48 protein-coding genes and 1 riboswitch (2 of these 49 only partly in view) are annotated in these 57,671 nt (G+C 62.6%); of the genes, 12 read left to right on the forward strand and 36 right to left on the reverse strand.

Annotated elements, in window-relative coordinates:
- Both mtr and CCICO_RS07110 read left to right on the forward strand, forming a co-directional pair.
- Nucleotides 1–1,365, forward strand: partial view of a mycothione reductase gene (mtr, locus tag CCICO_RS07105; RefSeq protein ID WP_018019088.1) — the 3' portion only. Its footprint begins 27 nt before the window's first position; only the last 1,365 of its 1,392 coding nucleotides appear in the window; the start codon falls outside the window, past its left edge; its stop codon occupies nucleotides 1,363–1,365.
- Nucleotides 1,366–1,523: 158 nt separating this feature from the next.
- Nucleotides 1,524–2,291 carry a hypothetical protein gene (locus tag CCICO_RS07110; RefSeq protein ID WP_018019089.1) on the forward strand — a complete coding sequence of 256 codons (768 nt, stop codon included), beginning with the start codon at nucleotides 1,524–1,526 and terminating at the stop codon, nucleotides 2,289–2,291.
- Between the two features lie 35 nt (nucleotides 2,292–2,326).
- On the opposite strand, the gene CCICO_RS07115 is transcribed toward CCICO_RS07110, so the two are convergent.
- From CCICO_RS07115 to dxr, 5 genes are all read right to left on the reverse strand, one after another.
- Nucleotides 2,327–3,769, reverse strand: a complete 1,443-nt coding sequence (locus tag CCICO_RS07115) for a cobyric acid synthase (RefSeq protein ID WP_018019090.1) — start codon at nucleotides 3,767–3,769, stop codon at nucleotides 2,327–2,329.
- A 20-nt stretch (nucleotides 3,770–3,789) separates the two neighbouring features.
- Nucleotides 3,790–4,695 (reverse strand): type I methionyl aminopeptidase, encoded by a 906-nt coding sequence (gene map, locus CCICO_RS07120; protein WP_018019091.1) that lies wholly within the window; start codon nucleotides 4,693–4,695, stop codon nucleotides 3,790–3,792.
- A gap of 177 nt (nucleotides 4,696–4,872) precedes the next feature.
- Nucleotides 4,873–6,003, reverse strand: a complete 1,131-nt coding sequence (gene ispG / locus CCICO_RS07125; protein WP_051067240.1) for a flavodoxin-dependent (E)-4-hydroxy-3-methylbut-2-enyl-diphosphate synthase — start codon at nucleotides 6,001–6,003, stop codon at nucleotides 4,873–4,875.
- A gap of 72 nt (nucleotides 6,004–6,075) precedes the next feature.
- Nucleotides 6,076–7,224: a M50 family metallopeptidase gene (locus CCICO_RS07130; RefSeq protein WP_026161336.1), complete on the reverse strand. Its 1,149-nt coding sequence runs from the start codon at nucleotides 7,222–7,224 to the stop codon at nucleotides 6,076–6,078.
- A gap of 64 nt (nucleotides 7,225–7,288) precedes the next feature.
- Entirely contained in the window at nucleotides 7,289–8,452 is a 1,164-nt protein-coding gene (gene dxr / locus CCICO_RS07135; RefSeq protein ID WP_018019094.1) for a 1-deoxy-D-xylulose-5-phosphate reductoisomerase, read from the reverse strand.
- Between the two features lie 238 nt (nucleotides 8,453–8,690).
- On the opposite strand from dxr, the gene CCICO_RS07140 reads away from it, so the two are divergent.
- The gene (locus CCICO_RS07140; RefSeq protein WP_018019095.1) at nucleotides 8,691–9,116 is read left to right on the forward strand and encodes a DUF2631 domain-containing protein; all 426 of its coding nucleotides are present in this window, start codon (nucleotides 8,691–8,693) and stop codon (nucleotides 9,114–9,116) included.
- Between the two features lie 142 nt (nucleotides 9,117–9,258).
- Here CCICO_RS07140 and rlmN read toward each other — a convergent pair whose 3' ends face one another.
- Complete coding sequence (gene rlmN, locus CCICO_RS07145; protein WP_018019096.1) at nucleotides 9,259–10,362, reverse strand: dual-specificity RNA methyltransferase RlmN; 1,104 nt, start codon at nucleotides 10,360–10,362, stop codon at nucleotides 9,259–9,261.
- A gap of 145 nt (nucleotides 10,363–10,507) precedes the next feature.
- On the opposite strand from rlmN, the gene CCICO_RS07150 reads away from it, so the two are divergent.
- Nucleotides 10,508–10,978: a LapA family protein gene (locus CCICO_RS07150; protein WP_018019097.1), complete on the forward strand. Its 471-nt coding sequence runs from the start codon at nucleotides 10,508–10,510 to the stop codon at nucleotides 10,976–10,978.
- A gap of 131 nt (nucleotides 10,979–11,109) precedes the next feature.
- Here CCICO_RS07150 and CCICO_RS07155 read toward each other — a convergent pair whose 3' ends face one another.
- The 6 genes from CCICO_RS07155 to rpsB all read right to left on the reverse strand — a co-directional run bounded on the left by CCICO_RS07155 (nucleotide 11,110) and on the right by rpsB (nucleotide 17,497).
- On the reverse strand, nucleotides 11,110–12,735 hold the full coding sequence (locus tag CCICO_RS07155) for an MFS transporter (protein ID WP_026161337.1): 1,626 nt from the start codon (nucleotides 12,733–12,735) through the stop codon (nucleotides 11,110–11,112).
- A 107-nt stretch (nucleotides 12,736–12,842) separates the two neighbouring features.
- Nucleotides 12,843–13,763 (reverse strand): phosphatidate cytidylyltransferase, encoded by a 921-nt coding sequence (locus tag CCICO_RS07160; RefSeq protein WP_018019099.1) that lies wholly within the window; start codon nucleotides 13,761–13,763, stop codon nucleotides 12,843–12,845.
- Nucleotides 13,764–13,938: 175 nt separating this feature from the next.
- Complete coding sequence (gene frr / locus CCICO_RS07165) at nucleotides 13,939–14,496, reverse strand: ribosome recycling factor (protein ID WP_026161339.1); 558 nt, start codon at nucleotides 14,494–14,496, stop codon at nucleotides 13,939–13,941.
- Nucleotides 14,497–14,660: 164 nt separating this feature from the next.
- Nucleotides 14,661–15,386 (reverse strand): UMP kinase, encoded by a 726-nt coding sequence (gene pyrH, locus CCICO_RS07170; RefSeq protein WP_018019101.1) that lies wholly within the window; start codon nucleotides 15,384–15,386, stop codon nucleotides 14,661–14,663.
- A 173-nt stretch (nucleotides 15,387–15,559) separates the two neighbouring features.
- The gene (gene tsf / locus CCICO_RS07175) at nucleotides 15,560–16,393 is read right to left on the reverse strand and encodes a translation elongation factor Ts (protein ID WP_018019102.1); all 834 of its coding nucleotides are present in this window, start codon (nucleotides 16,391–16,393) and stop codon (nucleotides 15,560–15,562) included.
- A gap of 270 nt (nucleotides 16,394–16,663) precedes the next feature.
- Nucleotides 16,664–17,497, reverse strand: coding sequence for a 30S ribosomal protein S2 (gene rpsB, locus CCICO_RS07180; protein WP_018019103.1), 834 nt, complete (start codon nucleotides 17,495–17,497; stop codon nucleotides 16,664–16,666).
- A gap of 393 nt (nucleotides 17,498–17,890) precedes the next feature.
- Here rpsB and CCICO_RS07185 point away from each other — a divergent pair, with 393 nt between their 5' ends.
- On the forward strand, nucleotides 17,891–18,367 hold the full coding sequence (locus CCICO_RS07185) for a M23 family metallopeptidase (RefSeq protein WP_018019104.1): 477 nt from the start codon (nucleotides 17,891–17,893) through the stop codon (nucleotides 18,365–18,367).
- A 10-nt stretch (nucleotides 18,368–18,377) separates the two neighbouring features.
- Here CCICO_RS07185 and CCICO_RS07190 read toward each other — a convergent pair whose 3' ends face one another.
- From CCICO_RS07190 to rplS, 8 genes are all read right to left on the reverse strand, one after another.
- Nucleotides 18,378–19,259, reverse strand: a complete 882-nt coding sequence (locus CCICO_RS07190; RefSeq protein ID WP_018019105.1) for a tyrosine recombinase XerC — start codon at nucleotides 19,257–19,259, stop codon at nucleotides 18,378–18,380.
- Nucleotides 19,260–19,456: 197 nt separating this feature from the next.
- Entirely contained in the window at nucleotides 19,457–20,641 is a 1,185-nt protein-coding gene (dprA, locus tag CCICO_RS07195) for a DNA-processing protein DprA (RefSeq protein WP_018019106.1), read from the reverse strand.
- Nucleotides 20,638–22,164, reverse strand: a complete 1,527-nt coding sequence (locus CCICO_RS07200; protein ID WP_018019107.1) for a YifB family Mg chelatase-like AAA ATPase — start codon at nucleotides 22,162–22,164, stop codon at nucleotides 20,638–20,640. The genes dprA and CCICO_RS07200 overlap by 4 nt, the downstream gene beginning before the upstream one ends.
- Entirely contained in the window at nucleotides 22,151–22,567 is a 417-nt protein-coding gene (locus tag CCICO_RS07205) for a YraN family protein (protein WP_083878254.1), read from the reverse strand. Before CCICO_RS07205 ends, CCICO_RS07200 begins: the two co-directional genes overlap by 14 nt.
- Nucleotides 22,568–22,789: 222 nt before the next feature.
- Complete coding sequence (locus CCICO_RS07210; protein WP_018019109.1) at nucleotides 22,790–23,095, reverse strand: DUF2469 domain-containing protein; 306 nt, start codon at nucleotides 23,093–23,095, stop codon at nucleotides 22,790–22,792.
- Entirely contained in the window at nucleotides 23,092–23,733 is a 642-nt protein-coding gene (locus tag CCICO_RS07215; RefSeq protein WP_018019110.1) for a ribonuclease HII, read from the reverse strand. Before CCICO_RS07215 ends, CCICO_RS07210 begins: the two co-directional genes overlap by 4 nt.
- Nucleotides 23,734–23,755: 22 nt before the next feature.
- Nucleotides 23,756–24,664 carry a signal peptidase I gene (gene lepB, locus CCICO_RS07220; RefSeq protein WP_018019111.1) on the reverse strand — a complete coding sequence of 303 codons (909 nt, stop codon included), beginning with the start codon at nucleotides 24,662–24,664 and terminating at the stop codon, nucleotides 23,756–23,758.
- A 175-nt stretch (nucleotides 24,665–24,839) separates the two neighbouring features.
- A complete protein-coding gene (gene rplS / locus CCICO_RS07225; protein ID WP_018019112.1) occupies nucleotides 24,840–25,181 on the reverse strand; it encodes a 50S ribosomal protein L19 in 342 nt (113 codons plus the stop codon).
- Nucleotides 25,182–25,412: 231 nt separating this feature from the next.
- On the opposite strand from rplS, the gene CCICO_RS07230 reads away from it, so the two are divergent.
- The 5 genes from CCICO_RS07230 (at nucleotide 25,413) to CCICO_RS07250 (ending at nucleotide 29,259) form a co-directional block, all read left to right on the forward strand.
- On the forward strand, nucleotides 25,413–26,357 hold the full coding sequence (locus CCICO_RS07230) for a DUF1648 domain-containing protein (RefSeq protein WP_083878256.1): 945 nt from the start codon (nucleotides 25,413–25,415) through the stop codon (nucleotides 26,355–26,357).
- Between the two features lie 4 nt (nucleotides 26,358–26,361).
- A riboswitch (TPP riboswitch) is annotated at nucleotides 26,362–26,470 on the forward strand.
- Entirely contained in the window at nucleotides 26,462–27,115 is a 654-nt protein-coding gene (locus tag CCICO_RS07235) for a thiamine phosphate synthase (protein WP_018019114.1), read from the forward strand. Its footprint overlaps the riboswitch before it by 9 nt.
- Nucleotides 27,108–28,241 (forward strand): glycine oxidase ThiO, encoded by a 1,134-nt coding sequence (thiO, locus tag CCICO_RS07240; RefSeq protein WP_018019115.1) that lies wholly within the window; start codon nucleotides 27,108–27,110, stop codon nucleotides 28,239–28,241. The genes CCICO_RS07235 and thiO overlap by 8 nt, the downstream gene beginning before the upstream one ends.
- A gap of 16 nt (nucleotides 28,242–28,257) precedes the next feature.
- Nucleotides 28,258–28,467: a sulfur carrier protein ThiS gene (thiS, locus tag CCICO_RS07245; RefSeq protein ID WP_018019116.1), complete on the forward strand. Its 210-nt coding sequence runs from the start codon at nucleotides 28,258–28,260 to the stop codon at nucleotides 28,465–28,467.
- Nucleotides 28,468–28,473: 6 nt separating this feature from the next.
- Entirely contained in the window at nucleotides 28,474–29,259 is a 786-nt protein-coding gene (locus CCICO_RS07250; RefSeq protein WP_018019117.1) for a thiazole synthase, read from the forward strand.
- A gap of 4 nt (nucleotides 29,260–29,263) precedes the next feature.
- On the opposite strand, the gene CCICO_RS07255 is transcribed toward CCICO_RS07250, so the two are convergent.
- Nucleotides 29,264–31,570, reverse strand: coding sequence for a Tex family protein (locus CCICO_RS07255; protein ID WP_018019118.1), 2,307 nt, complete (start codon nucleotides 31,568–31,570; stop codon nucleotides 29,264–29,266).
- 126 nt (nucleotides 31,571–31,696) lie between these two features.
- Between CCICO_RS07255 and CCICO_RS07260 the strand changes: the two genes are divergently transcribed.
- A complete protein-coding gene (locus tag CCICO_RS07260; protein ID WP_018019119.1) occupies nucleotides 31,697–32,005 on the forward strand; it encodes a hypothetical protein in 309 nt (102 codons plus the stop codon).
- A gap of 36 nt (nucleotides 32,006–32,041) precedes the next feature.
- Here the strand turns inward: CCICO_RS07260 and betT are convergent, their stop codons facing one another.
- The 4 genes from betT to rpsP all read right to left on the reverse strand — a co-directional run bounded on the left by betT (nucleotide 32,042) and on the right by rpsP (nucleotide 36,460).
- Entirely contained in the window at nucleotides 32,042–34,216 is a 2,175-nt protein-coding gene (betT, locus tag CCICO_RS07265; RefSeq protein ID WP_425265818.1) for a choline BCCT transporter BetT, read from the reverse strand.
- Between the two features lie 240 nt (nucleotides 34,217–34,456).
- A complete protein-coding gene (gene trmD / locus CCICO_RS07270; RefSeq protein WP_018019121.1) occupies nucleotides 34,457–35,281 on the reverse strand; it encodes a tRNA (guanosine(37)-N1)-methyltransferase TrmD in 825 nt (274 codons plus the stop codon).
- On the reverse strand, nucleotides 35,281–35,787 hold the full coding sequence (gene rimM / locus CCICO_RS07275) for a ribosome maturation factor RimM (RefSeq protein ID WP_018019122.1): 507 nt from the start codon (nucleotides 35,785–35,787) through the stop codon (nucleotides 35,281–35,283). The genes trmD and rimM overlap by 1 nt, the downstream gene beginning before the upstream one ends.
- Before the next feature lie 193 nt (nucleotides 35,788–35,980).
- Entirely contained in the window at nucleotides 35,981–36,460 is a 480-nt protein-coding gene (rpsP, locus tag CCICO_RS07280) for a 30S ribosomal protein S16 (RefSeq protein WP_018019123.1), read from the reverse strand.
- A gap of 404 nt (nucleotides 36,461–36,864) precedes the next feature.
- On the opposite strand from rpsP, the gene CCICO_RS07285 reads away from it, so the two are divergent.
- Nucleotides 36,865–39,069, forward strand: coding sequence for an acyltransferase family protein (locus tag CCICO_RS07285; RefSeq protein WP_018019124.1), 2,205 nt, complete (start codon nucleotides 36,865–36,867; stop codon nucleotides 39,067–39,069).
- Between the two features lie 85 nt (nucleotides 39,070–39,154).
- Here the strand turns inward: CCICO_RS07285 and ffh are convergent, their stop codons facing one another.
- From ffh to rnc, 11 genes are all read right to left on the reverse strand, one after another.
- The gene (gene ffh / locus CCICO_RS07290; RefSeq protein WP_018019125.1) at nucleotides 39,155–40,777 is read right to left on the reverse strand and encodes a signal recognition particle protein; all 1,623 of its coding nucleotides are present in this window, start codon (nucleotides 40,775–40,777) and stop codon (nucleotides 39,155–39,157) included.
- Between the two features lie 63 nt (nucleotides 40,778–40,840).
- On the reverse strand, nucleotides 40,841–42,916 hold the full coding sequence (locus CCICO_RS07295) for a [protein-PII] uridylyltransferase (RefSeq protein WP_018019126.1): 2,076 nt from the start codon (nucleotides 42,914–42,916) through the stop codon (nucleotides 40,841–40,843).
- Between the two features lie 83 nt (nucleotides 42,917–42,999).
- A complete protein-coding gene (locus tag CCICO_RS07300) occupies nucleotides 43,000–43,338 on the reverse strand; it encodes a P-II family nitrogen regulator (protein WP_018019127.1) in 339 nt (112 codons plus the stop codon).
- Between the two features lie 217 nt (nucleotides 43,339–43,555).
- On the reverse strand, nucleotides 43,556–44,845 hold the full coding sequence (locus CCICO_RS07305) for an ammonium transporter (protein ID WP_018019128.1): 1,290 nt from the start codon (nucleotides 44,843–44,845) through the stop codon (nucleotides 43,556–43,558).
- A gap of 184 nt (nucleotides 44,846–45,029) precedes the next feature.
- On the reverse strand, nucleotides 45,030–46,874 hold the full coding sequence (ftsY, locus tag CCICO_RS07310) for a signal recognition particle-docking protein FtsY (RefSeq protein ID WP_018019129.1): 1,845 nt from the start codon (nucleotides 46,872–46,874) through the stop codon (nucleotides 45,030–45,032).
- A gap of 57 nt (nucleotides 46,875–46,931) precedes the next feature.
- Nucleotides 46,932–50,444, reverse strand: coding sequence for a hypothetical protein (locus tag CCICO_RS07315; protein WP_018019130.1), 3,513 nt, complete (start codon nucleotides 50,442–50,444; stop codon nucleotides 46,932–46,934).
- A gap of 159 nt (nucleotides 50,445–50,603) precedes the next feature.
- On the reverse strand, nucleotides 50,604–54,116 hold the full coding sequence (gene smc, locus CCICO_RS07320) for a chromosome segregation protein SMC (protein WP_026161344.1): 3,513 nt from the start codon (nucleotides 54,114–54,116) through the stop codon (nucleotides 50,604–50,606).
- 75 nt (nucleotides 54,117–54,191) lie between these two features.
- The gene (locus tag CCICO_RS07325) at nucleotides 54,192–54,485 is read right to left on the reverse strand and encodes an acylphosphatase (protein ID WP_040357463.1); all 294 of its coding nucleotides are present in this window, start codon (nucleotides 54,483–54,485) and stop codon (nucleotides 54,192–54,194) included.
- A 59-nt stretch (nucleotides 54,486–54,544) separates the two neighbouring features.
- Nucleotides 54,545–56,011 carry an alanine/glycine:cation symporter family protein gene (locus CCICO_RS07330; RefSeq protein ID WP_018019133.1) on the reverse strand — a complete coding sequence of 489 codons (1,467 nt, stop codon included), beginning with the start codon at nucleotides 56,009–56,011 and terminating at the stop codon, nucleotides 54,545–54,547.
- A 60-nt stretch (nucleotides 56,012–56,071) separates the two neighbouring features.
- On the reverse strand, nucleotides 56,072–56,926 hold the full coding sequence (mutM, locus tag CCICO_RS07335) for a bifunctional DNA-formamidopyrimidine glycosylase/DNA-(apurinic or apyrimidinic site) lyase (RefSeq protein WP_018019134.1): 855 nt from the start codon (nucleotides 56,924–56,926) through the stop codon (nucleotides 56,072–56,074).
- Between the two features lie 2 nt (nucleotides 56,927–56,928).
- Nucleotides 56,929–57,671 carry the 3' portion of a ribonuclease III gene (rnc, locus tag CCICO_RS07340; protein WP_018019135.1) on the reverse strand. 40 nt of this gene lie beyond the right edge of the window, so only the last 743 of its 783 coding nucleotides appear in the window; its start codon lies beyond the right edge, outside the window — the gene reads right to left on this strand; it ends in the stop codon at nucleotides 56,929–56,931.

Here is a 57,671-nt window from a genome sequence, read left to right on the forward strand (position 1 = left end):
GACCTCGTGATTATCGGCACCGGATCGGGTAACTCGATTCCGGGCCCAGAATTTGAGGATAAATCCATCGCGATCGTGGAGAAGGGCACCTTCGGTGGCACCTGCCTGAACGTGGGCTGCATCCCCACCAAGATGTTCGTCTACGCCGCCGAACAGGCCCGCGCCGCCGCACACAGCGAGCGCTATAACCTCGACACCCAGTTCAACTCCGTGGACTGGCCCGCACTGCGCGAGCGTGTCTTCGGTGATCGCATCGATAAGATCGCTGCCGGTGGTGAGGAGTACCGCCGCGGGGATGAGACCCCGAATATTGATGTCTATGACGGCCACGCCCGATTTGTGGACACCAAGACCATCGCCACCGCCGATGGCGACACCCCGGTGGTCATCTCCGGCGAGCAAATCGTGCTGGCCGTTGGCTCCCGCCCGCAGATCGTGCCGCCGTACGCCGACTCGGATTTCCGCTACTACACCAACGAGGACATCATGCGCCTCGAAGACCTGCCGAAGTCCATCATCATCCACGGCGGCGGATTCATCGCGGCCGAGTTCGCGCATGTCTTCCACGACCTAGGCTCCACGGTGACCGTGATCAACCGCTCCCCGCGCATGATGAAGGCTCTCGACGCCGACCTCACGGAGCACTTCACCGAAGTCGCCGAGAAGACCTGGAACACCTACCTGGGCCACGACATCACCGAGGCCGTCAACACCGACGACGGCGTGCGCGTCACCCTCGATGACGGCACTGTGCTGGAGGCCGATGTCTTCCTCGCCGCCACCGGTCGGGTGCCCAATGGCGATCAGCTCGACGCCGAAAAGTCCGGCATCGAGCTCGACGGCCCCCGCATCAAGGTGGACGAGTATGGCCGCACGAGCTGCGAGGGCGTCTGGGCCCTTGGTGATTGCAGTTCCCCCTACCTGCTCAAGCATGTGGCTAACGCCGAGATGCGCGCCGTGCGCCACAACTTGCTGTACCCCGAGGATCTGCGCCCCATGCCGCACGAGAACGTACCGTCTGCAGTGTTCACCCACCCGCAGATCGCTACGGTGGGCCTCACCGAGCAGCAGGCCCGCGACGAGGGCTATGACATCACCGTCAAGATCCAAAAGTACGGCGATGTGGCCTATGGATGGGCGATGGAAGACGAGTCGAACTTTGTCAAGCTCATCGCCGACCGCGCTACCGGCCAGCTTCTGGGTGCACACTTCATCGGCCCCGAGGCCGCCACCCTCATCCACCAGCTCATCACCGTGATGACCTTCAAGCTGGATGTGCGCCAGGTGGCCAGCGAGCAATACTGGATCCATCCCGCCCTGCCAGAGCTGGTGGAGAATGCTCTGCTGGGCTTGGACTTCTCCTAGCCCACGCCGGCCCGCATGCCCTCTACAAGGGCAACACACAGCGGCAGCCGAGCGCGCCGCCTCCCGCTATGCAGCGTGACGTAGCTGCATGCGAGGCACCGCGTTCGCGCCTGCCGCTTTTCTCCTTACTACCCACGGCGTAGAATCCTTAAACCATCGTGTCTGCACCAGTTTCTCGTCACCCCGCTTCCGTGGCCACACTCAGCATCGCTGTCGCTGTGACCATAGCTTTGTCTGCCTTGGGCACGAACTTCACGCACCAATCCCTGTGGTATTCCGGTCTCGCAGCCGTGACCATGGTGGTGTGTTCTGGGGCGATCGGGCTGCTGGCGATTCGCCGCTTCGTCTACCAGCATGTGCCGGTGCGATTTCCGCACCTGCTGTGCGGTGTGGGCGCGGTACTCAGCCTGATTAGTGGCTGCGCCATCCTCGCGGCGCGCCAACTGGGCTCGCCGACCATCCATTCCACCGTCACGCTGGCTTCCTTTTATGCCATGCCCATCGCGGCCGTGGCCTGCGCCTTAGGTGGGCTGATGCTGCTGCCGCGCCGCTGCGTTGTGGCCGTGTTTGGCATCACGAGCGGTGCTTTAGCCACCGGCTATATCTCCCTTGGCGCCGATTCCCTGCTCATCCGCGCCGGAGTGGTGGCCACGGCCACCGCCACCTTGCTGTTGAGCGTGTGGAGCATCGTGGATCTGCGCACTTACCGGGCTCGCGGGGCCTGGTCGCTTCGGCTTGCAGCCGCCATCATCACCATGGTGATGAGCTACGCCATTGTCATTGCTGCCACCCCGAGCAGCTGGTGGGCCAGCTACGCCCCGCCCCAGGCCCTAGCACTGAGCTATATCGCCGCCGCTGCCCTCGGGCTCAGTGGCGGGTTGTCCTACCCCGGGCCCGCCGCACACCACCAGCGCAGCCGCAGCTAGGCTCAGCCCACACGCAGCGACTGCACGTGATCCTCCTAGCCGCGCGGTAAGTCCACCCCAAGATCCGCGCACAGCTGCTCTACATCCCAGTGCTGTTCCACCGTGTCAGCAATCAGGTTAAGCTGCCGCATGCGCTCAGCCGCAAAGGAGGTATCGCTGCTGACAACAAAGCCTGGCTTTTCGGCAGCCTGAGCGACCCACGCAAGCACCTCACGGCGGGTGGCATCATCTTCGAGCAGACCGTGAACATGAGTGCCGCGGCACAGCTCGGTGGCGCAGCCCTCCCCGTCGATCCACGGCTGCTCGGTGGAGTTTTTGACCTGCCCGTGGTGGATCTCGTAGCCGCCGCGCGGGGTGCGCGTGAGGGTTTTGCGTTCTTGGAACTCGATGGTGGCGTCGAAAAGCCCCAGCCCTTCTGCCTCGCCTGGGCCTTCCACGCCGTCGATAATGCGCCGGCACATCATTTGGAAGCCGCCGCAGATACCGATCGTAGGGCCGCTGCGCTGCACAATCGCATCGGCGATGCCGTGTGCGCGCAGCCAGTGCAGATCAGCCACGGTGGACTTGGAACCTGGCAGCACCACGAGATCAGCGGAGGCTATCTCATCTGGGTCCACGCTCCACGTGACGGTCACTCCCGGTTCGCAGGCCAGAGCCTCCACATCGGTGGCATTCGACACCCGCGGCAGGCGTACCGCCGCCACCCGCAGCCGCTGGGTGCCCAGCGCCTTGGTGGGCGGCCCCACCGGCGCGCCGATAACTGATTGCAGGGAGTCCTCCGCATCGAGCCACAGCCCGTGAATATAGGGCAGCACCGCCACGGTGGGAACCCCAGTGAGCCGCTGCAGCTCCTCCAGCCCGGGATCGAGGAGGCGTTGATCGCCGCGGAACTTGTTGATCACAAAACCGACGATGCGCGCGCGGTCCTCGTTTTGGACGATGGCATGGGTGCCGTAGAGATGGGCCAACACTCCCCCGCGGTCAATATCGCCAACCACATACACTGGCAGATCCGCCGCCTCCGCGAGACCGAAATTGGCCACATCGGTGGCGCGCAAGTTGATCTCCGCCGGGGATCCGGCCCCCTCGCACACCACGATGTCATAGCGAGACTGCAGATCCTTCAGCGCGGCCGCCGCCACCTCACGCAGGTGCCGACGGTGCTCCACATAGGAGGTGGCCGATACCTGCCCTTGGGCAATGCCACGCACCACGAGCTGGGAGGTCCGATCGGATCCGGGTTTAAGCAGAATGGGGTTGAAGTCCACGTGCGGCTCGAGCCCGCAGGCAGCCGCCTGCATCGCTTGGGCACGACCAATCTCCCCACCGGTGGGACACACCGCCGAGTTATTGGACATATTCTGGGCCTTAAACGGCGCCACGGCGAGGCCCCGACGGCTGAGCGCGCGGCACAACCCAGCGGCGATGATGGACTTGCCGGCATCGGAGGTGGTGCCGGCGATCAACAGAGCTACCACGAGAGTTCTTGTGCCCGTTCCTAGCTATCGCTGAGCGACTCGGCAGGGCTATCGCTATCTTCGTCGGGCAGGGTGAGGATCTCGTTGCCTTCCTCGGTGATCACGATTGTGTGCTCGAACTGGGCGCTGTAGGCACCGTCGGTGGATTGCACCACCCAGCCGTCCTCCCACACCTCGTAGTCGAGCCCGCCCAGGTTGATCATCGGCTCAATCGTCAGCGTCATACCCGGCTCGAGCACATCGCGATAGGCCTGGGAATCGTAGTGCAGAACCACGAGACCGTTGTGGAAGGTGGGTCCCACCCCGTGGCCGGTGAAGTCGCGCACCACGGAGTAGCCGAATCGCTTGGCATAGGATTCGATAACGCGGCCAATCACGTTGATTTCTCGGCCCGGCTTGGCCACCTTGATGCCACGCATCATCGCTTCCTTGGTGCGTTCCACCAGCAGCCGGTGCTCTTCGGAGACCTCGCCGGCAAGGAAGGTGGCGTTCGTATCGCCGTGCACGCCATGTTTGAAAGCAGTGATATCCACATTCACGATGTCGCCGTCCTCGATCACCGTGGCGTCCGGAATCCCGTGGCAGACGATCTCATTGACCGAGGTGCAGCACGACTTCGGAAAGCCCCGATACCCCAGGGTGGAGGGATAGGCACCGAAGTCACACATGTACTCATGGGCAATGCGGTCCAAGGTATCGGTGGTTACTCCCGGGGTGACGGCCTTGCCCACCTCGCGCAGGGCATTGGCAGCGATTTTCGAGGCTTCACGCATGGCCTCGATGGTCTCTGGGGTCTGCACATAGGGCTCGCCGATGGCCTCCTGTACCTCGTCCTTCCACGCATACTCGGGGCGAGCGATACGCTCCGGCACAGTGCGAATAGGGCTCTTGCGGGCAGGTACTTGCAAACGGCGGCGTTGAGTCATGCCCCTTATACTAGGCCCGCGAGCAACGCTTATCGACGCCGCCCTCCCCCACCCACCCCACGGGCTTCCCATCAGGGCCAACGCCGAGGCCGTCCTTGCTTGGATAGCAGTCAGCCCCCTTGAGGTGTGCACGCTCATGGGGGCTGAAAACAACTGCACTGACTGCAGCTGGTGGGCTTAGCTCACCGTTACAGAGGGCGAGCCCGATTCGGTGTCTTCCATGGTCTCGGCGATGCGGGTGGCTTCCTCGATCAGGGTTTCCACGATCTTGGATTCCGGCACGGTCTTAATCACCTCGCCCTTGACGAAGATCTGTCCCTTTCCATTACCGGAGGCCACACCAAGATCGGCGTCGCGTGCCTCGCCTGGCCCGTTGACCACACAGCCCATCACGGCAACGCGCAACGGCACCTCGAAGCCTTCTAGGCCAGCGGTGACTTCCTCCGCCAGGGTGTAGACATCCACCTGGGCGCGGCCACAGGAGGGGCAGGACACGATCTCCAGCTTGCGGGGGCGCAGATTCAGCGACTGCAGGATCTGATCGCCCACCTTGATCTCCTCCACCGGATCGGCGGACAGGGACACGCGGATGGTATCGCCGATGCCTTCGGCCAGAAGCGCACCAAAGGCCACCGAAGACTTAATGGTGCCTTGGAAGGCGGGGCCGGCCTCGGTAACACCCAAGTGCAGCGGATAGTCCGTCTGCGCGGCGAGCTGACGATAGGCCTCCACCATCACCACTGGGTCGTTGTGCTTCACCGAGATAGCAATATCGCCGAAGCCGTGCTCCTCGAATAGCCCTGCCTCCCATACCGCGGACTCCACCAGGGCCTCTGGTGTGGCCTTGCCGTACTTTTCCAAGAAGCGCTTATCCAGCGAGCCGGCGTTGACACCAATGCGGATGGGAATGCCGGCATCGCCGGCGGCCTTGGCCACTTCCTTTACGCGACCATCAAACTCACGGATATTACCGGGATTGACACGCACGGCGGCACAGCCGGCGTCGATAGCGGCGAAAATGTATTTTGGCTGGAAGTGGATATCGGCCACCACGGGGATGGGCGACTTCTTCGCAATGGCGGGCAGCGCCTCCGCGTCCACCGTCTTGGGGCAGGCGACGCGCACAATATCGCAGCCCGACGCCGTCAGCTGGGCGATCTGCTGCAGCGTGGAGTTAATATCGTGCGTCTTGGTTGTCGTCATCGACTGCACGGAGATGGGATAATCGGATCCCACACCCACATCGCCCACCATGATCTGGCGGGTGGTGCGACGCGGAGCGAGGGTGGGCAGCGGGGCATCCGGCATGCCGAGACCGATCGGGGTACTCACAGAGACATTCTCCTTAGAGAGATTTTTGGGCTTTGAATCTAGATGTTATCAGCCGAATAGGCGCACGGGGTTGACCACATCGGCGGCGATCATCAGCACACCGATGCCCATCAACAGCGCCCACATGGCCACGATGAGCGGCATAATTGCCGCGTAGTTGGCTGGCCCAGCTGGGGCGAGGCCACGCAGCCGGCGGATGGCGTCGCGAAGCTTCTCGTAGAACACAATGGCGATGTGACCGCCGTCAAGCGGCACAATAGGCAGCAGGTTAAACAACGCCAGGAAGAAGTTCAGGCTGGCGAGCATCATGGCGAAAATGGACCACTGTGAGCGTTGCACGAGTTCACCGCCGACCAAGGAAGCACCCACCACACTCATCGGCGAGTCCATCTCCCGCTCAGCGCCGAAGATCGACCGCGCCACCCCGGGCAACTTACCCGGCAGGGAGGCCACTCCCTGCCCCGTGGCGTGGAGCATTTCCCCGGCATAGTGCAGCGTGGCCGGCACCGCCTCCACGGGACCGTAGCTGAGGTAGAGATCCTCGATGGGGGCATTGACCACCCCGATCACGCCCAGCTCCGTGCCCTCGACCGTGCGAGTATCCACGTGCACAGTCACGCTCTGCGGCTGCTGCTCGCGCTCGATGCTGAGGGTGATGTCCTCGCCAGGGCGCTGCTGCACGTAGTCGCGTACATCGGTGAAGGTAGACATCGGCTGCCCGTCGATCGCGCGGATTGTATCCCCTGGGCGCACCCCGGCGGTGGCCGCGGGCCCCTCGCGCACCTCGCCTACCCGAGCGCTGAGGTCCGGATCGGGATTGGGCAAGCCCGCAGTGGCGGCCACCAGATACAGAGTGAGCATACCGAGGATGAGGTTCATCAACACCCCGCCCAACAGCACGAAAACACGCTGATACCAAGGCTTGTACATCATCGCCTGCGGGCGTTCCTCCTCGGTGATGGGATCCACCGAAGTCATCCCCGCGATATCGCAGAACCCGCCGAGCGGTATGGCCTTGAGTCCGTATTCCGTCTCGCCCTTGTGAAAAGACCACAGCGTGGGGCCGAAACCAATGAAGTAGCGCCGCACCCGCATCCCGCACGAGCGGGCGGCCAGAAGATGACCGAACTCGTGCAACGCGATCGTGATCGCAATTCCGAGTGCGAAGAGCACCACACCCACTGTGTAACTCACGATTCCACCGCTTTCTGCCTCGCCATAACCTCTCGCATACTACAGCGCCGTTAAGGCAACTATCCAGCTAGCGTGCGCGACGAGTGATTGCCTCCTGCGCCAAGGCCCGCGCGGTGTCTTCCACGGCGAGTACATCGGCTAACTCCTGGGGAGGAGATGCGAAATCCTGCGCCTTATCGACGATTTCTGCCACCACATCCACAATCTCCGGAAAACGAATGCGACCCTGCACAAACGCCTCCGCAGCCTCCTCATTGGCGGCGTTGTACACCGCAGGCACGCTGCCGCGACAGGCGGCTGCATGACGAGCCAGCTCCACCGCCGGAAATGCCTCATTATCGACTGGCTCAAATTCCCAGCTGAAGGACTGTGTGAAATCGAGAGCCGGCTGAGCATCGGCCACCCGCTCTGGCCACGCCAAAGCGTGTGAGATCGGCAGCTTCATCGACGGCGGGGAGGCTTGAGCGATCGTGCAACCATCCACAAAGGTGACCATCGAGTGGATGATGGACTGCGGATGCACACTCACATCGATAGCCTGCGGATCGATACCGAAAAGATAGCTCGCCTCGATGAGCTCGAGTCCTTTATTAATAAGGGTGGCGGAGTTCAGCGTATTCATCTGCCCCATCGACCACGTGGGGTGCGCGGCGGCTTGCTCAGGAGTGACATCCCACATGCGCTGCCTGCTCCAACCACGGAAGGGCCCACCGGAGGCGGTCAACACGAAGCGTGCCACCTCACTAGCCTTACCCGAGCGCAGACACTGGGCCATGGCGGAGTGCTCCGAGTCCACCGGCACAAGTTGGCCCTCAGCTGCGGCGCGCAGCACGATATCCCCGCCGGCGACCAGCGATTCCTTATTCGCCAGGGCTAGGCGCGCCCCTGACTCCAACGCCGCCAGCGTGGCCCCCAGCCCCAGCGAGCCAACGAGGCCGTTGAGTACCGTCTCAGCCGACTGGCTGCGCACCAACTCAGCGGAGGAATCAGGACCAGACAGGACGGTGCCACCGAGCTCGGCGGAGGCGGTGCGTGCCGCGTCCGCATGAGAGACAGCCACCTGTTCGGCCTTCAGGCCCAGCCGGCGGGCTTGCTCGATGACCGCCCCGACCGAGCGGCCACCGCAGGACAGCCCCACTACCTCAAAGCGATCTGGATTCGCTTCGATGATCTCCATGGCTTGGGTGCCGATGGAACCAGTACTTCCCAAAAGGATGACGCGAGTCTTCATTCCTTCATTCTTGCACCCCGCAGGCACGCAGGCGCCCTTGGATCCGAGGAAAGCACAGGAGTGGATGCGCCATCGACGTCACGCCGTCATCTCAGCCACAATTCGAGCGCGTGCGAGGGCGCGCAGAGTGGCGTCTGTGGGTGGGACACGGGGCGAGGAAAACAACTTCCATGCACTCTAAGAATGTGCAAAGATAGACGGAGAACTTTAAGCGTTTACTTAAGAAGGAGTTAAGACTGTGTCAGGCGCTTCCCACCACATCGAGCCGGAAGTCTACAACGGCGTAAGCACCCTCGACGAGCCCTCGGCTAAGTGGGGTTGGCACGATCTCGGTTTGGTCCCCATGCAGATCGCCGGCTGGATCTCCGTGTTCTTCCTTCTCGGCTACAACTTCGGTAACCACAAGGGCCATGTGGAGACCATCTGGCTGCTCGTTCTCGCCGCCTTGGTAGCCATCGCTCTGCTCCTTCAGCTCTTCGCCCCGAAGCTCAACCAAGTGCGCACCGTGACCGCCCACAACAAGCCCGAGGGCCACGAAGAGCCGGTCTGGACCTACCAGCAGCACTCCATGACGGGTAAGTACGCCGAGCTGAGCGATTCCCAGCTTCGCGCCCTGAACATCGACCCCTCCACCGTCCCGAACCGCACTGCCGTAGAAAACTAAGCGCAGCGCTGTTTTTAAGGTCGCTGGTCCTAGGGGCTTGCTCCTTCACGCAGCACGCAGATATCCCCCACGCACCAAGGTGGTGCTTGGGGGATTTTTACTGCCCTGAGGCTGGTGGGCTCTAGCCCTTGGGGATGTGGCGCTAGCTGGCCCGCTCTTCTGCGGCGAGCTGCCCGCAGGCCGCGGCGATCTCCTGGCCGCGGGTATCCCGCACCGTGCAGGGCACGCCCTGGGCTGCGACGCGACGCACGAACTCGTCTTGGCGCTGTTTCGGCGAGGCATCCCATTTAGACCCCGGGGTGGGATTGAGCGGAATTACGTTGACATGCACCCGAGAGCCCAAAGCACGGTGGAGCTTCTGACCCAACATATCGGCCCTGAAGTCTTGATCGTTGATATCTCGGATCAGGGCGTATTCGATGGACACGCGACGACCGGTACGGTCGGCATAGTAGCGGGCGGCATCGAGCACCTCAGCCACCGACCAGCGATTGTTCACCGGCACGAGGGTGTCGCGCAGCTCATCATCAGGGGTATGCAAGCTCACAGCGAGGGTGACGCTGAGGTTTTCGTCGGCAAGCTTGCGAATCGCCGGCGCCAGCCCGACCGTAGACACCGTCACATTACGCATGGAGAGGCCGAAGCCTTCGGGCGCTGGTCGAGTGATCTGCTTGACGGCACTGAGTACCCGCTTGTAGTTGGCGAGCGGCTCCCCCATGCCCATGAACACCACGTTGGTGAGACGACCACCCTCGTTCTGCATGGTGGCGGCGGCGCGACGCACCTGATCAACGATCTCGCCGATGGAAAGGTTGCGATCCAAGCCGCCCTGGCCGGTAGCGCAGAAAGGACACGCCATTCCGCAACCGGCTTGGGAGGAAATGCACAAGGTGGCCCGGTCTGGGTAGCGCATAAGTACGGATTCCAGCAGGGTGCCGTCATGCAGCCGCCAGAGGGTTTTCTGCGTGGCCCCGCCATCGGCTTCGGTGACCCGCACCTTCGTCATCAGCTCGGGAAAGAGCGCGTCCTTCACCTTCTGCCGCGCGGACTCGGGCAGATCCGTCATGGTCAAAGGATCGGCCTCGAGGCGGCCATAGTAGTGCCGAGCGATCTGGTTAACGCGGAACTTCGGCAACCCCAGCTCGGTGACAGCTTCAATGCGCTGATCCTGGTCGAGGTCGGTGAAGTGACGCGGCGGCATGCCGCGCTTCGGGGCTGTGAACTGGAGGCGAACGGGTTCAGACATAGTGAATCCAATTGTTTCACGAGGAAGGTGGGCAGCAGTAATCCACTATACTGACAGCGACCACTGGTAGTGTTTGAGGCTTTGGAGACCGTTCTTGGTCGATCTTCAGTACAACCACATTCTTAGCCTGCATGAGGAGACAACCGTGACCACCCCCGCTGAGCCCAATCCGAACTCGGAGCCGCACCCGCGTATTAATGACGATTCGATCCTGGGATCCTCCCATCCCACGCGCGCCCACGACGCCGTAGACGAGCGAGCCGAGTCCTCCTCCGCCCCTGCTCGGCGCGAGGATGCCGACAGCGCCCAGCCGTCCTCCAGCGAGGCCACCGAGTCGGCTGAGTCCAATGAGAAGGCGAAGAACAAGGTCAACCGCACCATCGCCTCCTCCACTTGGGCTGCATTGATTATCGGCGCCCTGCTACTCATCCTGCTGCTCGTGTTCATCATGCAAAACCAGCAGGCCGTAGAACTTCAGCTTTTCGCCTGGACCTTCGAGTTCCCTGCTGGGGTGGGCTTCTTGTTGGCTGCGATCGTTGGCGCACTCATCATGGCCATGGCCGGTATTGTGCGCATGTTTGAGCTGCGCCGACAGGTAAAGAAAGCCGGCCGCTAAGACACCGCGACACGGCTACACATATACGCCCAATAAAGACGCCCTGAGGTTGATAAAACCTCAGGGCGTCTTGTGCTTTGTCATCTCGTGCGCGCTAGGAGGACATGCGCCCCGCGTCCGAGGGCAGCAGCTTAGTGCTCCTCGCTGGTGGAAGATCGCCGCACCATGAGCGCACCGAGCAAACCGATGACGAGGCAGAGCACAGCTGCATAAAGTGAGACCTTAGTGGCCTCCGCAAACACACGAGCCAGTGGCGCAATCACCTCATCGGGCGCTCCTTGCTGGCGCAGCCCCACCAGCACCCCACCGGCAGAGGAACGCATCGCTTCTGCCAGCTGGGCCTGCTGCCCGACGAAATCGGAAGACTTCCATGCAAGTGCTGCCGAGAGGGTGGCTCCCGCCATAGCCGCACCGAGTGCGGAACCAATCTGGCGCACGGTGGACTGGGTGGCCGAGGCCTGCCCGGACTGCTCCACCGGAATGTCGCCCAACACCAAGGAGGTCAGCTGGGCCGAGGCCAGTCCCAAACCGACGCCATAGACCACGAGCGCGAACACCACGAGCCATAGCGGCTGGCCCACCCGCTCTTCTGCGGCGAGCTGTAGGGTACCGAAGACCTCCAGGCCCAAGCCGACGAGTACCACCCCGGGGGCGCCGATTTTGGCGGCAAGGTGCCGGGCCGCAGCACCGGAGATGAAAGCTCCAATCGCCATGGCCGCTAGCACCAAGCCAGTGGCCAAGGTGGATAACCCAGCCGAGGAGACGAGGTAGAGCGGGAGGACGAAAACCAGCGCGAATTCACCAACGGCCACCATCAAGGCTGTGAGGTTGCCCCAGGTGAAGGTGGGATAGCGGAACATGCCGAGATCAAGCAACACGGACTGTTCACTGCGGGCGCGGCGAAGCTCGGTGGCCACGAATGCGCTCAGGGACACCGCAGCGATCACCAAGGCGATGCCTGCGGCCGAGGGCCAACCGGAGGGCCATTGCGCCGAACCGATGTGGAAGGCAGAGATAGCCTCCCACCACCCCAGCTTCGGGCCTTCGATAATGCCGAAGACGAGGGTGCCGAATCCGATGGCGGACAGCACGAAGCCGAGGATGTCTCCGGTACCACCGCCGGCGGGATCCTTGTCACCGCTGTGGGCAGAGGTATCGGGCACAAGCGCCACGGCAGCAACGATGAGTCCGAGAGCCAAGGGGACGTTGACCCAGAAGATCCATTCCCACCCGGCGTATTCGGTAATCACGCCACCGAGTAGCGGCCCGAGAGCGGCAGCACCGCTCATCACCGCACCCCACACACCGAAGGCGGCGGCGCGGTCCTTGCCGCGAAACATCGCATTGGTGCTCGACAGCGTGGAGGGCAGAATGCACGCGCCGCCCACGCCTTGCACCACACGCGCCACGATCAGTGCCGCGGCTGAGCCGGACAGGGCTGCCAGCACCGATCCGGTACCAAAGATAATGAGGCCGGCGAGGAAGAATTTCCTGCGGCCGTAGCGATCGCCCATGCGGCCGGCCGCGAGGAGCAGAGCGGCAAAGACCACCGAGTACAAGCTGGTGACCCACTGGGCTTCGGAAAGATCAAGGTTGAGCTCGCGAATGATCGTGGGCATCGATACGCCCACGATCGTGCCGTCGAGCACAATAAGGGCGAGCCCCACCGCTAACACGATGAGCGCCCGCCACCTATTGGGGTGCGGGGCACTGGCTGCCTGCTCCGCAGGGTTTGATGTGGAATTGTGTGAAGTCATAACACCCCAGCATAGTCACCACTCATGGGACCTCACCTTCCCACGTGATGAGACAGTCGAAGCGCCGCGGCACTCGTCAGAGGCCACAGCGCTTCGTTGGGGGTGTGCTAGACGACAGCCGCTTCTACCGCGATACTGGAGAGCACCAGCCATGTCACCATGGCCGCGGGCAGCATGCCATCGAGTCGATCCATCAGTCCCCCATGGCCTGGCAGCAGTGCGGACATGTCTTTAATCCCGAGTTCGCGTTTGAATTGGGACTCCACGAGATCACCTAAAGTGGCACAGATGACGAGCCCGAGGCCCAGCAGAAGCCCGGCCCAGATGGAGCCGGACAGAAGCAGCGTGACACAGAGCGCACCGGTGATCATGCCCAGCACGATAGACCCGGCGAAACCCTCCCAGGATTTCTTGGGGCTGACGGCCGGCGCCATAGGATGCGAGCCGAAAAAGACCCCCGCGGCAAAGCCGCCAACATCCGACGCGACGACGCACAACATGAAGGTGACCACGTACCACTTAGGATCAGCGGGGCCGTCGTTCAAGGTGGAAATCAGTGCGGCGAAAGTGCCGAACATAGGGATCCAAGTGAGCACAAATATGCCCATGCTCATATCCCGCAGATAGTTCTGCGGGGCCGTGCCGCGGCCGCGGTGGAAGAGCCGGCCGAACATCAGTGCCAGCACGGTGGTGACATAGGCTGCAGCCATGCCCTCCACCCCGAAGGGCCATGACAGCCACACCATTCCTTGACCGCCGAGGATAAGCACCCACCGCGGAATCACGTAGCCGTGTTCACGCAGACGCTGAACAACCTCCCAGGTGCCGCCGGCGACCGCGAGAGCCACCAATGGATACCAACCATGAGGGATGAGAAAGATACAGGTGAGCACCAGTGCGCCGAGGCCTACACCGACGCCGATGGCGGTTTTGAGGTCGCGGCCCGCCTTGTTTTTTGGCTTCGGTAGGTTCTCCCCGCTGAGGCCAAGGGGGTTTTTGATGAGCTCGCCCCGGTTCTTCTCTTCCACTGCCCCTCCAAAGTGTGCAGTTCAGGCGCGTTGGGCGCCACGCGCTACCGTCTGCCGGTAGGGCCGTGACGCGGTGCACGGAGGACATCCCGTGCCTAAGGCGGGCTGTGCAGACAAGCACCACGCCACCGGACGGGCTATCTCCTTAAAGGATGTCTCCCTAAAGCTGTGAGGCCTAGACCTCCATCAGCTCGTTTTCCTTGCGCTCGACGTGCTCGTCTACCTTGGCCACGTGCTTCTGGGTGATCTTATCCAGCTGCTGCTCAGCGGACTTCACTTCGTCCTCGCCGGCGTCGCCGTCCTTCTGGATCTTCTTCAGGTGCTGGTTACCATCGCGGCGGATGTTGCGGATCGCAATCTTGGCGTCCTCACCCTTAGACTTTGCCAGCTTCACCATGTCACGGCGACGCTCCTCGGTGAGCTGCGGGATGGTCACGCGCAGCACCTGGCCGTCATTGGTGGGGTTCACGCCCAAATCGGAGTTACGGATTGCGTTTTCAATCTCGCTCATCAGGCCCTGCTCGTAGGGCTTGATCAGCAGCATGCGCGGCTCCGGAACCGAGATGGTGGCCATCTGGGTGATGGGGGTCATCGCACCGTAATACTCGGCCATCACGCCATTAAACATCGCGGGGTTAGCGCGGCCGGTGCGGATAGTGGTGAGGTCCTCGCGGACGTACTCCACGGACTGCTCCATACGGCCTTCGGCTTCGAAGAGGATCTCGTCGATCATCTCACTCATGTTCTAATTCTCACTTATCTCTGTGGTGTATTTGTGTGTGCCCCGCGTGCGCACACGCGCGGCGGGCGGTCATTGTGCAGCACTCAGCAGGCCGCCCCTCGCGCCGCAGCGCTGGAACTGACCTGCCGGCACAGAAGGTTCAACGTCCCAATCTATCAGGATTGCACGAGAGTTCCGATGGACTCGCCCTTAATAGCGCGGGCGATATTTCCCTCTTGGAGAAGGTTAAAGACCAAGATGGGCATGTTGTTGTCCATGCAGAGGCTAAACGCCGTGGCATCGGCCACCTTCAGCCCGCGCTCGATCACTTCCCGCGGGGTGATCTGGGTAAACAGTTCAGCATCGGGGTTGGTACGGGGATCGTCCGAATACACTCCATCCACGGCCTTCGCCATGAGCAGCACCTCGCAGTCGATCTCGAGGGCGCGCTGTGCAGCGGTGGTGTCGGTGGAGAAATACGGCAGGCCCATGCCAGCACCGAAGATCACCACCCGCCCCTTGTCCAGGTGACGCTTGGCGCGCAGCGGCAGATAGGGCTCAGCCACCTGGGCCATATTGATGGAGGTTTGTACGCGGCAGTCGATTCCGTCGCGCTCGAGAAAGTCCTGCAGCGCCAGGCAGTTCATCACGGTACCGAGCATGCCCATGTAGTCCGAGCGGTTGCGATCAAGCCCCCGCTGCTGCAGTTGGGCGCCGCGGAAGAAGTTACCGCCACCGATCACCACGGCGACCTCTGCCCCATCACGGGCGACACTCGCAATCTGGTGCGCCACGTTTTCCACCACATCGGGATCGATGCCCACGGTGCCACCGCCGAACATTTCACCCCCGAGCTTCAGCATGACGCGCTTATATCCCTCACGAGTGGCACCCTCGGCCATAGTTGTCACCTTTCGTCGACGCGGTTGGTTCGTGTGCGTATTCTACCTTCCACCGCCGCGGCATGCGCTAAGCACTCGGCTTATCGACGCCACCTCTCGGCTTCGCCCCGCTAGGCATAGAAAAAACCTGCACCCCGATGTCTACGGGGTGCAGGTCCATTCAGCGCTGAGCCTTAGGCGGAGTGCTGACCAACCTCGAGGCGGGCGAAGCCGGTGAGCTTCACTCCGGCCTCGTCCATGACCTGCTTGACGGTCTTCTTGTTGTCAGCAACAGAAGCCTGGTCCTCCAGGACGACATCCTTGTAGAAGCCGTTCATGCGACCTTCCACGATCTTGGCGATAGCCTGCTCCGGCTTGCCCTCCTCGCGGGTGATCTTTTCCTGGGTGGCGCGCTCGGCCTCGACGATATCGGCGGGAACCTCGTCGCGGTTGAGGTACTGAGCCTTCATAGCAGCAACCTGCATGGCGGCAGCGTGAGCGGCCTGCTCGGCAGCCTCGCCCTCGCCGGTGTAAGCAACCAGAACGCCCACTGCCGGCGGCAGGTCGGCGGCGCGGTGGTGCTTGTACACGGCGATGTTCTCGCCCTCAAGGGTGATGGCGCTGGAGAGCAGCAGCTTCTCACCGATCTTGGCGGAGAGCTCCTGGATAGCCTCGCCGGCGGTGGAATCGCCCAGCGGAGCGTTGTTGAGCTCCTCGGCGGAGTTGGCCTTCACAGCAGCGGCTGCCTCGGCAACCTTCGCTGCGAACTCCTTGAACTCTGCGTTCTTGGCCACGAAGTCGGTCTCGGAGTTGACCTCGATCATGGTGGCACCGGAGACGGCGATCAGGCCCTCAGCGGCGGTGCGCTCAGCGCGCTTGCCCACATCCTTGGCGCCCTTGATGCGCAGCAGCTCGACTGCCTTGTCAAAGTCACCATCGGTCTCAGAAAGAGCCTTCTTGCAGTCCATCATTCCGGAGCCGGTGAGCTCGCGGAGCTTCTTGACGTCAGCGGCGGTGTAGTTCGCCATACGTGACGATCCTCCTTGGTTGTGTTTGTTGTTTAGTTGTCCACTAACACATGCGTTGAGGTCCCGTGCAGCGCACGGGCCATCGCCCATTAACCCTAGATGAGTGCCTAACGCTTCGCAGTGAAGCAGCTCTATGAGCGTAGACACGCACGGGGGTAACAGTGGTGGATTTAGGGAGAAGACGAACACAGCCCCCACCGCACAACCAACGACAGTGAAGTTGTATCGCGGTGCGAGTGAGGGCGTGTCTGCGAGTATGAGCTCGGCGGTTTACTTCTCTTCAGCCGATGCATCGGCGGCTGCCTCAGCAGCCTCGGATGCCTCAACCTTGGGAGCAACCTCTTCGCCGGCCTCAGCCTTGGGGGCGGCGTCCTTGTCGCCAGCGGCCTCCTTGGCTGCGGCGAGCTCGCGCTCTTCGCGTGCCTGCTTACCGGCGATCACGGCCTCAGCCACGATCTTGGTGAGAACGTTGATGGAGCGGATGGCGTCATCGTTGCCCGGAACCGGGAACTGGACCTCATCGGGGTCGCAGTTGGTGTCTAGGATGGCCACGACCGGGATGTTGAGCTTCTTCGCCTCAGCAACGGCGATGTGCTCCTTGTTGGTGTCCACAACCCACATGGCGGAAGGGATCTTCTTCATGTCGGCGATACCGGTAAGCACGCGCTCCAGCTTCTGACGCTCACGGGTAAGCATCAGGATCTCGCGCTTGCCGCGGCCCTTGTAGCCGTCCTCAGCCTGGTCCATGGCCTGCAGCTCCTTCATGCGGTGCAGACGCTTGGACACGGTCTGGAAGTTGGTGAGCATACCGCCCAACCAGCGGTGGTTCACGTAGGGCATACCGACGCGCTCGGCCTCGTTCTGCACAGCTTCCTGAGCCTGCTTCTTGGTACCGACGAACAGAATGCTGCCGCCGTGAGCCACAGTCTCCTTGACGAACTCGTAAGCCTCGTCAATGTAGGTCAGGGTCTGCTGGAGATCGATGATGTAGATGCCGTTGCGCTCAGTGAAGATGAAGCGACGCATCTTCGGGTTCCAACGACGAGTCTGGTGGCCAAAGTGCACACCAGCATCGAGAAGCTCGCGCATGGTTACAACTGCCATGGGAATGCTCCTTTTCTGGGAAAATCTAGATTTGGTTAAGGTCACATGTGCAGGTTTTTATCCTGCACCCTAGCGGCCGCGTATCACCTCACTGCACCCCATGCACTCGGCGTGGGGACCGTGCAGCTGTGGCGGCCCTCTTTAAAAGCAAAAGGGCGTGCAACCGCGCGTAGTCAGCGCATCCGACCACTGCTTACACAGTCCTCGGACACACTGCTGGATAAACATTAGCCCACTTCACCCACTCGAGCAATTCCGCTTCCGCCCCGCCGCGGTAGCGTGTGCACAGCTCAGCGGCGAAATCGTCACATCTGCACCACCATGCACAGGCATGGCCCTCTTCCCCGCCGATACCGCCCGCTGCATACCGCCCTAAGTCCATCGTGGGGAGGCATGAGACGCATTCTGGTTGTATTCTTCGTGGTCGCACTTCAGCTCCTTGGCAGTCCGCTGGCAGTGGCCTATGTGGACCCCGCGACCGGCCGACCCCACGCTTCGCAGGTAATCCGCGCTTTTGATAAGCCTGCGCAGAACTGGCTTCCTGGCCATCGCGGGGTAGACCTGGCAGCCGAGGTGGGTGCACCGGTTCTGGCCGCAGAGGATGGCGTAGTGGCCTTCGCCGGGACGGTGGCTCGCACGCCGACTGTCTCCATCGATCACGCCGACGGGGTGCGCACTACCTACCAGCCGGTGCACTATTCGGTACAGCGCGGCGATAACGTCCGTGCCGGCGATATCATTGGCCGCCTCGCAGCCCCCACCACCCGATACCCAGGATTGCAGTGGGGTGCACGACGCGACGGGGAATACATCAACCCACTCAGCCTTCTTAGCCGCCCCACTATTCGACTCAAACCGCTCGCAGGATAATTGGAGAAGTTCACTCCGCTCGCGGGTGGGCTTGCCGAAACGCCTCATGTAACCGCGCCGTGGAGACGTGGGTGTAGATCTGCGTGGTCTGGAGCGAGGAATGCCCGAGCAGCTCCTGCACTTCCCTCAAGTCCGCTCCCCCATCCAGCATGTGCGTGGCTGTGCTGTGCCTAATCTCATGAGGGCTCAGCGGGGCAAGTCCCGCCTCGAGCGAGAGTGTTTCCACCACGCGCCGCACCTGGCGCTGATCAATGCGCTTGCCGCGCACTCCCACAAACAGCGCCCTTTCCTGCGGCAGCGCAAGCTCGGGGCGACCCTGCTCGAGCCACTCGGAGAGAGCCCTGCGGGCTGGGGCGCCAAATGGCACCACCCGCTGCTTATTGCCCTTACCCGTAACGGTTGCCGTTCCCGCCCCTAGGTCGAGATCTGCCATCTCGAGGCCACATAGCTCGGCAACGCGCATCCCCGAGGCGTAGAGCAACTCCAGCATCGCCTTATCGCGCAGGTTCACTGGGGTATCGGCGGGCAGCGCGCCAAGCAGACCTTCTGCCTCGGAGGCACTGGCCACAGTGGGTAGATGCCTGCCGGGCTTGGGAGTGTGCAGTTTGTGTCCGACGTCGGCTGGGATATAGCCCGTTTTGTATGCCCAGGTGGAAAAGGAGCGCACAGCGGCGGTGCGCCGCGCCATGCTCGCTCGAGACAGTCCCCGATCGAGGGCTTCTGCTAGCCACATGCGCATAGTGCTGAGCGTGAAATCCGACCAAGTACGCAAACGGCACAAATAGCTACTGAGATCTGAGCGGTAGCCTTTAATGGTGGCTGCGGAGCGAGCACCGACATAGTCGAGGTGTTGGCAGTAATCATCAAGAGCGACAGAAAATGCTGGTGTCATGTTCTGAGAACACGCCAGCGGAGACGTCGCGACAGGAGTATTCGACGTCTCCGCTGAGCGCTGATGTTCACCCATAGTGCACAGCTTAGCTATTAGCGGGAGTCAGCCCGAACCCGCTAACTTCTAACTTAGGCTGCCCTTGTATCGTAAGTTAAGGCATGCCTAATATGCAACCCTTTGATGAAACTTTTTGTGTTTTATTTTTCCGGCAGCCTCTTTGCCCAGCTCACCCCCTCCCGCAGCACGAGTCCGCGCCGCTGCAATTCCACGAGCAGGTGCACTGTAAGCGCCACGCTCAGCCCAGCACTTTCCGCTATCTGAGCGGCTGTGCGATTGTGATCGCTACGACAAGGCAGGCTATCGAAGACTTTGAGTTCATTGCGGCTGAGCTGCTGGATCGGATCACCAGGAAAGGACAGCTCGCACTGCAGCTCGAAGTCGCTCTCCCCTAGCTTGCCCACCAGCCCCATGATGTCGGCGGCGCTAACCACCATTTGGGCATCACCCCGTTTGATCTTGTCGTGGCATCCCAGCGATCCGGCGCCGAGAATCGGCCCTGGTACAGCCATGGCCACCGTGCCTAGGCCTTGTGCCCAGGCAAGCGTGTTGAGTGCGCCGGAGCGCCAGCCGGCTTCGATGACCACGGTCCCAGCACTCAAGGCGGCCACCAGCCGGTTGCGGGTGAGAAAGCGGTGTCGAGCCGGTGGCGTGTGTGGCGGGTATTCGCTCACCCAGCACCCGCCCGCAGTGCTGATGCGCTCAAATAGAGGGGCATTTTTGGCTGGGTAACAGCGCCCGGCGCCATGGGCGGCCACCGCCACCGTGCACCCTCCAGCCTCGAGTGCTGTGGAATGAGCAATGGTATCTACCCCAAGCGCCCCGCCGGAGACAATGCTCCATTGGTTCTCGGCGAGAGGGCGGCAGATCTCCTCTGTTGCTCGCTGCCCATAGGCGCTCACCGCACGGGTGCCCACCACGGCCACGGAATTGGCTACCGCTGCCGTCAGCTCCGCTCCGCGCACCCACAGTCCATGGGGTGCCACAGCATCTGCCGCATAGCTGCGCAGGTGCTCGGATGTACCCGAGGCCGCGAAACCGAATGCACGGTCGAGCTTCTCCCGCGGCCACTCGGGATCGTCGGGGCACACGAATCTGGTCTGCAGCTGTTCGGCCTGTTCCAGCATCTCCTTTTCTTCGTGGAAGTGGGCGCGCCGCTCGGCGCTGCGGGCCACAGTTCCCACCCACGACTCACCATGGCGGATGCCATAGGCGATCTCCTCGGGACTGTGACCTTGGGATAGGAGTGCCTGCACATCGCGGGAGGGACCTTCGAGCACATAGTTGAGATACACCCACGCGTGGCGACGTTCGGTGCTGATCATCGTTGCAGCTTCCCTTCCTCGGTGCGCAGTTCGATGGCGCGAGCCATGTGATCAAGCGTGGGCCGCGGCGCGGCCCCGTGGGCCACCTCATCGAGGTCCCTGAGTGTCCACGCCACCCGCAAGGCTTTATCCACCCCGCGCTGAGATATCTCCCCAGCGCTTAAAAATGCCTGCACATAGGCCATTGCATCATCCTCGGCCGCATAGTGGCGCCGCAGCAGTGGCGCTGGGACCAGCGCGTTGGCGCATCCTGCTGGGTTCACCTCTGCCCAGCGTCGTGCTGCTAAGGCGCGGACGCAGGCCACCCGCTGGCTCACAGTCGCCGAGCTTTCCGGATGCGCTTCGCTGAGCAGCCCACCCACCCTATGGGTGCGTGCGATCACATCGATGCGATCGCGGACGGGGCCGGTGATATTGCTTAGATAGCGGGCCTGGGCAGCGCCACTGCAGGTACAGGAGGAATCGCTATCCGCCCCGCAGGCGCAGGGATTGGCTGCAAGAACGAGCTGGAAGCGCGCGGGAAGAGTGACTACTTTCTCGCTGCGATTAAGCACCACCTTGCCGTGTTCGAGCGGCAATCTGAGGCTGTCGAGCACCGATGCCGCTATGGCATTCGCTTCGTCGAGGAAGAGCACACCATTATGGGCTAAGGAGATAGCTCCCGGCTTGACCTTGCCGGAGCCGCCGCCGATGAGCCCGGCGCTACTGACGCTGTGGTGCGGGGCAATGAGCGGCGGCTGGGTGATGATGTCATCACAGCCATGCGTGGACACCGAGTGCGCGGCCGTGGTGTCGATCTGTTGCTGGCGGTTTAAGGGCGGAAGAATCGAGGGCAGTGCCGCGGCCAGCATCGATTTCCCCGAACCGGCGGGGCCGACGAGGAAGAGGTGATGCCCGCCCGCGGCGGCAACCTCGAGGGCGTGTTTCGCCTCCTTTTGTCCCGCGATATCCGCAAGATCAATCGCAGAGCGCCGCGGTGGGTCGCAGTGCTCGGCAGGGCGCACCCGCTGCAGCCCTCCGCAGCCGGTGACCCAGTCGTACACCTCGCGTAGGGTGTCGGCCACCAGTACGGTTGGTGCGTCTATCAGTTCTGCTTCGCGGGCGTGGGCGCGGGGAATGACCACCGTCTTGACTCCCGCCTCGGCGGCAGCGCGCAGCATCGGTAGCACCCCGCGGCAGGCTTTAAGCTCCCCATCGAGACCGAGTTCGCCGATGAACATCGTCTCGTGTAGCGGTGTGGCGCTGCGCGCCCCGAGAATGGCCATCGCGAGGGCGAGATCGAACTGGGCGCCAGATTTGCGCACATTCGCCGGCGACAGGTTCACGATGATACGGGTTTTCGGCCAAGGAAGATCACTATTTTTCACCGCGGTGCGGATACGCTCCCGCGCTTCGGTGATGGCCGCATCAGCTAAGCCCACGATGTCGGTGCGGGGCAGTCCTGGGCCAATGTGTGCCTCGACGGTGACGCCGAAGGCTGTCACCCCATCGAGTGTGGCCGAGATCGTTTTAGCAAGCGCCATGATCCACCCCACTGATGAGCTCCACGCCCTCGGGGCTGATGAGCACCACGTCGAACCGGATTGGGGTGTAGGGCTTGCGTTCAAGCCAGCGCAACGCGGCGCGATGCATCCGAAGCAGCTTGCGAGGGGTCACCGACTCAGCGCACCCAAAAGCCGTGCCGGTGCGGGTTTTTACCTCTACGAACACGATGGTTCCATCGAGGTCTTCCACCACCAGGTCGAGCTCGCCACAGCGGTAGCGCACATTGCGCGCCAGCACCCGGGCTCCGCTGGACTCATACATTCTGGCGGCATGATCTTCTCCTGCCGCGCCGATTTGGGTGTTGTGGGTCGAGGAGGCCGCGGGCCGGTGTGGGCGGCGCTGTGCGGTATGGGGGCCTGAGCCGGAGCGAGCTAGTGTCATCGTCGAAAAGCCTTTTCGTGTGTGAGAAATCTAGGGACATGGAGTAAAAGCGCATCTGTTCTCGTTGCCGGAGAGGTGATGCACCCTGAAGTCTCATGCACACACGCGTGGCTGTCAGCGCAGGCGAGCGGATACGAAAAAATCTGTGGATAACGGCTTTCGCTATCCACAGATCAACGGGCGTGGGAGCACTGGCACGGTGTCCAGTGGTATAGGCGACTTCTAGTCAGGGATCACCATCTCTGGCTTGTCGAGCTCTTCAATGTTGACGTCTTTGAAGGTGATCACGCGCACGAAGCGGACGAAACGGGCCGAGCGGTACATGTCCCACACCCATGCATCGGACATGCGCACCTCGTAGTACACCTCGGCGCCCTCGGTGTGAGGGATCAGTTCCACGGCGTTAGCGAGGTAGAAGCGGCGCTCGGTTTCCACCACATAGGAGAACTGGCTCACCACATCGCGGTACTCGCGGTAGAGGCTCAGCTCTACTTCTGCTTCGTAGTTTTCCAGCTCTTCGGCGCTCATCGCGTTTCCTTCCACGTGCTACAAGCTTCCTGAATGTTCCTGTAACTATAGCGATGAACTGGGCTGGGACCTTTGAGGCGCACCGCATCCATGTGGAGTTTCGTGCCATAGCCCTTGTGCCCGGCCAAGCCATAGCCTGGGTAGCGCTGATCCAGCTCGTTCATGATTGTGTCGCGTTCATGCTTGGCAAGCACGCTGGCGGCAGCAATGCAACGGGCCGCGGCATCGCCGTTGATCACGCGCAAGCTGGGCCGGGCGAGCCCTGGCACGCGGTAGCCGTCGATAAGCACAAAGCCAGGTGAGATCTCAAGGGCGTAGATGGCGCGGCGCATGCCGGAGATATTGGCGTGCTGGATGCCGCGGGCGTCAATATCGGCGGCGTCAATGTGTACCACCGACCAAGCGAGGGCGTGGTGTTTGATCAGCGGGGCCAGCCGAGCGCGGGCTGCGGGGCTGAGCTTTTTGGAGTCAGTGACCTCTGCAAGGGCGCGCACGGGCTTATCTGGCAGCACACAGGCCGCGATCGTGATCGGCCCAGCACATGCCCCACGGCCGGCTTCGTCAACCCCTGCGACTGGACCGAGCTGGGCTGCGGTGAGCTCAGCCTCGTAGGTGCGCAGGTATTTCTTTGTCCGCACGTCTCGTTCGGTGCGTCGGCTACTAGTCGACGCCGCCGATGCGGTCGAGGGGCAAAATGATAAAGCGTACTTTGCCGATGATGTTCTCCTCCGGCACCGTGCCCTGGTGTTCATCACCAAGGTGGTAGCGGGAGTCGGCGGAGTTGGTGCGGTTATCACCCATCACGAAGTAGTGGCCCTCAGGCACTTCGATGGGGCCGAAATACGCGCCGCCGCAGGCATCTGAGCCGTTCGCGGTATCCACCGGATAGGTGGGCGGATCAAGCACATAGGAATCATCCACCTTGGCGCCATCAACCATCACTCCAGGATCACCCTCCTGGCAGGAAACCGTCTGGCCGCCCGTGGCAACGATGCGTTTAACCATGTCGTTCTCATCTGGGGCCACCACCCCAATGAAGGCACCGATATTCTGCAGGCCGCGAATCAGCGTGTTGGACGAACGAGTAGATACGAAGTTCTGGTTCCACGACTCTGGGCCCTTGAACACCACCACATCGCCCTGTGAGGGCTCGGTGAAATCATAGGTGAGTTTGTCCACCACAATGCGATCGCCGGTACAGCCGGGGCAGCCGTGCAAGGTGGGCTCCATAGAAGCCGAAGGAATGAGATAGACCCGCCCCACGAAGGTTTGAAGAACAAAGACGATCACCAAGGTCACGGCGATCACCAGCGGGATCTCGATGTACCACGGCTTGCCGGTGTCTTCGTCCTGCTCCTCGTCCTCGCCCGAAACATCCTCGTCGGCGACGGCGGTGGACTCCTGAGCAGCGGGATCCTCAGCATCATCTGGCTGTGGATGCTGCGAACGCTCCGTCTGAGGCTGAGCCGAGCTAGCGGTGTTTGAAGCCGCCTCCTCCTTCGGCGCTGAAGGCGACGTCTGCGAATCGGACGGGGTCGCATCTAGCTCGTGATCGGGGCGCTCAGTCATAGGGATAGATACTAGCAGCCGCCGCCCCAAGTCCCAGTCCGCCAAGGTTCGACCGCCCGCGGTAGCCTTGCCCATCCGATCCGAGATGCTGCACGTAGGGTGCAGGAAAGAAAAACCGGCCCCTCGCCTACCCTTGAGGTGGCGAGGAGCCGGTGCCGGAGACGGCGCGCTAGTACTAGCGGCGCTCCTTGATCTTGGCAGCCTTACCGCGCAGATTGCGCAGGTAGTAGAGCTTCGCACGGCGAACCTTACCGCGGGTGATCACGTCGATGTGATCGATGTTCGGGGAGTGCACCGGGAAGGTACGCTCCACACCGATGCCGAAGGACACCTTGCGGACGGTGAAGGTCTCGCGGATGCCGCCGCCCTGACGACGGATCACAACACCACGGAAGACCTGGACGCGCTGGTTGCCGCCCTCGATGATCTTCACGTGCACGTCCACGGTGTCACCGGGACGGAAGGTGGGGATGTCGTCGCGCAGCGATGCTGCATCTACCTTGTCGAGAATGTTCATGAAACAATCCTTATATTTCTTGTGCTGAATAGAGGAACCTAGCGGCCTTTCCCCACGTGCCGGGGCGCTCGGCTGGTTCGTATCCGAGACAGTGACAGAAGCTGCCAGCTCAGAGGCAGACAACTTTCGAGATTATGCCACGCTTAGTGGGCGAGAACAAATCACCGCTACGCTTCATTCTCCCCGCGCCCGCGGGCACCCTCGCTTCTTTGCTCGCTATCCTTTAGTGGCATGAACCAGCATCTTCCTCGGCGCCCCTTCGTCACTGCCTACCTTGTGCTCCCTTTGGTTGTGCTGTTGCTTTTTGTCGCGTGGGGCCTGCTCGTTCTTCTCCCTGCTCTTCCCTCAACCGTCGCCTCCCATTGGGGCTGGTCGGGCGCTCCCGACGGGTTTAGCTCCCCTAGCTCGCTGATCGTTCAGATGGTTGCCCTACTCGGTGGAATCGCGGTGGTGATGGGCGCGGTGTCTGTTCGGATGCGTCTATCCAGCCTCGGCGCCTCGGCTGTGCTGCTGACTGGATTCACGCTGGCGCTGCTGCTGGACGTCCTGTGGCCCCAGCGCGGGCTGAGCGAACACCAGGTACAAGAGTTTAGATCCGCCTGGCTTCCTGGCCTACTCACCATGATCGTCTTTGTTGCCGCTGCAGCTTTACTAAATCGCTGGGTGCGGCGGGCAACACTGGCGGCACTCGAGGAGGATCATAGGCAGCTCCTTAGTGGCTCGCCTCGGCGCGTCTGGGAGGAACACAGCCGCCGCATCCCCTGGTGGATCCTCGCGCTCGCCGTGCCCGGCGCGGCGGTGGGGTTTCTCTCCCCTGCTGCGGCCATTCTGGTATTGGGGCTGATGTGGCTCAGCATTGAATCTGGAGCTCTGCTGAGCCCCCTGCGCCTTGAGCTTTTCGACGCCGCGCTCGTCCTGCGTTCCCCCGAGCCCATGGTGTATGCCCTTCAGGACATCCACCGTGTCGATGCCCTGAAGCACATCGGTTTCTGGGATGCCGGCGGCTACGGGATTCGGTACACCGGATCAGCGGTGTTCATCATTCCCCACGCCGGTAACGCCATCCGGCTGCACACCGACACGCAGCCGGTGAGCATCGTCGTGCCAGACGGGCAGGCCGCAGAGATTGCCGCGGAGATCAGCGAAATGATCAAACCCGAAGGATCGAGCGCGTAAACTGTGGCCCATGCGCGGGTGCCCCTCGCCGCGTGCGGCGCACAGGGGCTGAGATGAGACCGCTAGAACCTGCTGTGGTTAGCACCGACGAAGGAAGCATGAATATGGGCGTAGCCGTTGATTATCGCTGTTATCTTGTGAGCGCCGCCGACGATCCCACCCGAGTAGTAGACACCGCGGTGCGCTGCGCCCGCGCCGGGGCTGGGGTGGTGCAGGTGCGTTCAAAACCTATTTCTGCCCGTGATCTCTACCAGCTCAGCCGCGCCGTGGCGCTGGCCGTGCACGAGGTGGCACCACACACGCGCACGCTGGTGGATGATCGTCTCGATGTGGCTCTTGCGTTGCGCGACGAGGGGGTCCCGATCGCGGGGGTGCACCTAGGCCAGGATGATATTCCGGTGCGCGCCGCGCGAGCGTTGCTGGGCGATGATGCCATCATTGGGTTGACCACCGGCACGCGCGAGTTGGTGGCCGCAGCTAATGAGGTGGCTGATGTGATCGACTACATCGGCTGCGGACCCTTCCGCCCCAGCCCCACCAAGGATTCTGGGCGCGCGCCCATTGGCCTCGAGGGGTATCCGGACCTCGTTCAGCTCTCTGCGCTACCGGTGGTGGCTATTGGAGATGTCCAACCCAGCGATGCCGAAGCTCTCGCCGCTACGGGCGTTAATGGGGTGGCGCTCGTGCGCGCCTTGCATCACGCTGAGGATCCCGGCGCGGCGGTAGCTCAGGTGCTGCGGGGGTTCAACCGTGGCTAAGGTAACGATCATTGGGGCCGGGATTGTTGGCCTTGCTACAGCGTTCAGTCTCACGCGGCGCGCTCATCAGGTGCGGCTGATCGATCCCTCCCCTGCCTCTGGGGCTACCCACTATGCCGGTGGGATGCTCGCCCCGGTGGCGGAGGTGCAGTATCGCCAGGAGAAGCTGTTTCCGTTGATGAAGGACGCGGCCCGCTATTGGCCTGAGCTGATTGCCCATCTGGCCGAGCACACCGCGCTTCCATTGGGCTTCGATGATTCCGGCACGCTCGTTGTGGCCGCCGATCACGCCGATGGCCAGCACCTTGAGGAGCTCGCGCTGTATCAACACGCTTTCGCTATGCCGGCTGAGCGCATCACCACTCGCCAGGCCCGCACCGAAGAGCCGGCGCTCAGCCCTCGACTCACGGGGGCGGTGAGTATCCCAGGAGACTTTCAGATATATCCCCGCGTGTGCGCCGAGGCACTGCTCGACGCCTGCCGCACGCTGGGGGTTTGCCATATCGCCGAGGCTGTCACTCATCTCAAGGCCGCGGAGCGGGTCACCGCGATCCACACCACTGAGTCGGTCTATGAGGTAGATGAGGACGAGCAGGTGGTTCTGGCCGCAGGCCTCGGCGCGGGTGAGATCACTGGGTGGGATAATCCGCTGCAGCTGCGTCCTGTCTACGGCGATATTCTGCGCGTGCGGGTTCCCGCCGCCCTGCAGCCGCTGTGTACCAAGGTGGTGCGGGCCTTTGTGGAAGATCGTCCCGTCTACATCATTCCGCGTGCGGTGGATCAGACCATCGCGATCGGCGCGAGCACCCGCGAGGATCATCTGCGCGAGCCGAAGGTGGGGGCTGTTTATGATTTGCTTCGCGACGCCATCCGCATCCTGCCCGGCCTCGAGGAATGCGAGCTCATCGAGGCCGCCACCGGTGCTAGGCCCGGATCTCCCGATGATCTTCCCTACCTCGGCCGCGCCAGGGCCAGAAATCTCATTGTCTCCACCGGCTATTTCCGCCACGGTATTTTGCTCAGCTCCTGGGCCGCACGCCGCACCACCGAACTAATTGAAGGCTTAGCCCCGGAGGATCTACAGCACTGCGATCCCTATCGGCACGAACGATCACACACCTTGTGAGGAGTACCCCATCGCTATGTTCACCCTGACGATCAACGACACCCCCGAGAGTTTCGCCTCCCCCACCACCGTGGCGGAGGTGGTGCAGCGCCACACCGGCTCGACCGAGACCGCAGGCATTGCCGTGGCTGTGGATGCCACGGTGGTGCCAGCCGCAGACTGGTCTGACTACACCCTTCAGGCCGATCACACCGTTGATATCCTCACCGCCGCTCAAGGGGGCTAAGAGATCATGCTGCGTATTGGTAAACACGAATTTTCCTCGCACCTGATCATGGGTACCGGCGGCGCCACCTCCCATGAAATCTTGGAGCAGGCGCTGGTGGCCTCTGGCACGCGCGTGACCACGGTGGCAATGCGGCGTCACGCCGGCCGCACCCACTCCAGCGGGGAATCTATCTTCGAGCTTCTCACCCGCCTCAATATCGCCACCTTGCCCAACACGGCCGGCTGCCGCACCGCCCGGGATGCGGTGCTCACCGCCAGGCTTGCCCGCGAGGCCCTCGGTACCGATCTCATCAAGGTAGAGGTGATCGCCGATGAACACACCCTTCTGCCGGATGTGGTGGAAACTCTCGACGCCTGCGAGCAGCTTCTGCTCGAGGACTTCACCGTGATGGCCTACACCTCGGACGATCCGGTAGTCGCCCAGCGCCTCGAGCATATCGGGGTGCATGCCGTGATGCCGCTGGGATCTCCCATCGGCACCGGGCTAGGCATTGTCAACGAGCACAATCTAGAGCTGATCTGCTCCCGCGCGAAGGTTCCGGTGCTTCTCGACGCCGGAGTCGGCACCGCCTCGGACGCAGCCCGCGCCATGGAGCTCGGCTGCGCAGGGGTGCTCCTAGCCTCAGCGGTCAACCGTGCCCAAGATCCCGTGGCCATGGCCACAGCAATGAAGCTCGCGGTGCAGGCCGGAGCCCATGCGCGCGCCGCTGGCCGGATCCCGCTGCGCCGCCACGCCCAGGCATCCTCCTCCTTTGAGGGCTTGGCCAGCTGGGCCGATACGGTGCTCTAGCGCCCTAGAACCCAGCGCGCTTCAGGGCATCGGCCATCGCCCCGCCGCCGGCGTTTTGCTGGGTGGATCCGCCACGGCGCTTCTTATTACCCGTGCCTCGCCGGGCACCGGAACGCCCGCGGGATGCCGAGGAGGCGCCGTTGGTGTCTTTGCCGCGGCGCTCGGTGGGCTGCGAGGTGGCGTCGTCAAGCCGCAGCGTCAACGAGATGCGCTTGCGGGGCACATCGATATCGAGCACCTTCACCTTCACCACCTCGCCGGAGCGCACCACCTCGTGCGGATCGGAAACATAGCGATCGGACATGGCAGAGACGTGAACGAGGCCGTCGTGGTGCACACCCACATCCACGAAGGCGCCAAAGGCGGCAACATTCGTCACGGTGCCCTCAAGGATCATGCCGGCTGAGAGATCACTGATCTTTTCCACCCCTTCCTTGAAGCGGGCGGTGGTGAACTCGGGGCGAGGATCGCGGCCGGGTTTGTCCAGCTCCGCAAGGATGTCCGTGACGGTCGGCACGCCGAAGCGCTCGTCGGCGAAATCCTCCGGGCGCACGGTAGAGAGTACCCGGCTATTGCCGATGAGCTCGCCGATACTCAAACCGGTGGACTCGGCCATGCGCCGCGCCACGGGATAGGCCTCGGGGTGCACAGCGGAAGAATCGAGCGGATCCGCGGCGCCGTGAATCCGCAAAAAGCCAGCAGCCTGTTCGAAGGCCTTGGGGCCTAGCCTCGGCACCTTCTTCAGCTGCGCCCGTGAGCTGAAGCTGCCCTCCTGCTCGCGATAGGCCACAATGTTTTTCGCCACGGTGGACGACACCCCAGCGACGCGCTCCAACAACGGCACCGAAGCGGTGTTCACATCCACACCCACGGCGTTGACCGCGGACTCCACCACCCCGTCCAAGCTGCGGGCCAAGGCCACCTGGTTCACATCGTGTTGGTACTGACCGACGCCGATGGACTTCGGATCGATCTTCACCAACTCCGCCAGGGGATCCTGCAAACGGCGGGCGATGGACACCGCCCCACGCAGAGAGACATCCATGTCCGGAAACTCCTTCGCCGCCAACTCCGAAGCCGAATACACCGAGGCCCCCGACTCGGACACCACCACGGGGGTGGGGCGGCGACCGCCTGCTGCAACGATCATCTCGGCGATCTCGCGGGCGAGGGTGTCCGTCTCGCGGGAGGCGGTGCCATTACCCACCGCGATCAGCTCCACCCCGTGCTCAGCGCAGAGCCCAGCCAGCTCGGCGCGGGCGGCGTCCCAGCGGTTCTGGGGCTGGTGTGGGTAGACGATCGTGGTGGCCAGCACCATCCCAGTCGCCGAGACCACCGCCACTTTCACCCCATTGCGATAGCCCGGATCCAGCCCCATGGTGGCGCGCTGCCCAGCAGGGGCGGCCAGCAGCACATCGCGCAGATTGGTGGAGAACACCTCCAAAGCGCCCTGCTCGGCGGTCTCCTTCAGCTTCATGCGCGCATCCAGCGATGCCGAGACATACAGCTTGGTGCGCCACGCAAAGCGCACCGCCTGGGCCAGCCAGGCGTTCTTCGCCACGGGGATGTCCATGGCGGCGGCCACCATGGCCTCGTAATCCTCGTCCGAACCGGCGTCGATGCTGAGCGTGAGCACTCCTTCCTTCTCCCCGCGCAGCAGGGCAAGGATGCGGTGGCTGGGCAGACGACGCAGCGGCTCGGAAAAATCGAAGTAATCCTTGTATTTCGCCCCGCTGTCCTCGGCGCCGGCGTTCACACTCGCCGTCATCACTCCGGTGCGGAACACGCGCTGGCGAACCTCGCCCACCAGATCGGCGTTGAGGGCGCAGCGATCAATGAGGATCGCGCGGGCGCCATCGAGGATCTCCTTCTCGCCCGGGAAGTCCTCGCTGGTGTAGCCGCTGGTATCCACCGGCGCCTCGGGGTGGGCCAGGATGGTATCGAGAAGCGGCTCGAGCCCAGCTGCCCGCGCCTTGTCCGCTTTGGTGGTGCGGCGTTTCTTATAGGGAAGGTAGAGATCCTCCAGCCGGGCCTTGGTATCTACGGCCTCGATCTGGGCGCGCAGCTCATCGCTGAGCTTGCCCTGTTCCTCGATCGCGGCGAGCACCGTCTCTTTACGCTCGGCGAGCTCGCGCAGATAGTCCAGGCGCTCGGCGAGGACCCGCAGCTGGGAATCGTCCAACCCCCCAGTGACTTCCTTGCGGTAGCGGGCGATGAAGGGCACCGTGTTGCCCTCATCTAGCAGCGCGATGGTGGCCTCAACCTGATCGGGTCTGAGCCGAAGTTCTTCAGCGATAGTGCGAGCAATCATTCGCGCTAGTTTAGCAAGGCCCCCACCGTGCACCCGCCGGCGAGGAGCTTCGCTGCAGGTGTTCGCAGCTCTTACAGTGGGCGGGAAACTAGCCACCCGCCCACCTCCGAGGGCATCATGGACACTATGTACTACGCCGATCTCAATGTTTTTTGCACTCCCGATGTTCTCCACGCCGCCACTGAGCAGGCGCCCGCGCACATCACGGGGCTGAACTCCATCCACACCGAGCATGTCTCGCTATCCTGCGAGCCCGATAACATGCTGCTCAACGAGGCCGGCGGCAGGCCCGGCAACCTCTACCGCGTGGTGGTGCACGCCGCAGAGCCGGTGAGCACAGACACCGTGATGGGCTGCTTTCCCAGCGATACCCTGTGGTACGGCTCCAGCGGCGAAGGCGAGATCGACCCAGGTATTAGCGCTGCCTGCGCCTAGCGCTAACCTCCTCCACACCCTGCCAGCCTGCAGGCGCTAGTGCTGGTCCTCGGCCGGCCACTGGTCCACATAGGAGGCATTATCCGAGTGATCCGACCCACCCGGTAGGTACTGCTGCATGTGGAGGAATTCGAGGTGGCGGTCATACAGATCGAGCAGGTTCGAGATCAGCTGCTGACGGGTATAGCCGTAGACGTCATAGCCGAGCGAGCCGCTGTGTGAAAACACCTCGAGTCGGTAGTAGACCGCGGTGTCTGCATGGGCGAAACTGGGGCTGAGCTCGCGCACCGGATACACCTGATAGCGGAAGGATTTCTCCTCCGCGCCGAAGTCCACCAGCAGGTCCAATTGATCGATGCCTGTGCCATCCACCTCAGCGGTGGTCAACAGCGCATCGATGCCCTTGTCTCGCATCTGGTTAGCCACATCTTCCAAGGCGGGGCGCGCCACCGTATCCACATACTCTTGGGTGTGCTCCTGATCCGGCCAGGTTGAGGCGCGCTGGATGCGGCTGCGCCAATCCTCCTCCGAGTTCCGGCCCGTGCGTGAGGAGATCGCCGAGTGCAGCGCCACCTTGCGGGACTCCTGCTCATACACCTCGAGTCTTAAGGACTTGGTGAGCCCGAACATGAGCAGATACACCACGATGGCGAAGGGAATACCCATCACGATGGTGGCGGACTGCAGCGCGGAGATGCCATTGATCTGCAGCATCGTCACCGTCAACAGCCCGACCACGGCCACCCAGAACACGCGCTGCCACTTGGCGCCGTCCTGCTGGGAGTCGGTCACATGGGACGCGAAGTTGCTCATCACCAGCGCCCCGGAGTCCGCCGAGGTGACAAAGAAGAGCATGCCCACCAGCAGCGAGAGGGCCACCATGACGGAGCCGTACGGGAGAGCGTCGAGAAGCATGAAAAAGCCCTGCTGCGGATTCTCGTTGGTGAGCTCCCCGAAGTCATTATCGCCGCTCATCACCCGGTCGAGGGCGGTGTTGCCGAAGATCGACGCCCACAGGGCGGTGAAGGTGAAGGGCACAACGAGGGTGCCCACGATGAATTGGCGAAGGGTGCGGCCGCGGGAAATGCGCGCCAAAAACAGCCCCACAAACGGCGCCCAAGCCACCCACCATGCCCAGAAAAACAAGGTCCAATTCTGCATCCACTCCCCCGTCTGATCGGGCGTGGTGGAATAGGCGAAGGAGCTAAAGGTCCAGTTGGGCAGCTGGGTGAGATAGTCGCCGATGTTTTGCATCATGGCGTCGAAAAGAAAGGCTGTCTTGCCGGTGACCAAGACGTAGACCATGAGCAGCAGCGCGAGATAGACGTTGATCTCGGAAATGCGTTTAATGCCTTTGTCTACCCCCGCCACAGCAGAAACCGTGGCGGCAAGAATCGCCACGACCACCAAACCGATCTGGGCGGCGTGTCCCTCGGGGATGCCGAACAAAAACTGCAGGCCAAAGTTCAGCTGCACCACACCGATACCTAAGGAGGCGGCCACGCCAAAGACGGTGCCGAGCATGGCGGCGATGTCCACCGCATCGCCCACAGGTCCGTGTACCCGCTTGCCCAGGATGGGATACAGGGCCGAACGGATCGCCAGCGGCATGTTGAGCCGGTAGGCGTAGTAGCCAAACGCCATGCCGAGCAGCGCATACAGCGCCCACCCGGACATGCCATAGTGGAAGAAGGTCCACACCACCGCATCTCGTGCTGCGGCCGCTGTTTCTCCCTCACCCTCTGGCGGGCTGTAGTACTGCATGATCGGCTCGGCCACGGAATAGAACATCAAACCAATGCCAATGCCCGCAGCAAACAGCATGGCGGACCATGAAAAGAGCGAATACTGCGGCCGTGCGTGATCGGGCCCCAACTTGATGGACCCAGCTCGCGAGCAGGCGATAAAGATCATGAACACCAGCGCCGCCGCCACGGTGAGGATGAGAAACCAGCCGAAGTTGGAAGTGATCCAACCGGTGAGGGTGTTCAGGCTGGATTCGGCAGAGTCCTTATTCACCAAACCCCATAAGGATATGAGGATCACTCCGATACCGGAGGTGATAAACACAATCCAATTGGGTTTCGGCGGCTGGCCTGAACTATCAAAGGTTCCAGCCCGGTAGGTGCCCACGATCGCGCGGCGATTCGTTGGCTCCTCGTGCGGCTGGCCGGTTTGCTTATACATTTTCGGGGACGTGCTCGAAGACATCTCGCAACTCTCATCATCGATGGCTGTGATCTCTGTGCACGCACACGTCCACATCAGGCGGTATCGCCCGTGAACTCCCCAGCTATGGACGCCGCCAGCGCCTAGGGGCAAGCACCCGCCTGAGATTCAGCGCGCGTGCTCTCACTGCGAACGTGTGGCGTGTGACAGTGTAGACGCCCAGCCGGACACTCGTAGCACCTATGGCAGCACATCGCCGCAGCATACCCCACGTATTGGGGGTTAGAGTCCGGCAAGGAAGTCCCGATCAGCCTGGGACAGCTCCACCGTTTCGAGCAGCTCGGGGCGGCGCTCGGCGGTGCGGCGCAGGGCCTGCTCGCGGCGCCATCGATCTACCTTGGCGTGATCGCCGGAAAAGAGCACCTCCGGCACATCCAGCCCGCGCCAGCTCCGCGGTTTGGTGTAGCTGGGGCCTTCCAACAGCCCAGTGGAAAAGGAATCATCCTCATGGCTGTTCTTATTGCCCAACACCCCGGGGATGAGCCGCACGATGGCCTCGGCTAACACGAGCACCGCTACTTCCCCGCCGACGAGCACATAATCACCAATGGAGACCTCTTCCACGCGGTAGCGTTCGCGGGCATCCTCCACCACCCGTTGGTCGATGCCCTCGTAGCGGCCGCAGGCACACACAATGTGCTTTTCGCGCGACCAGCGCTCTGCATCGGCTTGCACGAACGGCCGCCCGGCCGGGGTGGGCACGATAAGAAGTGGCTTATCCTCATCCACCGTCTTCTCATAGTTGTGATCCACCGCGGCAGGGCCGCGCACATGCGCCTGGGCAGAGCTCAACAGCTCAACCTCGGCGGCTGGCCCAGTGCCGGCGGCTACGTCATCGAGTGCCGGGCCCCACACCTCCGGCTTCATCACCATGCCAGGTCCGCCGCCATAGGGAGAATCATCCACTGCCTTGTGGTTGCCGCTGGCCCACGCCCGCAGATCGTGCACGCCCACCTGCACTATGTCGTGCTCGATGGCTTTGCCGATGAGTGCATGACGCAGCGGCTCGAGATAACCGGGGAAAATGGTGAGAACATCCAGACGCATTAGAGATCCAGCAACCCTTCCGGCGGGGTGAGGGTGACGGTGCCCTCTTCCACGTTCACCTCGGGCACGATGGCCTCGACGAAGGGCACAAGGGCATCGCCACCGGCGGCAAGACGAATATTCAGCAGGTTGTGGGCCACACCACGCTCCACGGCGCGTACGTTGCCGATCTCTTCGCCGTCGACATAGACCCGCAAGCCTTCAAGCTCGTGGTCATAGAAGCCTTCGTCATCGTCTTCCTCGCGGGGATCGGCCAGAAAACGCATCCCGCGCAGGCTCTCTGCGGCGCTACGATCAGCGATCTCCTCGAACTTCACCAGCAGCCGCCCCTTGTGCACCCGTGCCGCGACAATGGTCAGCTCGAGCGTTTTGCCGGTCTGGTGGCCCTCAACGACCTCGCCTATGGCGAAGCGCTCCTCGGGAACATCGGTGGTGGGATCAACGATCACTTCCCCCTTGATGCCATGGGATTTGATCACGCGCCCAATCTGCAGCTTCTCATCCATGACTGTGTAGTTTAAAGCCCTCTCCGCTGTGGGTGTACACCCGCCCCCAGCCAGCAGGCGCTAGCACGTCCCGCCCCTCTCATGCTGCGCCCTAGCCGGATACATGTGGGCATGAAAAAACCGCACCGGCTTTCCCAGAGTGCCTATGGCGGCGGGAACGTGGTGCGGTTGGCGCGTTATGGGCCGGCAGAGTTTACTCTGCGGACTCCTCAGCCTCAGCCTCGTTGGCGGCCTCTTCCTCGGCCTTCTTCTTAGCCTCGGCCTCAGCGGCGTCCTTTTCTTCCTTGGCCTTACGCTTCTTCTCGGTGATGGCCTCGGCGGTCGGGCCGTTGTTGGCCTCAGAGAGAGCCTCGTTGAACAGGTCCAGCTTGGACTTCTTCTCCGGGGCAACCTTCAGGGTGCCCTCGGCGCCCTCGATGCCCTTGAACTTCTGCCAGTCACCGGTGACCTTCAGCAGAGCGAGAACCGGCTCGGTCGGCTGAGCGCCCACGCTCAACCAGTACTGAGCGCGCTCGGAGTCGATGCGGATGACCGAAGGGTCCTCCTTGGGGTGGTAAATACCGATGTTCTCGATCACCTTGCCATTGCGGCGGGTGCGGGCATCAGCCACGACCACGCGGTACTGCGGGGTGCGGATCTTACCGATACGGGCGAGCTTAATCTTGACAGCCATGTGTGGCTCCTTTTCTTCTTGTCACTTAGGCAGTACAGACGCGCCTACCGTGTAGGTGGTGGGCGCCGGTTCAACCCTTGGATTTACCTGCGGGTGACACCATGGGGTCGCCAGGCGAGACGTACTCGGTGACTGGCAGTTACCGCAGACAACTCGAGGAATACTACCCCATTCTCCAGCGCTGGCACAAACCGATCATGCAGGCTTATCGACGCCACCCTCGCCTCCTCTGCACCGTCCACGGCCACGGCGGCAGCGTTGTTTTCGTCAAACCTCAGCGAGATCGGTAGGCTAAACAGTCGACATCAGCCCACTGCCCACATGTTTAGACCTTGTTAGCCCACATTTTTTCGGTCTGCTGAAGGGGCGGAAAAGATGAGAGTTCAAGGAGTCGAGTTCACCCAGTGTCTGAGAGCAATGCGCTGAAATCGGTCTCATACCGCTATGACCTCGACGGTTTACGCGGCGTCGCTATCGCCTTCGTGGTGATTTTCCACGTCTTCGTCGGCCGGGTCTCCGGCGGCGTCGACGTGTTCCTGCTCCTATCCGGCTACTTCTTCCTCGGCTCGCAATTGCGCTACGCCGACCGGATGCGCGCCTCGCTGAACCCGTGGTGGCCTCTGTGGCGCACCATCCGCCGCCTTGTGCCGGCGCTGGTGGTGGTGCTCGCCTCGGTGAGCGCCCTGGTGTGGTGGGTTGTGCCCTCGTTGAAGGAGGGCGAGCTGGTTAGGCAGCTGCTCGCCAGCTTGCTCTACTACCAAAACTGGGAGCTGGCTAGCCAAGACGCCGACTATAACGTGGCCTCGGACAGCGTGAGCCCACTGCAGCATCTGTGGTCCATGTCGGTTCAGGGGCAGTTTTATGTGGGCGCCATCGCCCTCTCCTTGGGGCTGCTGGCGCTGCTACGCATGCTGAAACTGCGGCGCACTCAGGTGTCCACGGTGGCGGGCCCGATCCTCATTCTCATCACCATCGCTTCCTTCATCTACGCCTGCATCCTGCACAACCAGGACCAAGGGCTGAACTATTACTCCACCTTCTCCCGTGCGTGGGAGCTCACCCTGGGCGCAGTGCTGGCGATCTACGGGCACCGGATTCAGCTGAATGAGAAGCTGCGCTCGGTGCTCGCATGGCTGGGGCTGATCATGGTGCTCAGCACTGGTCTGCTCTTCGACGGAGCCCGGGTATTCCCCGGCCCGTGGACCCTCTACCCCTTGGGTGGTGCGGTGTTCATCATCCTCGGTGCGGGCACGGTCTCTACTCTGTTGAGCCGGCGCAGCATGCGGTGGCTGGGCGATATCGCCTATTCGCTCTACCTCTGGCACTGGCCGCTGTTGATCCTCACCGTGGTCTACTTCGAACTCACCGAGCCCAGCATCCTGCTGGGGCTGGCGGTAATCGCCGTGTCGGTGGGATTGGCGCATCTGACCTACACCTTCGTGGAAAAGCCGCTGCGCCAGCACCGAGCACGACCAAAGAATGACGAATACGTGGCGTGGAATGCCTTCCAGGCCATGCAAACGAACCCCGCAGCCCGGTTGCGCGGGCTGGGCGGCGCCAGCATCGCCACAGTGTTTGTGCTGTTGCTTTCCATGGCGCCGGCCTATAACCAAAAGCTCAGCGACGCCGAGGATCAGGTGCTCGACCCGCACATCTACCCCGGCGCACGTGCCCTCAGTGGCGCCGTGGTTCCGGCAGATGTGGATCCACAGCCCGACCCGGAGCTCATCGGCGATCTCTATCCTCGCATCGGCCTCGACCGCTGCATGGCTTTCGCCTCCCAGCCGCCGGCCTACTTCCCCACCACCGCCTCCAACCCAGATGGTGAGGAGGGACCGTGCGCCTATGGCGAGCTCGAAAACTTCACCAAAACCATCTACCTTGTCGGCGGTAGCCATGCCGAGCAGTACTCCTCGGTGCTTATTGAGATCGCCAAGGAAGAGGGCTGGCGCATCATTCCGCAACTGCGCCAAGGCTGCCCGCTCTTCCTGCAGTACGACGGCGAATACGATGCCGATAATCTTTGCGCTCGCTATAACCACAAGTCCCTCGACTTGCTGCTCGACGCCCAGCCGGATCTCGTGCTGTCCACCTCGACCCGACCGGAGTCTCTCACCGGTGAGGGCCCGGACTACGTGCCGGAGGATTATGAGCGCGTCTGGGAGCTATTGGATGAGGCCGGTATTCCCTTCCTTGGCCTGCGCGATAACCCTTGGGGATGGAATGAAGACGGCTCTCCATTTAACCGCACCCAGTGCATGGCCCAAGGCAATAGCGCCGAGGAGTGCGGCATTGATCGGGATGTGGTGTACTCCGAGGAAGATCCGGCCGAGGAGATTCTCGCCGGCTTCGACAACATGCGCTCGGTGGATACCTCTGACTGGTTCTGCGAGGACGATTTCTGCCCGCCGGTGATCGGCAATGTCTTTGTCTACCGGGATCACAACCACATCTCGGCGGCCTATGCACATTCCCTCAAGGAAAAGCTGCGCGCGGAGTTGAAATCCATGTTCGCCGATATCGACCCCGACAAGCTGGGCGATGAGGATGATAAACCCACCACCACCTTCTTCAACGAAGAAGAGGACGAAGACGACAGCGAAGATTAAGATCCGCGCGGCCGAAGCATAAAAATCCGGCCCCGCTCTCCGAGATATCTCAAGGAGAGCGGGGCCGGATGCGCTGAAAGGGTGGTTATTTCCCCTTGCCGAAGTCGAGGTTGTTCAGGTCGATGTTTTCCATCCCCTTTGGCATCTGTGGCATGCCGGGGAATCCACCGCCCATGCCACCCATCTGCTGCTGCAGCTTCTCCAGTTCTTCCTGGGAGGGCATGCCGCCGCCCATGCCGGGCATTCCGGGCATGCCGGGCATTGCCCCGCGCTTCGGTCCGCGGTTTTTGCCCTTGTTGGTGCGCTTGCCCTTCTTGTTCTTGCGGCCCTTCGGCTTCTTCTTGGTGGCCGAGCGCCCGCCCATGCCGGGCATGCCGAACTGGCCGGCCATCTTGCTCATCATCTTCTTTGCCTCGAAGAAGCGCTCCACCAATTGGTTCACCTCAGAGACTGACACGCCGGAGCCATTGGCGATGCGCTTGCGCCGAGAGGCATTGAGAATCTTCGGGTCCTCGCGCTCGGCGGGCGTCATGCCGCGAATGATGGCCTGGATGCGGTCGAGCTGCTTCTCGTCCACCATGTCCGCCATCTGCGACATCTGCGATCCCCCGGGCAGCATCTTCAAAATGTTGCCGATCGGGCCCATGCGGCGGATCATGAGCATCTGATCGAGGAAGTCCTCCAGAGTGAGCTCGCCGGTGCCCAGCTTGGAGGCGGTCTTCATCGCCTCTTCTTGGTCCAGCTTCTGCTCGGCCTGCTCGATCAGCGAGAGCATATCGCCCATGCCGAGAATCCGGCTGGCCATACGCTCCGGGTGGAAGACATCAAAGTCATCGAGCTTCTCGCCCGAGGAAGCGAACATGATCGGCTTGCCGGTAACCTCACGGATCGACAGCGCCGCACCACCGCGGGCATCGCCATCTAGCTTGGTCAGCACCACACCGGTGAAGTCCACGCCATCGCGGAACGCCTCGGCGGTGTGCACGGCGTCCTGACCGATCATCGCATCGATCACGAAGAGCACTTCGTCCGGGTTGACGGCGTCGCGAATATTGCGCGCCTGCGTCATCAGCGTCTCGTCGATGCCGAGACGGCCGGCGGTATCCACAATCACAATGTCGTGCTGGGCGCGCTTGGCCTCAGCGATACCTTGGCGGGCCACCTCCACGGGATCACCGTGGGAGGTGCCCATCTCGTGTTCGCTGCCCAAAGCGGTGCCGGGATCCGGGGCAAAGGTAGGCACCCCGGCGCGCTCGCCAACGATCTGCAGCTGCTGCACCGCACCGGGGCGCTGCAAATCGCAGGCCACCAGCATCGGGGTGTGGCCCTGATCGGCGAGGTGCTTGGCGAGCTTTCCGGCCAAGGTGGTTTTACCTGCACCCTGTAGGCCGGCGAGCATGATCACGGTGGGCGGATTCTTCGCCAAGTTGAGCCGGCGGGTCTCTCCGCCGAGGATGTCAACGAGCTCCTCATTGACGATCTTGATCACTTGCTGCGCCGGGTTGAGCGCCTTAGAAACCTCCGCGCCGGTGGCGCGGGCCTTAATGCGCTTGATAAAGCCGCGCACCACACTCAGCGAGACGTCCGCCTCCAGCAGGGCGAGCCGGATCTCGCGGGCGGTGGCGTTAATGTCAGCTTCAGTGAGCTTGCCCTTGCCGCGCAGATCCTTGAGCGCCCCTGTGAGCCGGTCTGATAGTGATTCAAACACGAAAAGTTTCTCCCCTATATATACGTCTTGTCTCGCTATACCTTACCTTTATCCTGCTTTATGCTAGCCGTTGAGCAGACAGCGCGTCACGTCACGTTCTATCTGCGCGGAGTCGTACTCACCGGCGAGACAGAACTGGGCGATGCAGGTAGCCCCTGGCCGCCGCAGGCTGAACCATTCCACCTCTGGCAGCACGTTCAGCAGCGTGCCCAAGATGCCGTGCACGTCTGGGGCGCGCACCTCCACTGTGCGGCCGTACCAGTAGGTGGCCACCATGGATGTGTGCACCTGCGGCGGAGTGGTGTGCACCCGAGACTTATAGGATTGCACCACATGGTGGGCGTCGATCTCGGTGCCGAAGCGCGGCCGCGCCGAAAGCATCACATGCTCGCCATTGGCGGCGGCGGTGCGCACCCGCAGCCCGCTGGCGTGAATGGTGGCGAGCAGTGTCATCAGTTGTGCTCGGTTCGGGGTCCGCGCGCGGATGTGATAGTAGTGCCCGTTAGGGAGCACTTCGATGTTGTCGACTTGCTCGATCTGCGGCGGCTGCGGCACCACACAGGTAAGCATTCGCTCCGCGTTACTGACGAGCATGTTCATCCCATAGGCCAGCGTTGAGCTGTACACCCCGGGCCCCGTGCCGCGCGCATCGGCTTTGGTCAATAGCGCCAATAGGTTCAAGGTGAGCTGATCGTAGTGCACCGCATCGAGCAGCTTATCGACGCTATCCTCGCTGCTGACATCCGTGGTGGTGGCTAGTTCCGCGAGGGTGGTGTGCTCGAGCACCAAAGTGCGCAGCACCTCCACATCGGCGGGGTTGAATCCCATTCTTAGGGCCTGTTCCACCACCATTTCTGCCCCAACAATGGCGTGAGGCCTCTCGCAGCGTTTGCCCATGTCATGAAACAGTGCGGCCAAAAGCAGTAGATCGGGCCGCGCCGCAGCGATGGTTTCGCTGGCGCAGTTTTCTACCACCGCGATGGCGTGGCGATCGATGGTGTGAATATGGGTGGGTTCTTTGGGCATAAGCCCGCGCACCCTCTCCCACTCCGGCACCAGCGGACTAAAGAGTCCGAAACGATCCATGGCCCGCACCACCTCGAAGGTGTGCTCGGGGCTAGAGAGCACGGTGAAGAAGTCCTCCACCGAAGCTTTGGGCCAGGGTTCAGGCAGCGGCGGGCAGGTGCGCAGGGAGGACCACACCGCAGTAGATACCCGCAGCCCGTGGCGTGCTGCGGCGGCGGCCACCCTCAGCGGCAGACCCGGATCATCGAAGTTGGTATCCCGCGCTAGCGACACATGATCGCCTTGCGCGAACACGTCGAGATCCACTGGCTGGCGTCGGCTGCGGGTCAGCGGCACCCTAGTGATCACATCGCGGGCACCATCGAGGGCCTTGGTGAGGGCAACGTCCACGTTGTGGGCGGCCTCGGCAATGGCAGTGGAGAGCTCATAGCGATCGGCAAAGCCGAGTTTATCCGCGACATCCACGGCGAACTCGGGGTCGAGGACATCGCGGTGGCGGTGCGCGGCTGTGTGCAGCAGCGTGCGGGCGTCGATAAGCAAGCTGCGTTCGCGGGATAGATCGGGGGCGTCCACGAGATTGCCGAGGGCGAGCGCGCGCAGGAGCTCAATATCGCGGAGGCCACCGTGGCCGTTTTTAAGATCGGGGCGCGTCATGGACACACACGATCCGGAGCGACGCCAGCGTTTGATGGCTTCGTCGGAGATGTGATCAAACTTGCGAGGCAGCACCTGCCGCCAGCGGCGGCGCACCGCCCGAATGGTGGCGGTGGTGAGCTCTTCATCGCCGCTGACATGGCACAGGTCTAATAGCGCCAGGCTGGCGCTGGGCTCGGTGGCGAGCACCGTCAAACAGTCCTCGATGGTGCGCACGCTGTGATCTAGGGAGATGCGAGAATTCCAGATGGGATACCACACCTCGGAGAGATCGCCATCGAAATCCTCGGGGATCAGCAGCACCAGATCAAGGTCTGAATGCGGGGTCATTTCTTCGCGCGCGAACGAGCCGGTAGCGGCGAGCGCACAGCCGGCGGGAACCTCCACCCCGGCGATCGTGTGGTGCACGGACTCGAGGGTGTCGCTGCGTAGATCGGCGGCGGTGTGAGAGAGCTTCATACACATCAGAATAAAAAAGCGCCTCCGGCGCCCAGCACATGCGGGCCCGGAGGCGGAAGAAAGAAGATACGGCGTGAAAGGGATTAGAGGGCGTCGGAGCCGCGCTCGCCGGTGCGCACGCGCACGAGCTGATCGATGGGGCTGACCCAAATCTTGCCGTCGCCGATCTTGCCGGTGCGGGCGGCGCTGGCGATGGTCTCGAGTACCTCGTCCAGCTGGGCATCGTCCACAATGGTTTCGATCTTGATCTTCGGCACGAAGTCAATAGCGTATTCGGCGCCGCGGTAGACCTCAGAGTGGCCCTTCTGCTGGCCATAGCCCTGGGTTTCGGTGACAGTCATGCCCAGCACGCCGATCTGCGACAGTGCTTCCTTGATGTCGTTGAGAGTAAAAGGCTTAACGATGGCGGTTACAAGCTTCATGGGACGGTATCTCCTTGGAGGTAGGGATATGAGATTGGGTGCATTACTGCGGTATTCAACGCTCTTTCACGTCTATTCGCCCAGCACAGCGGCTATGAAAGCTAGCACACTGCCGTGCGAATTAGGTGGTAACTACAAAGTGTAGTAATTTCTCACATTCTGTGTCGGCAGCACCGGGATCGGGGTTGATCTCCGGTGCTACCCCACGTCGCTGGTATTAGAAGCGCATCGAGGAAGTCTCGTAGGCGGTCTCGCCGTGGATGCGGTAGTCGATACCGGATTCCTCGTCTGTTTCTTCAATGCGCCAGCCCATGGTGCCCCGGATAATCAGGGCCACCACGGCGGTAACGATAGCGGAGACGATCATCGCTGCGATTGCCACCACGAACTGCACCACGAGCAGCTTGAAGCCGTCGCCGCCGCCACCGTAGAAGACACCGATGTTGGTATCTAGCAGTGCCAGACCGATGGTGCCCCACAGGCCGGCGACTAGGTGCACGCCCACCACATCGAGGGTGTCATCGAAACCGAAGCGATATTTCCAGCTCACAGCCCACGCTGCCAGGCCACCGCCCACGGCGCCGAGCAGCAGCGAGCCCACTGGATCGAGCGCGCCTGCGGCCGGGGTGATGGCCACCAGACCGGCAACTACACCGGATGCTGCGCCCAAAGAGGTCATGTGCTGATCGCGGATGCGCTCAACCACAAGCCAGCCGATGATACCGGCAGCGGCAGCCGCAGCGGTGTTCATCCAAGCCAGACCGGCGAGGCCGTCGGCGGCAAACGCGGAGCCGGCGTTGAAGCCGCACCAGCCGAACCACAGCAGGCCAGAGCCGAGCATCACCATCGGCAGGTTATGCGGGCGGTGCACATGGCGCGGGAAGCCCTTGCGGTGCCCACAGACCACGGCGAGCACCAGGGCGGCGGTACCGGCCGCAATGTGCACCACGGTTCCACCTGCGAAGTCCACAGGCCCGATAATGGCTTCCTCACCCTCGGAGCCGAACATCCATCCAGCGACGGAGTGGGAAGACTCAGAGAGCAGGCCGCCGCCCCACACCATGTGTGCCAGCGGGAAGTAGGCAAAGGTGACCCACAGGCCGGCGAAGACCAGCCAGGAGGAGAACTTCACACGCTCCGCGATGGCACCGCTGATCAGGGCCACGGAGATCACGGCGAATGTCACCTGGAAGGCGACGTCGATAATCGCCGGGTATCCGGAGTCACCCACAACGTAGGCGCCTGCCCCATCGGTCATCACATTGCGCAGACCGAAGTCAGTAAAAGGATCGGCCACAATGCCGGCGAGGTCGTTTCCGCCATAAGACATGGACCATCCATAGAGGATAAAGATTGGGATGACCACACCCATCGCCCCAAAAGACATCATCATCGTGTTCAGCACGGACTTCTGTCGGGACATTCCGCCGTAGAACATGCTGAGCGCGGGAGTCATGAGCAAAACCAAGGAAGCTGACATGAGCATCCAGCTTGCGTTTCCCTCCATGTTTCCTTCCTTTCTTGCTACGTTGTCTCGTTGTCGTTGGGTGCTTTATCACCAACGGAAGATAACTATAGCCCAATAGAAAAATAAATTCTATTGGGCTATAGAAAGCTGTGTTCCACAACGTAAAAACCGCCCCCTATCTGCACAGATAGGAGGCGGCGAGGCGGTAAAACGCGGGGGTAGCCTAGCCTAGGAGGGCGTCTACAAAGCTCTCAGGTTCGAAGGGGGCGAGATCATCGGCGCCCTCGCCCAAACCGACGAGTTTGACCGGCACGCCAAGCTCTTCCTGAACCTGGAATACGATGCCGCCCTTGGCAGTGCCATCGAGCTTGGTGAGCACCACACCGGAAATATCCACCACATCGCGGAAGGTGCGCGCCTGAATCAGCCCATTTTGGCCCACCGTGGCATCCAGCACCAGCAGCACTTCGTCTACTTCGGCCTTCTTCTCCACTACGCGCTTTACCTTGCCCAGCTGATCCATCAGCCCCTGGGAGGTATGCAAACGACCCGCGGTATCGACAAGCACCACATCGGTGTGCTGATCAATGCCCTGAGCCACGGCATCAAAGGCCACCGATGCCGGATCGGCGCCTTCCTTGCCGCGCACGGTGGTCGCCCCCACCCGGGTGCCCCAGGTCTCGAGCTGATCCGCGGCCGCAGCACGGAAGGTATCGGCAGCCCCGAGCACCACATTGTGCCCCATGGACACCAAGACGCGTGCCAGCTTGCCGGTAGTGGTGGTCTTGCCAGTGCCGTTGACCCCCACCACAAGCACCACCGCAGGCTTGCCCTCGTTCGGCATAGCCTTAATAGAGCGGTCCAGCTCCGGCTGGCAGGCCTCGATGAGCGTCTCGCGCAGCATAGCGCGGGCCTCGTCTTCACTAGAGACGCCACGTGCGGCGATCTTTTCCCGCAGATCGTCCACGATCTTCATCGTGGCGGTGGATCCGAGATCCGCCATAATCAGCGTGTCTTCGATCTCCTCCCACGCATCCTCATCCAGATCACCGGCGGACAAAATTCCGAGCACGGACTGTCCGATCACATTCTGCGAACGCGACAGCCGTCCACGCAGCTTGCCCAATCGCCCCTCAGCTGGGGCGATCTCGTCACGCTCCACCTCGGCCTCGCGTGGCTCCACCACAGCGGTCTCAGCAGATTGCTCAGCGGCAGCGGGCTTATCCGCGCCACCCTGCTGAATATCCTCCTGCTTGGCCAACTCCTCAGCCGCCTGCGGCTCCGGCTGCTCGAAGGTCTCAGACGAGGCCGACTGAGTGACGGGGGTGGCGCCATCAGTGACACTCGGAGCTAGGTCCTCTGCCTCGGCGGGCTCGGCACGCTCGGTGGCAGCGGACTCGGCGGCGTCGTGCTCAACCCGATCAATCTCGCCGTCTTCGACAGAAGTGATCTGCTCCTCGGCGATGCTAGGTTCAACCGTCTCCTCCGGTTCGGCAGCAACCTCGAGATCGGCGGCCGCATCGCCCGCCGCGTCGTGCTCAACCCGATCGACCTCGCCGTCTTCAATAGAGCTAATCTGCTCCTCTGCAGCGCTAGGCTCAAGCGACTGCTCCGGTTCCGGCTTGGCTGCCGGCTCGGGTTCTGCAGCCGGCTCGGGTTCTGCAGCGGGCGTGGCCTCTACCTTCGGATCGGCCGGCCCCACCGGCTCGGCTTTATCAACCGGCTTGGCCGGTTCCGGCTTCGGCGCTGCAGCGGGCGGGGTAGGCGCCGGCGCGGCTGGCGGCGTGGTGCTAGGGGGGTCGGTGTCGAGGCGCTGGCCGTTGAGAAGTTCTGGTTCCTTCTTCTTCGGACCAGATCCGCTACCGCCACCGGGAGCAAAGTTGAAGCCGCCCTGCACCTGATAGTTACCGGATTTCTCCTCGCGGGTGAGCTCCTTGGTCTGCTCTTCGGTTTTCTCGAAAGAGACAGTCTTGGATTGCTTGCGCTTCAAACCGATCACGATGAGTGCGATCAGCAGCAGCAGAACAACAACAACAACAACCGCGGCAATAATATAAGTGGTATTCATACCGTCAATCCTCAATATAGGGTGATGATCGGGTGATCCCCATCCACGTTAGTAGCTCTAGCTCGCCAGCGAAGGGTACTTTTCTGCCAGCACCATCGCCTCACTCGAAACCACATCGCCGGTGACCAGATCGGGCACCACGGTGGCCATTTCTGCCCAGCCGGGGCCTACCTCGTCCAGCAGCTTGGATTTACCCAGCATGTCGTGGGCGTGCATCCGTGCCGCCAGGGCGAAGATCATAGACACCACCGGCGCCAGCGCCCACAGATCCTGCGGGTTGTCGGTATCGACTCCGTCCAGCTTGTCGAAACGGATCCGGGCCGAGTTGTAGAGGCGCCGCTGGGCGCCCTTGATGCCGCGCATCAGCGTCAGTGCCGGCTTGATCAACTTGTGCCGCACCAAAATCTCCGACAGCTGCTCGCGATGCTTGAAGGTCTCGAACACCGCCAGCAAGCGGGTGGAATCCGCCATCATCGGCCCAGGCACGATCTCGGCCTGGGAGAAGAACATCTCCAGCAGCATCTCCTGCTGGGCGGGATCCATGTGCGCGATCTGCACCGTGGACCTATCGATGCAGGCGGTGTCCAAGGTGGCATCGCGACCGGTGCTCAAGGTCTCCACGAGACGTTTGCCAGCGGCCTCCTCGAGCTGCTTCATCACCGCGCGCAGCCGCTGCCGCGTTTCGGGAGTGATGGTCTCCTGCTCTAGCTCTGCAGCCAGCTCCGGCAGCCCTGCGAGCACGCTCAGCACACCGATCCAGGCATTGCGGTGAATTTCGGTGTCATCCACCGCGGCTGGGGCTGCGCCCTCTGTGCTGGACATGGGGGTGGCTACCAAACCGGAGGACACCACACATCCAGGCTGCAGCTCGCTCGGCACCAACGAGGACGCGAGCCCCGACAGAGCCTGCTGCGGGTGGGTGTGCACCACCGCGGTGATCGCCCGCCGCATGGGGGTGTCCGCCTTGTCCTCAGAGGCGAGGAAGTCCCAGAGCATCGGCATGATCGCCGGATCATCAGGAGCCGAGTCGGACTCTCCCGCGAGAAACGCCGAAAACTCGGTGAAGCCCGTAGAGCCGCTGCGGTAGTAGCCCGGTTGGGAGATGTTAAACGCCGATTCGGCTGGGGTGCGCGCAGGGCGCTGGATGCTGTAAGGATCCGAGGAGAAAAGCTGCACGGCCACATCTCCAGCGCCACGAAACGCCTCCGGTAGCGGAGTCTCGGCACTGACCTCGGCGATGGTGCGGGCCAAGGCCCACGGCGCGGTCAGTGGCCAGATCCATGCGCCCACTCGGTGATCACTGGGCAGGTCGGAGAAGTGCAGGGTATCGTCGACAAGCTCAACCCCAGAAGTCAAGGGCTCAGGGTTGATATCGGCAAGCCCGACGGAGACCTTGCGGTTGACGGCCTTATCCACCCACTCCAGATCCATGCGGCCGGCGGGCATCGCATTCATGGAACCCACCAGGCGCGACATATCGGCGCCAAAGGTGTAGTCATCGATGCGCGTCATCTTCGCGGTACGCAAAGGGGTGCCGTGGTGATTTCGCACCGAGATACTCGGCTGGCTCACTCCTCCGCCAGCCGGCACACGCAAGCGCACCATGCCACTCGGGTTGAACTCGCCCGGCTGTACGCGCGCACGGGTAGTGCGCCATGACGCCGGCTGGGTGCTCAACGGCAGCTCGAAGAGCAGCCGCGGCGGGGTGAAGCGCAGCGGCAGCTGATCGCCTTCCTCGGTGGTGATGGCGAAGTCCATGCCCGGCGCATCGGGGGCCACCTCCACCCGCTTCGGCACTACCTCGAAGGGCTTCTCGCCGTGCGCGATACGCAGGGCTGCAGGCGATAGCCCGCCCTGAGCTGGGATACGGAAGGTCAGGCTACCGCCAGCCACCTCGGTCTGGGTGTGCAGTCCTTCGACCAACGCGCACTCGTGGCGGAAGGACTCGTTGCGCGGTCCGCGCAGCCGAATGAGGTACTCCCCCACCCACGGCGACTCCCACGCAGAGGGATCGAAAATATCGAATACCCCGCCCTCGGCGGGAACCTCCAGAGGCTCGGCAGGGGCCACCTCCATGCCCTCCTCACCAATACCAGCAAAGGCGGAAACGGTGAGATACCAGGTTTCGGCCTGACCCGAGACCGTGGGCGGGAACTCCGCCAGCAAGGATTCCGAGTGCACGGGCAGCCCACTGGTGGTGCGCACGCAGGCGGCGGCCGGCGAGGGATCTCGGAAGATCACGCGCTGGCGGGCATCCACGCAGCGTACGTTCTGCTCGCCGGCCTCGCCACGATCGATCTTCAAGCTCGCAGCCTCGGAGGTGTCGACGCGCACGCACTGCCATTTATCCCATCCCTCGACAGCGACGGTGTCGATGATTGGCAGCTCGCGCCCGGCGACCACGTCCACTACCTGGGCGTCATTCGGGCACACCACGCACAGCTCCGGGTAGTGCAGCGAGGCCTTGTCGGTGACATTCGCCCCCTTCGGGGTGAAGATCAGGGCCGGATCATCGGAGGCGACCACCGGTACCACCCAGTTCAAGGCGGTGGTGACATCGTGTACGTTGATCTCGCGGGTCTGATGCTCCACCGCAATGTCGAGCGCCTCAGAATAGGGGCGCTGCTCGCCCCAAGGGCGCCCCGTGCGATAGACGGTGGTGGTGCCGTCGACCGACACCCGCCACTGGATTTCCTCGTTGGGCTGGTTCACCACTTTCTGCTCCGGCAGACGCAGACACACCTTGCGGCGGGCGGCGTTCCACACGATGCGCGGCCGCAGCTCCCGGGTGCCCACGCCCACAGCATGCTGGCGATCCTCGGTGCCCACGGGGCGCTCTCGAAGTTCTGCGATCACATGCTCTGCCACCGGCTGCGGCATTGCCGGGTGGGGCCACTCCTCGCTGCGCACCCGCCAGGTCGCCCCTTGAGAGGCGGTGAACTGGCGGAAAGCCTCGACCGATGCGAGCACGTCGCTGAGCAGCTCGGGTGCCGCCTGGGCCACCGCGGCGGTCACGTCCAGCTCCTCGGACTCCGCCAGTGCAGCTACATCCACTGCGCCATCGTGGGCGTCAAGGAGCTCTAGCAATCCAGGGATCTCGGCGGCGGTGACACCCACATGCGCAGCCAGCACCAGCACCGGGGTGTCGGCCATGCCCTCGGGCACGGCCGTGTCGGTGGCGGCAATCACCCGGCGCGCCGCGGCATCGGCTGCACTGACCATCTCTGCGGTCGTGGGCAATGCCATGCCGGAGAGATATTCGATGAAGAAGCTCTCTACATCGATCATCTTGGAGGCGCGGTTGAGCAGGGTGGCCAGCGCCAGGTTCGGGGAGGAGACCATCAGCTCCTCTAGCTGGGCACCATCTGCTAGCTGACGAGAGAGAAACGCCCCGTAGAAACGCTCGATGCGCTCCAGAGAATCCGAGCTCAAAGCCCGGATGGGAAAGGTGGGGGTGTGTTCGAACTCCTGCTTCATTTCCAGCTCGGTGCGGAATGCCCACCCGAGTAGAAATTCCGTGGAGGAGGAATCGGCGGCTGTGTTGGTCCTGCTACCGGCGCCGGTGCTCATGAGTTGGTGTGGTCCCCTTCTACTGCTGTGTTCATATACTGTGCGGTATTTACACGCAGCGCGTGGCATTGTCCGCGCTAAGAGTCTTAGCGTAGTCCACCGCCGTGGGCGCTTCAGCACGGCTCCCGCTTGCCCGTGTGGCAGGCTCGCTCACCGCGGCTACTCGGTGGGTTGGGCGACCGCGGGGTCAACGCTGCGTGGCTCGCTGTGCGGGCTCATGCGCTGCGACAGCACCTGGGTGACACCATCGCCGCGCATGGTCACGCCATAGAGCACGTTGGCGATATCCATGGTGGGTTTTTGGTGGGTGATCACGATCAGCTGCGAGGTTTCACGCAAGTCTTCGAACAGCGCGATGAGGCGCCGGAGGTTGACGTCGTCAAGCGCAGCCTCGACCTCGTCCATGACATAGAAGGGCGAGGGGCGGGCTTTGAAGATCGCCACGAGCAGTGCCACCGCGGTGAGTGATTTCTCGCCGCCGGAGAGCAGCGAGAGTCGCTTGACGCGTTTGCCCGGCGGGCGGGCCTCCACATCGATGCCCGTGCCCAGCATGTCGGCGGGGTTGGTCAGCAGCAGCCGCCCCTCACCACCGGGAAAGAGGGTGGCAAATACCTTGGGAAACTCCGCCTCCACGTCTTTCCACGCCTCGGTGAACAGGGTGAGGATCTGATCATCCACCGAGTCGATCACATCTTCCAGATCGGTGCGGGCCTGCTCCACATCGTCCAGCTGCGAGCTGAGGTAATCGTAGCGCTCCTCCAAGGCCTTGTATTCCTCCAGCGCCAAGGGGTTGACCTTACCCAGCGCGGCCAGCTGTTTTTCGGCCTGCTTGAGCTCCCTAGTGGTGGCTGCACGATCGAAACTAGGCTCTGGGGCGTACTCGCTGCGCAGTATCTCAGCATCGAGCCCAGTTTGTTCGCTGAGCTTGGCGACGCTTTCCTCCAGCCGCACCCGCGCCGTGGACAAAGCCATCTCGGCCTCATGCCGAGCATCGCCGAGGCGAGTGGCATTCTGGGTGGCTGCCGATAGCTGATCGCGCACCCGGCGGGCGCTGCTTACCACGGACGCTTTGCGCTGTTCTAGTTCCTCACGCTGGGCGGCCACAGATTCCCGAGCCGCAGCTACCCGAGTGCTCATGCGCTCACTGAGCTGCGCCACAGCGGCGGCCACCCGAGTGTCGTGCTGACGCTTTTTCACTCGCGCCTCGTGCTGGGTGCGCTGCTGCTCAGCCTGCATGGCCTGGGACTTCAACGCCGCTGCCCGCCCGAGCGCAGCATTTTCCCGCTGCTCGAGTTGAGCAAGGCGCAGCCGAGCCTCGGTGTCCATAGAACGCAGCTGTTCCACGTGCGCAGCCAAGCTGTCCGTGTCGGAGGTGGAGATTTCTGCTGGGCTGTCTTCATCCTCAGCGGAGGCGAGAAGCTCCGAGACGGTGCGGTACTCCTCGCGTGCCTGCTCCACCTCAGTGGCGGCCCGATCCAGCTGCTCGAGGAGCCGTTGATGCTCCCGCTGCTGGTTGTCGGTAGCCTTAATCAACCGGTCCACCTCGGCCGCCTTGGTTTTATCCACGGCGTCGAACTCGCGCAGCGCAGCGGTGGTGGCGGCCACATTGACTCGGGCATCCTCCGCTGCCTTCTTGGTGCCGGATAGGGTGCCGGCCATGTCATCGCGGCGGCGCACAAGGCTGGCCAGACGAGCCTCGGTGTCACTGATTTGTTGGGCGATCTCCACACTGCTCGTGCCGATCGCTTCCCCATCACCGTGGCCACTTTCGGTGATGATCCAGCCATGCCCCATGACCGCCCCAGCGGGGGTGACTGCACGCAGCCGCGGATCGGCTTCCACCACGGCGCGCCCGGCGGCGCTATCTGGCACAATCACCACATCCACCAGCATCCGCGTCAGCGCCGAGGACACCTCCGGCGCAAGCTCTAGCTCATCGAGAAGCCAAGGATGCCCGCCGGTATCGGCATCAAGACGCCACGGCTCGGAGGTACCGGTAGCAATAAAGGCCGTCGCTTCCGTGTTGTCCTCGGCCAACCGAGACTGCAGCTGGGCATCGGGCAGCGCGCCCACCCAAGCCTCAGCGTGGGTGCCGAGGGCTGCCGCCAGCGCCGGGGCATAGGCGGTATCGACTCGCACGTGCTCAGCAAGCTGGCTGTAATCGGCGGCAACATCCTTGGCCAGTGAGGCCCGCGGACGCTGCTGGCGCAGCACCTCCACCTTGGATTCAAGCCGAGAGATCGCTACATCCAGCTCGCGGTGCTCGGCGCTGACCTCCTCAAGGCGCTGCTCCGCCGCTTCGGCTTCGCTGCGGGCGTGGCGGGCATCATCAACCAGCGGGGCGCGCTGCGCGGTGGTGCTTTGCAGCGTCTTTTTCGCCTGCGCCAGTTGCCCTTCAAGTTCGTGCAGGCTGGCACCGGCCTGGCGCACCTGCTCCTGCCGTTCGGCTACGCGCCGTTCGGCGGCAGCAATGGTCTTTTCCGCGCTATCGACGCGCTCTCCCAGCCGGGCCACCCCAGCCTGGTGATCAGCGATCGCTGCGATGCGCCGGCGATGTTCACGCTCTGCCCGCTCGTAGTTCTCCCGCGCCGTGTCCAGCTCAGCGGAGACCTCCTCCAACTGGGCTGCAGCCATCTCCTTTTCTTCCGAGAGCTCATACGCCTCTTCCTCTGCCAGCTCGGCCTTCTCCCGCAGCTGGGCCGCATCAGGGCCCTGATAGGCCTCCTCCGCCGCGCGGCTGGTGCGTTCCCGCGCGATACGAAGGGTGGCATCCACCCGCTCGGCGAGGGAGGACAGCTCGAACCACAGATTGTGCGCCTGCTCCAGCTGCGGGGTGACCTCCTCCACTGCGGCCTCCCAATCGGCGGCGCTGGCCTGCAGCTCGTCGAGCTCCGCGCGGGCGCGGGCATGCGCATCGATGGCTCGGCGATGCTGCAGCTCGGCATCAGCGCAGGCGCCGTCACGACGGGTAAGGGTATCGCCGGCCAGCAGGAGACGATTGTGGCGCACGCGGGCCTGCACGGAGGCGGCCTTTTGTGCTGCCTCCGCTTGACGGGCCAAGGGAGTGAGTTGCTTACCCAGTTCGTCTGTGAGGTCACGCAAACGATCTAGGTTTGCTTGCATCCCTACGAGCTTGCGCTGCGCTTTTTCTTTGCGTCGGCGGTGCTTGAGCACGCCAGCGGCTTCTTCAATATAGGAACGCCGCTCCTCAGGCCGAGATTCCAAGATTTCAGCGAGCTTGCCTTGGCCGACAATGATGTGCATTTCCTTGCCAATGCCGGAATCGCTGAGCAGCTCTTGGATATCCATCAACCGGGCGCGAGAGCCGTTGATTTCGTATTCGGAGGCGCCGTCGCGAAACATGCGGCGGGTGATGGAGACTTCGGTGTAGTCGATCGAAATCGCCCCATCGGAGTTATCGATCGTGAGCGTTACCTCGGCGCGGCCCAGTGGTTTACGCCCACCCGCCCCAGCGAAGATGACATCATCCATCTTTCCGCCGCGCAGGCTTTTGGCGCCCTGCTCACCCATCACCCAGGCCAAAGCATCAACCACATTGGACTTGCCGGAGCCATTCGGGCCCACGACAGCACAAATGCCGGGCTCGAATTTCATGGTGGTAGCGCTGGCGAAGGACTTAAACCCCTTCATAGTCAGCGACTTCAAATACACCTTGAATTCCTCCCGGCATGGCCCACCCCACGCAGGCGCGGGCTGGGTCTATGTGCGTTGATCACCGCACAGATTTTAGCTGGTGTGAAAACCACTCGCCCCGCGCGGGTCGGTGTACTGCGGGATCACCGTCTCCACCGAGCCTGGCCGAGTGTGGGTGCTCGGTTGCTCGCTGAGCCGCTGCAGTAACTCGGCCACGGCCTGCCGGGAACCTTCAGCCACCACACACACTCGACCATCCACCATGTTCTTCGCATACCCGGCGATGTCGAGTTCTTTGGCTTGTTGCAGTGTCCACCAGCGAAATCCCACGCCTTGAACGTGTCCATGCACCCAGGCGGTCATCCTGACCTGCCCCGTGTCCGCCATGTTTTCAGGCGAAGGTTCGGGCTGATTCCTCTGTTGTGCAGGCTCTGAAGTGCGGCCGCTCATGTCTTAGAAATCCTTTGCTTTTCTTCCCGCCACGTCAGCGGATCGGAGCCATCCCAGCACTCCATGCCATCCCAGCCGCGCAGCCCAGGAACATCATCGCGGTGGAACACCGGATTGTGCCCCTTGGCCCGCTGTTCGGAAAAGTTCTTCAGCACAGCCACAGCCACCCCGCCGAGCGGGATGATCACGATCAAGTTGATCGTGGCCATGATGCCAGAGAACACATCGGCCAGCGACCACACCAGCGGCACCGTGCCCAGAGCACCGCCGAATACGCACAGGCCCACCAGCACTCGGTAGATGGTTAGCGCGCTGCGCGAGCGAGTGAGGAACTCGATATTGGACTGGCCATAGTAGTAGTTACCGATCACCGAGGAGAACGCCAAGAAGATAATGACCACGGTGAGGAAGTGAATGCCCCACGCGCCGACGGTGGAGGCCAGCGCGGTTTGGGTGAGCTCGATACCGCCATCGCTGGAGACATAATCGCCGTGGGCGAGCAGAATGATGAAGGCGGTGATGGTGCACACCACGAGGGTGTCAAAGTAAACGCCCAGGGTCTGGATCAGACCCTGCTTGGCTGGGTGCGAGACGCTGGCGGTGGCGGCGGCGTTGGGCACCGAACCCATACCGGCCTCGTTAGAAAACAGCCCGCGCTGTACACCCTTCATGATCACCGCACCCAAGGTGGCGCCGGCGAACTCGCGGATGCCGAAAGCATTGAGCACAATGTCTTCCAGCATGCGCGGCACCTCGGTGATGTTGAGAGCCACCACGATGAAACCGATGAGAATGTAGGCCACGGCGATAATCGGCACAACCACCTGGGTGAAACCGCCGATGCGGCGAATACCGCCAAAGATCACCACATAGGTGGCCACGGCCATCAGGGCACCAATGATCATCTTGGTGGTCGTGGTGTCCATATCAAAGGACAGGCTCACGGCAGCCGCAATGGAATTGGACTGCACCGCGTTGAACACGAACCCGTACGTGGCCACAATGGCAAACACGTACACCAGCGCTAGCCAGCGGGCGTTGAAGGCCTTCGTGATGTAGTAGGCCGGACCACCGCGGTAGGAATCCTCATCGCGCACCTTATATACCTGCGCCAAGGTGGACTCTACGAAGGCGGTGGCTCCACCGAGCAGCGCAAACAGCCACATCCAAAACACCGCGCCCGGCCCGCCGGTGGCGATCGCGATGGCCACGCCCACCACATTGCCGGTGCCTACGCGCGAGGCTGCGGAAATGGTGAAGGCCTTAAAGGCCGATACACCCTGTTTTCCCTCCGAGATATCAGAGGGCTTCTCGGTGATGGACTTGAACATCTCCGGCACGTAGCGAAGCTGCACCACTGCGGTGCGGACACCGAAGTACACGCCGGCGAACACGAGAAGGGCGATGACGAGGTACCAGAAGTACTCATTAAAAGCGTCAATCGCAGCAGTTAAGGATTCCATGAGGAAAAATATACCGCCGTACACGGACACGACCTAAAGTAACGCGGCTCACTCACGTGATCAGTGCTGGCAGCGGGCACAAAAATAGGTAGAGCGCCCCACCACGGTCCGCCGCTGTATCGGGGTACCGCAGCGCGCGCAGGGCCGTCCGGCCTGACCATAGGCATTGAGCGAACGCGAGAAATAGCCCGAGCTGCCATTGACGTTCACGTAGAGATCATCGAAGCTGGTTCCACCCTGGGCTAGGGCGCGGGTCATCACCTGCTGCCCTTCCTCTAACAGGGTGAGCAGCCGCGCCGCGCTGATGCGTGCCGCCGCACGGGTGGCTGATATTCGCGCCGCCCAGAGCATCTCATCGGCATAGATATTGCCTATGCCCGAAACGATATTTTGCTCCAACAACAGCGCCTTGATCGGCCGCGAGCGCTGCTTCCACGCCTGCGCCACCTCCGGCAGGCAGGCGAGCGGATCGAGCAGATCACGGGCGATATGGCTTATCGACGCCGGGATCTGCTGGCCCATCTCCCCCACCGGAATGAGATCATCACGGCGCCAATAGCCGAATGTGCGCTGGTCAATAAACCACACGCTTAGGCCATCATCCAGCAGCAATCGGGCGCGAAGATGCGGATGGGACTCGTGGGCGTGCGGATCAGTACTCAACAGCATCTGCCCAGACATGCCGAGGTGGATGACCACGGCCTCAGCCTCATCGAGACGCAACCACATAAACTTGCCGCGCCGCGATACCGCCTGAATCTGACGGTGTCGCAACCGGGCGGCAAAGGAATCCAGCGAATCCTCATTGTGACGGATGGCGCGCGGATGCAGAATGCGGGCGTCAACGATGCAGCGCTGTTCTAAGCGCGGGGCCAGACCGGCGCGCACCACCTCTACCTCAGGTAGTTCTGGCATCGTTATGGCTGCTGCACGACCGCAGGGTCGAAGAGCGGCAAGTTTTCCCACTGCCGCTCGAGAGCGGGCACGCCCTCGCGGGCCGCCTGTTGTTCAGCAGACTTCTTATTCGGCCCCTCACCGGTGCCTACCAGGCGGTCGTCGATCACGGCATAGGCGGTGAAGTGGCGCTGGTGATCGGGGCCGACGGCAGTGCAGTGATACACCGGTGCCGGGCGTTTGTTCTCGGCTGCGCGCTCTTGCAGTGCTGTCTTGTAATCCACGTGCAGCCCCGTGCTGCGGGCGGTTTCGATTTTGTGGCCGAACAGGGTAAGCACCACCTGTTCGGCCACGGCGAAACCGTGCTCGATATAGATCGCACCCAGCAGGGCCTCGGTGGTATCGGCCAGAATGGAATCCTTATTGGCGCCATCGGTCATCAGCTCGCCCTTGCCCAGCAGAATGTGCGGGCCGAGGTTGATTTCGCGGGCGATGTCCGCCAAGCCATAGCGCGAGACAATCGAGGCCCGCATCTTCGAGATATCGGACTCGGGACTGTGCGGATAGTTGTGATACAGCCTGGTGGCCACGGACAGCCCGAGCACGGCGTCGCCAAGAAACTCTAGGCGCTCGTTATTGGGCAGGTGCTCGTGCTCATTGGCAAAAGACCGGTGCGTGAGTGCGAGCTTCAGCCCCTCATCGGAGAGCTCCACGCCCAGCGCCTGCAGAAGCGGTGCGTGATCCACCTCGTGGAAGCGCTGCTCCC

It is taken from the genome of Corynebacterium ciconiae DSM 44920, from assembly GCF_030440575.1.
GTDB classification, from domain to species: domain Bacteria; phylum Actinomycetota; class Actinomycetes; order Mycobacteriales; family Mycobacteriaceae; genus Corynebacterium; species Corynebacterium ciconiae.

Bases quoted from the DNA above. Each gene is read 5' to 3' on its own strand.
- CCICO_RS07205 (WP_083878254.1), bottom strand. From the start codon at position 22,567: ATGACACTAGCTCGCTCCGGCTCAGGCCCCCATACCGCACAGCGCCGC.
- tsf (WP_018019102.1), bottom strand. From the start codon at position 16,393: ATGGCGAACTACACCGCCGCTGACGTCAAGAAGCTCCGCGAGCTCACC.
- betT (WP_425265818.1), bottom strand. From the start codon at position 34,216: ATGTCTTCGAGCACGTCCCCGAAAATGTATAAGCAAACCGGCCAGCCG.
- CCICO_RS07315 (WP_018019130.1), bottom strand. From the start codon at position 50,444: ATGAGCACCGGCGCCGGTAGCAGGACCAACACAGCCGCCGATTCCTCC.
- ispG (WP_051067240.1), bottom strand. From the start codon at position 6,003: ATGCCGGATGCCCCGCTGCCCACCCTCGCTCCGCGTCGCACCACCCGC.
- CCICO_RS07210 (WP_018019109.1), bottom strand. From the start codon at position 23,095: ATGAGCGCCGAAGAGCTGGAAAACTACGAAGCAGAAGTAGAGCTGAGC.
- rlmN (WP_018019096.1), bottom strand. From the start codon at position 10,362: ATGTCTGAACCCGTTCGCCTCCAGTTCACAGCCCCGAAGCGCGGCATG.
- CCICO_RS07255 (WP_018019118.1), bottom strand. From the start codon at position 31,570: ATGATTGCTCGCACTATCGCTGAAGAACTTCGGCTCAGACCCGATCAG.
- ftsY (WP_018019129.1), bottom strand. From the start codon at position 46,874: ATGAATACCACTTATATTATTGCCGCGGTTGTTGTTGTTGTTGTTCTG.
- CCICO_RS07330 (WP_018019133.1), bottom strand. From the start codon at position 56,011: ATGGAATCCTTAACTGCTGCGATTGACGCTTTTAATGAGTACTTCTGG.
- rpsP (WP_018019123.1), bottom strand. From the start codon at position 36,460: ATGGCTGTCAAGATTAAGCTCGCCCGTATCGGTAAGATCCGCACCCCG.
- mutM (WP_018019134.1), bottom strand. From the start codon at position 56,926: ATGCCAGAACTACCTGAGGTAGAGGTGGTGCGCGCCGGTCTGGCCCCG.
- trmD (WP_018019121.1), bottom strand. From the start codon at position 35,281: ATGCGTCTGGATGTTCTCACCATTTTCCCCGGTTATCTCGAGCCGCTG.
- rpsB (WP_018019103.1), bottom strand. From the start codon at position 17,497: ATGGCAGTTGTAACCATGCGCGAGCTTCTCGATGCTGGTGTGCACTTT.
- dxr (WP_018019094.1), bottom strand. From the start codon at position 8,452: ATGAAGACTCGCGTCATCCTTTTGGGAAGTACTGGTTCCATCGGCACC.
- dprA (WP_018019106.1), bottom strand. From the start codon at position 20,641: ATGATCAGCACCGAACGTCGCCACGCGTGGGTGTATCTCAACTATGTG.
- CCICO_RS07300 (WP_018019127.1), bottom strand. From the start codon at position 43,338: ATGAAGCTTGTAACCGCCATCGTTAAGCCTTTTACTCTCAACGACATC.
- rimM (WP_018019122.1), bottom strand. From the start codon at position 35,787: ATGGATGAGAAGCTGCAGATTGGGCGCGTGATCAAATCCCATGGCATC.
- CCICO_RS07200 (WP_018019107.1), bottom strand. From the start codon at position 22,164: ATGGCGCTTGCTAAAACGATCTCGGCCACACTCGATGGGGTGACAGCC.
- map (WP_018019091.1), bottom strand. From the start codon at position 4,695: ATGACTCAACGCCGCCGTTTGCAAGTACCTGCCCGCAAGAGCCCTATT.
- frr (WP_026161339.1), bottom strand. From the start codon at position 14,496: ATGATCGACGAGATCCTCTTCGAAGCCGAAGGCCGTATGGAGCAGTCC.
- CCICO_RS07190 (WP_018019105.1), bottom strand. From the start codon at position 19,259: ATGACACCAGCATTTTCTGTCGCTCTTGATGATTACTGCCAACACCTC.
- CCICO_RS07230 (WP_083878256.1), top strand. From the start codon at position 25,413: ATGAACCAGCATCTTCCTCGGCGCCCCTTCGTCACTGCCTACCTTGTG.
- CCICO_RS07305 (WP_018019128.1), bottom strand. From the start codon at position 44,845: ATGGAGGGAAACGCAAGCTGGATGCTCATGTCAGCTTCCTTGGTTTTG.
- CCICO_RS07185 (WP_018019104.1), top strand. From the start codon at position 17,891: ATGAGACGCATTCTGGTTGTATTCTTCGTGGTCGCACTTCAGCTCCTT.
- CCICO_RS07235 (WP_018019114.1), top strand. From the start codon at position 26,462: ATGGGCGTAGCCGTTGATTATCGCTGTTATCTTGTGAGCGCCGCCGAC.
- CCICO_RS07325 (WP_040357463.1), bottom strand. From the start codon at position 54,485: ATGGCGGACACGGGGCAGGTCAGGATGACCGCCTGGGTGCATGGACAC.
- CCICO_RS07260 (WP_018019119.1), top strand. From the start codon at position 31,697: ATGTACTACGCCGATCTCAATGTTTTTTGCACTCCCGATGTTCTCCAC.
- lepB (WP_018019111.1), bottom strand. From the start codon at position 24,664: ATGACTGAGCGCCCCGATCACGAGCTAGATGCGACCCCGTCCGATTCG.
- CCICO_RS07295 (WP_018019126.1), bottom strand. From the start codon at position 42,916: ATGAAGCTCTCTCACACCGCCGCCGATCTACGCAGCGACACCCTCGAG.
- thiS (WP_018019116.1), top strand. From the start codon at position 28,258: ATGTTCACCCTGACGATCAACGACACCCCCGAGAGTTTCGCCTCCCCC.
- CCICO_RS07250 (WP_018019117.1), top strand. From the start codon at position 28,474: ATGCTGCGTATTGGTAAACACGAATTTTCCTCGCACCTGATCATGGGT.
- pyrH (WP_018019101.1), bottom strand. From the start codon at position 15,386: ATGGCCGAGGGTGCCACTCGTGAGGGATATAAGCGCGTCATGCTGAAG.
- CCICO_RS07155 (WP_026161337.1), bottom strand. From the start codon at position 12,735: ATGACTTCACACAATTCCACATCAAACCCTGCGGAGCAGGCAGCCAGT.
- rplS (WP_018019112.1), bottom strand. From the start codon at position 25,181: ATGAACATTCTCGACAAGGTAGATGCAGCATCGCTGCGCGACGACATC.